Genomic DNA, 57,671 nt, shown 5'->3' on the forward strand with positions numbered 1-57,671 from the left:
AGCTCGACGCTGCGCTCCAGGCACACCGCGACCACCTGTTCGCGGCCGATGCCCTGGGCAGTCAGGGCCTGCGCCAGACGGTCGGCGCGCCGGTGCAGGGCGGCGTAGCTAAGGGTTTCGCCCTCGAACACCAGTGCCGGCGCCTCGGGGCAGTGCTGCGCCTGGAGAGCCAGGGCCTCGCTCAGGGTCGTCGGGCCGGGGTAGTGGCGCGCCGTGGCGTTCCACTCCTGCACGGTGCGCTGCCACTCCTGCGCGTCGAGCAGGCGGTGCTCGCTCAGCGGTCGCCCGGGCGCTTCCAGCATGGCCTCGAACAGTCGCACGAAGCGCTGCAGCCAGCGTTCGGCGGTGGCCTGCTCGAACAGGTCGTGGGCGAACATCAGGTTGAGTTCGATGGGCCCCTGCGGCGGCGTGACGATATGGCATTCCAGATCGTATTGCGAATGGCTCAGCGGCGTGTCCAGCACCTCGAAGTCGAGGCCCGGGAAGCGCACGCGGCGCTCCATCGGCAGTTGCTGCGCGACCATCACCTGGAACAGCGGCGCGTGGCTGAGGCGGCGCGACAGCGCCAGGTGGTCGACCAGCCGCTCGAAGGGCAGGTCCTGGTGGCGCTGGGCTTCGAGCAGCGTCTCGCTGACCTGGCGGGCCAGCTCGGCGAAGCTCGGCTGACCGTGCAAACGCACACGCACCGGCAAGTTGTTGAGCAGGATGCCGAGCAGCGCTTGGGTTTCCGCGCGGTCGCGATTGGACACCGGGGTGCCGAGGATCAGGTCGTCCTGGCCGCTCATGCGCTGCAGGAAACCGGCGAAGGCGGCGAACACCAGGCTGTAGGTGGACTGCTGAAGGCTCGCCGCGAGGCTGCGGGCGCGCTCGCTGGCCTTGGGCGACAGGCGTGCGGCGAGCATGCCGGCGCGGTTCGACTGGGTGGCCGGACGCGGGCGGTCGGTGGGCAGCTCCAGCAGGTAGTCGCTGTCGTCGCGGGCCAGTTGCGTCTGCCAGTAGTCCAGATGCGCTTGCAACGTTGCCGGTTGCAGGCGCTGCTGCTGCCACAGGCTGTAGTCGGCGTATTGGATCGGCAGCGGCGGCAACTGCGGGGCTTGGCCGGCGTGCAGGGCGGCATAGAGCTGGGTCAGCTCACGCAGGGCGAGGGTGGCCGACCAGGCATCGGAGACCAGGTGGTGCAGGGTGATGGCCAGCACGTGCTGGCGTTCGTCCAGGCGTAGCAAGCGCGCCCGCAGCAGCGGCGGGGTGGTCAGGTCGAAGGGTTGGGCGAACCAGTCTTGCAGTTCGGCCTGCACGGCAGCATCGCCGGCACCTGCGAAATCGGTCAGCGGCAGCTCGAAGCTCAGCGCTTCGACGATGCGCTGGTAGGGCTGACCATTGTCGCTGGGGAAGGCGGTGCGCAGCACCTCGTGGCGCTCGATCAGCCACTGGAAGCTGGCGCGCAGGGCCTCGACGTCCAGGTCGCCGCTCAGGCGCAGGGCGAAGGGAATATTGAAGTGGGCGCTGCCGGGGTTCAGCTGCTCGACGAACCACAGGCGCTGCTGGGCGAACGACAGCGGCAGGCGCTCGGGCCGCGGCGGTGCGACGATGCGTTCGGCCTCCGCCTGTTCACTGTTGGGGGCGCTCAGTTGCCGGTCGATGGCCTGGGCCAACTGGCGCACGCTGGGACACTCGAACAGGGTCTTGAGCGGCAGCTCGACGGCGAAGGCGGCGCGGATGCGCGACAGCATCTGGGTGGCCAGCAGCGAATGGCCGCCGAGGGCGAAGAAGCTGTCGGTGACGCCGAAGTGCTCCAGCGCCAGGATGTCCTGCCAGATGCCATGCAGGGTGCGTTCGGTTTCACTGGCCGGCGCAACGACCTCGCCGGCCGCTACGCTCCGGTCCAGCTCGCGTTGCGCCAGGCGCTTGCGGTCGACCTTGCCGTTGGCGTTGAGCGGCAGGGCGTCGAGCTCAACCAGGTGTTGCGGCACCATGTAGGCCGGCAATTGGCCGCCCAGGGCCAGCTTCAGTGCCGCCGCGTCGATGACGACGTCCTCGCGGGCGACCCAATAGCCCACCAGTTGCGCGTCGCCGCGGGCGTCCTGGTGCACCACCACCGCGGCGGCCTTCACGGTCGGGTGCTGCTGCAGTTTGGCCTCGATCTCGCCGAGCTCGATGCGGTGGCCACGGATCTTCACCTGCTGGTCGCGGCGACCGAGGAATTCGATCACCCCGTCGGCGCGGTAGCGGCCCAGGTCGCCGGTGCGATAGAAACGCGCGCCGGGGCGCAGGGGATGCTCGACGAAGGCCGCCCGGGTGCGCTCGGCGTCGTTCAGGTAGCCACGGCCGACGCCGGCGCCGGCCACGCAGATTTCGCCGGGCACACCCACCGGCAGCGGACGCAGGGCGTCGTCGAGCACGTACAGCTCGGTATTCGGCGTCGGCCGGCCGATGGGCATGGCTTGCGCCTGTTCGTCGGAGGGCACGGCGATGGCATGGAACGCCACGTCGTCGGCACATTCCGCCGGGCCGTAGGCGTTCATCAGCGGTACGTGGGCGAAACGGGCGAACCAGTCGCGGCACAGGGCCGGCGGCAGCGCCTCGCCGGTCGGCAGCAGCCAGCGCAGGGCGCCGAGGTCGGTGGCCGGCGTGCTGGCGGCGAGCACGCCGCGGATCATCGCGGGCACCGCTTCCCATAGGGTCAGCCGCTCGTCCTGCAGGGCTTGCAGCAGGCGCTCGGGATCCTGGCTGACGGCATCCGGCAGGATGTGCACGGTGGCGCCGACCAGCGGCGCGGCGAGCAACTGCCAGACCGATATATCGAAGGCCACCGAGGCGGTCTGGGCGATGCGGTCATGCTCGCCGAGGCCAAGGGTCGGCACCTTGCCGAAGATGTTGTTGAGCATGCCGCGTTGTTCCACCAGGGCGCCCTTGGGCGTGCCGGTGGAGCCGGAGGTGAAGATCACGTAGGCCAGGTCGTCGGCCGAGCCGCGCGGGGCGATGACGGGCGCCTCGCCGTGCCGCCAGAGCGGCTCGATGGCGACGCGTTGCGGCGCGGCGGCGCCGAGGCGGGTGCAGAGGTCGATTGCCAGCGCCCCTTGGCTGTCGCCGACCAGCATCAGCGGCGCCTGGCTCAGCTCGAGGATTTCCGCCAGGCGCTGCGCCGGGTGCTTGACCTCCAGAGGCAGGTAGCAGGCGCCGGCCTTGAAGATGGCGATCAGCGCGGTGAGGTGGGCCACGCCTCGCTCGGCTAGCAGGGCCACGGCGCGGTCGGGCCCGGCGCCGGCTTCGATCAGCGCGGCGGCGAGGCGGCTGGCACGTGCGTCCAGTTCGGCATAGCTGAGCGTTTCGCCCGCGCAGACCACGGCGGCCTTGTCCGGCTGGCGCGCCACCTGCTCGGCGAACAGGCTGGCGTAGGTGCGATCCAGGGGGAAGGGTTGCTGCGTGCGGTTCCAGTCCACCAGCAGCAGTTGGCGTTCCTCCTCGCTCAGCAGTTGCAGCGAGGCGAGGCTGGCGTCGGGCTCGGCGAGGATGCCGAGGACAATCTGGCGCAGGTGGCCGAGCAGGCGCTCGATGCTGTCGCGGGCGAAGCGCCGACGGTCGTAGGAGATGCGCACGGCCAGGCGCTCGCCCGGCATGACCACCACGGTAAGGCCGTAGTGGGTGTGCACGCTATGTTCCATGTCGTCGAGGTTGAAGCTCAGCTCGCCGCTGAACAGCTTGTCGTCGATGGGCGCGTTCTCGTAGACCAGGATGCTGTCGAACAGCTCCTCGCCGCGCGGAAAATCGCTCCAGCCCTGGATGTCTACCAGGGCGCTGTGCTCGAACTCGCGCAGCGCCAGGTTGTGGCGCTGCAGCGCCTGCAACCAGGACGTTCGATCTTGCTGCTCGTCGATGCGTACGCGCAGCGGCAGGGTATTGATGAACAGCCCGATCATCTCCTCCACGCCGGCCAGTTGCGGCGGGCGACCGGACACGGTGACGCCGAAGAGCACGTCGCGCAGGCCGCTGTAACGCGACAGCAGCAGGGCCCAGGCGCCCTGGAACAGGGTGTTGGGGGTGATCCGCCGGGTCTGGCAGAAGGCGGTCAGCTCGCGGGTCTGACGCGCGTCGAAACGGATCTGGCTGTCGTCGACCAGCACCGCTTCGCGGTACTGGCTCTGCCGGGTGTGGCGTTCGATCACCAGTGGCGTGGGAGCATCCAGGCCCCGCAGTTGCTCCTGCCAGAACGCCTGCGCCTCGGGCAGGCTCTGCTGCTGCAGCCAGGCGATGTAGTCGCGGTAGGGGCGCGGCTTGCGCACGCTCGGCGTACGGCCCTGGCGCAGGGCGGCGTAGGCGTCGACGAAGTCGACCATGATCAGCGAGATGCACCAGGCGTCCATCAGGATGTGGTGGAAGCTGCGGATCATCTCGTGGCGCCCGGCGCCCAGGCGTACCAGGCGTACGCGGATCAGCGGCGGCTTGGCCAAGTTGAAGCCGTTGCGCTGCTCCTGTTCCAGCAGTGCCTGGATATGCGCCTCCTGCTGCTCGGGAGCGAGGCCTTCGAGGTCGATGAATTCGACCGGATCGGCGACTTCGCGATGCACCACCTGCAACGGCTGTTTCTGGGTCTTCCAGAGGAAACTGGTGCGCAGCGCCGGGTGGGCGGCGATCACCTGCCGCCAGGCCTCGAGAAACGCCTCCACCGACAGGTCGCCGCCGATGCGGTAGCGATCCTGCATCAGGTAGACCCCGGATTCCTGGTGCAGCAGGCTCTGGAACAGCATGCCCTGCTGCAGCGGTGACAGGGGGTAGAGGTCTTCGAGGTGGTGTGCGGTCTTGTTCGTCATCCGGGTGACCTTTTTTCTAGGAATGGGTGAGGGGGCGCAAGGCAAGGCCCCGGTTCAATCGGTCGCGTTGAGTTCCGCCAACAGATCGCCGAAGGCTTCGTCGTCGAGCGCGGCCAGGGGGAAGTCCGCCGCCGTGCCAGTCGTCCTGACCTGCGCGGCGCAGCTTGCCGGCATCTGTTCGTCGGGAACGCCACGGGTGGCGACCTGGGCCATGCGCTCGATGGTTTCGCTCTCGAAGATCTGCTTGGCGCTGAGGCGGATGCCTTGCTGGTTGGCGCGCGAGACGATCTGCAGGCTGAGAATCGAGTCGCCGCCGATCTGGAAGAAGTTGTCCTGCACGCCGATGCGCTCGCGCTTGAGCACCTGCTGGCAGATGTCCGCCAGGGCCGCCTCCAGTTCGTTGCGCGGCGCCACGTAGGCGGCGCTGGCGGCGACGAGCCGATCCGGGTCGGGCAGGGCGTTGAGGTCGAGCTTGCCGTTGGGCGTGTGTGGCAGGGCCGCGAGGTGGACGAAGGCCGCCGGCACCATGTAGCCCGGCAGGCGGTCGTGAAGGAAACTGCTCAACGCCTGGGCCTCGGGCACGTAGCCGTGGCGGTCGGTGAAGTAGGCGATCAGGCGCGCGCCGCCTTCGTGCTGCTGGGCGACCACCACCGCCTCGCGCACCTCGGAATGGCTCTGCAATACGCGCTCGATTTCGCCGCGCTCGACACGGTGACCGCGAATCTTGATCTGCTGGTCGCGGCGGCCGAGGAAGTCCAGGCGGCCGTCGACGCGGCGTCGGGCGAGGTCGCCGGTGCGGTACAGGCGCTGGCCCTGAGCGATGTGCGGGTAATGCACGAAGGCGCTGGCGGTCTGCTCGGGCAGGCCCAGGTAGCCGCTGGCCAGGGTCGGCCCGCCGAGGTGGATCTCGCCGGGCTCGCCGATGGCGGCCGGCTGGCCGTGCTCGTTCAGCAGCCACAGGCCCATGCCGGGAATCGGCCGGCCGATGCTGATCGCGCGCTCGCCGGGCGCCGCGTCGCTGAGCACCTCGGCGGTGGCCCAGACGGTGGCTTCGGTCGGTCCGTATTCGTTGACCAATTGAGCCTGCGCCGCCTTGCCGCGGTGTTTGTCCAGCACGCGCGGCGTGCAGGGCTCGCCGGCCACGATCCAGGTGCGCAGGTGGGCGAGGGTGGCAGGGGCGCAGTACTCCAGCAGCGTCTCGTACAGCGACGGCAGCGACAGGCCGTGGCTGACCCGGTGGCGCTCGATCAGGCCGCCCAGCACCTCCAGGTCGAGTTCCTCGCCGCTGGCCGGCAGTACCAGCAGGCCGCCCTGGCACAGCGTCCAGTAGATGCCGGCCACCGAGCTGTCGAAGGACAGCGACGAGAGCAGCAGGTAGGCCCGCACCGGCTCGCGGTAGAAGGCCATGCGCACCTGGGTCGAGCGGCTCAGGGCGGCGTGGCTGATCGGCACGCCCTTGGGCTGGCCGGAGGAGCCGGAGGTGTAGATCAGGTAGGCGGTCTGTTCGCCGGCCGCGCTCGGCAGCGCCAGGTCGTCAGCGCTCGGAAGGTCGGGAACGGCGTCCAGCAGCAGGGTCGGCACGCTGCTGGCGACGCTGTCTTGCAGCCCGGTGGTACTGAGCAGCAGACGCGCCGCGCTGTTGTCGATCATGTAGGCCAGGCGCTCGCCCGGATAGGCCGGGTCGAGGGGCAGGTAGGCCGCGCCCGCTTTCAATGCGGCCAGCATGGCGACGATGGCCTGGCGCTCGCGACGCATGAGGATGCCGACCACGTCGCCGGCCTGTACGCCCTCGGCGCGCAGGCGCCGGGCCAGGGCATCGACCTGGGCGAGCAGCTCGCCGTAGCCGGTCACGCCGCTGCCGTCGGCCAGCGCCGGGGCGTCGGGATTGGCCAGGGCAAGCTCCTCGATCAGCGCGAGCACGCCGACATCGCGCACTTCCACCGGGTCGATGCCGGCCTGCAACTCCTGTTCCTGATGCGGGCCGAGCAGGGGCAGCGCGCCGAGCGCCCGGCCGTCCGCGCACAGGCCCTGCAGCAGCAGCGCCCATTGCTCCTCGAGGCAGGCGATGGCATTGGCATCGAAGCGCGCTTGGTCGTAGGCCAGACGCAGTTCCAGCGTCGCGTCATTGGCCGTGCGGCATTCCAGGCCGAGGGCGAACGGCGAGTGGAAGCCGCTGGCGGCGACCACGGCGCCCAGTTCTGCGGGCAAATCGAGTTCGCGCCAGGCGAAATACAAGGCGCAGGCCTGTGCGCTGTCGTAGTGATCGCGCCAGCCTCTGGCTTGACGCAGGGGGCCGAGCAGCGCCGTGGCCTGCGGCGCCAGCGGTGCCTGCAGGTCGACCTCGGCCTGCACCGGCAGGAATTGCTCGAACAGCCCCAGGGCCTGTTCCAGTCCTTCGCCCCGGCCGCTGTCGTGCCAGCCGAGCTGGATGCGCTGCTGGCCGCTGAGCCGTGCCAGCAGCACGCACCAGGCGGCGAACAGCCATTCGTCCAGGCCCATTCTGGCCTGCGCGGCCACCCGTTGCAGTTCGGCGCGTGACGGAACGCCGCCCAGCGCGTGCAGGGCGGGCTGGCCATTCGCGCTGCCGGCCGCCTGCAGGCCGTGCAGCTCGAGGGGGGCGTTTTCCGTGCGTGCCTGCTGCCAGAAACGTACTGCCTGGCCATCGGCTTCGTCCTCCAGCAGGCCGTTCTTCCACTCCGCGTAATCGACGTATTGCAGGCGCTCCTCGGCAGGCGCGCCAAGCAGCTCGGCGGCGATCAGCGTCAGGCTGGTCAGATCCAGGGCGTCGGCCGCGCCCTCGAGGCACAGCAGCCAGCGTTCGTCGGCGACCCGCACATAGCGCACCGACAGCACGCTGTCCTGCGCCAATGTGGTCTCGGCGAGACGGGCGTCGCGCTGCGCCGCACCTTCGTCACGCCAGTCCTCGGTGGCGAAGGCGACACGCGGCTGGTCCTCGATCACCTGGATCGGCAGGGCCATGCCGGGCACGGCGTGCAGCGCGGTGCGCAGGATTTCTTCGCGCTCGGCCAAGTCGTACAGGCGCGCCTCGATCTCGGCCGCCGAGGGCCCCCGGGTCACATCGATGACCAGCCGGCTGCCGCGCGCCCCGTGTTGGGCGTCGCGCCAGGCACGGGCCTGTTGTGGAGAGATGCGAAATCCTGTCAGAGCCGACATGGCGTTTCCTCGTGAACGAAGGTGAAAAGGAAGAGGCGTATCAGAGTTGTACGTCGCTGCCGGCGGTGGCTTCGGCCATGCCGGTGTAGATCTTGCGCGGGCCGCCGTAGGGCTCGCGGCCATGCACCGCGAGCATGTTGTCGAGCAGCAGCACGTCGCCGCGCTGCCAGGGGAACTTCACCAGCGCGCCCAGGTAGGCGGCGCGCAGTGTTTCCAGGACGTCCTGCTCGATGGGGCTGCCGTCGCCATAGAAGGTGTTGGTCGGCAGGTCCAGCGGCGAGAAGCCGGCGCCGAGCGAGTCGCGGATGGCCGCGGGCAGAGTGCTGACATGGAAGAAGGTGCCATGGTTGAACCAGGCCTCCTCGCCGGTACGCGGATGGCGTGCCAGCGCGGCGCCGACTTGGCGGGTGCGCAGGCGGTTGCCGTCCTTCCACTCCACCTCGATCCCCACGGAGGCGCAGTAGGTCTCCACCTCGGCGCGGTCGTCGGTCTGGAATACCGACTGCCAGGGCAGGCCGAAGCCATCGCCGTAGTTGCGCACGTAGAGAATCTTCTTGCGCCGGAAGGTCTCGACGATCTGCGGCGGAATCAGCGCCTTGACCCGGCGCACCGAGCCGATCGGCGTCTCGCCGCCGGTCTGCGACGGTTGATGGCAGTAGAAGAACAGCCGCAGCGGGAAGCGCGGCGAGTAGGAGTGCTCGTTGTGCGGGAAGATCACCTGGTCGGCGGGGTAATCCGTCGAGGTATAGATGTTGCCGCCCACCCGGGTACGCGGCGAGGCGCGGAACATGTACTCCAGCGCACCGGACGACAGCGCCCCGATGACGGCATTGAAATGCTCGACCGATTGCACGTCGAAACCGCGGAATAGGATGGCGCCATGCTGCAGCAGCTTCTGCTCCAGCGAGTCGCGGTTCTGCGCGGCCCATTGCACCAGGTCGACGCCGGCCAGGTTCGGTTCGACCAGCCAGGGCAGGTCCCAAGCCGGGTCCAGCAGGCGTTCGCCGACGATGCTCTGCTGCGACAGCACGATGGGTTTGCGGCGGGCGGCGCCGGCGATGGGGCGGTTGCCGGACGGAGGAATGGCGGTCATGCGGGCTCCTTGTCGCTACAGGCTGACGGCGCGGCGCCGGGTGGTGCCCAGGCGTGCGCGTCCTTGATCGTTGAGCGCGTGCTGTTGCCGCTGCAGGTGGGCTTGGTCCCAGCTCTGCAGTCGCTCGCGCAGGGTGCTGAGCGGCAGATCGAGCAGATCGTCGAGCTGGCGCAGCAGGTCCTGCCAGAGGCTGGCGAAGCGCGCGATCTCATCGGGGCTGAACAGCCGGCGGTCGTACTCCAGGGTGGCTTCGATGCTTTCGTTGCGGTGCATCAGGTCGAGCACCAGGTCGAAGCCGGCCAGGTCTTGGATCACCTGGGTGCTGACCAGGCGGGCCGCGCCGAGCGCATCGATACTGAAGCGGTCGCGCTGGTAGTTGAACTTGGCCTGGAACAGCGGCGAACGGTCCGCCTTGCGCTGCGGCGCCAACTGGGACACCAGCAGGTCGAAGGGCAACTGGCGGTGGGCATGGGCCAGGCGGATGGCCTGACGGGTGCGCGCCAGTAGTTCGCCGAGGCTCAGGCCGTCCTCCAGTTCGCACTTGAGGGTGAGCTGGTTGACGAAGAAACCGAAGATGTCCTGCAGCTCCGGCAGGTCTCGGCCGTGCACATCGGTACCGATGAGGAAGCGGTGCTGCCCGCTGAGATAGTGCAGCCACAGCTGGAACAGTCCGGTCAGCGTCACGAACAACGGCAGGCGCAGGCGTCGCGACGCCCGCTTGAGGTGCTCGACCTGCTGCTCGGGAATGATGAAATGATGCCGGCCGCCCTGCGCCGGCCCCTCACGGTGCACCCGTCGGGCGAATTCCAATTGCAGCGGCATGCCGGCCAGGTGGTCGCGCCAGAACGCGGTCTCGCGCTCGATCAGCGCGGTGGTCACATAACCGGGCTCCCAGGCCGCGAAGTCGGCGTACTGCAAGCGGCCGGGCAGCGGGGCGCCGGATTCCTGGGTGGCGTAGTAATGAGCGAGGTCCTGCAGGAGGATTTCGCCCGAGCGGCCGTCGAAGGCGATGTGGTGGATGGTGACGAGCAGTTCCTGTTCGCGGTCGTCGAGCTCAAGCAGGGCGGCGCGCATCACCGGGCCGGATACCAGGTCGAACGGGGTCTTCTGTTCCTCGTGCAGCAGGCGGTCGCGGGCGCGGCGGCGCTCATCCGCAGGCAGGTTGCGCAGATCGAGGGTCTTTACCTCGATGGATTGCCGCTCGGCGAGCCATTGCTCGGGGCCGGTCGCCGTGGTGCGGTAGCAGGCGCGCAGGACCGAATGGCGCAGGCATAGCGCATCCAGCGCGTGCTTGAGCCGATCCGCTTGCACGCGGGGCCCTTCGAGCGCCATGCAGATCAGGATGTTGTGCTGGGCGCGTCCGGGTTCCAACTGGTGGAGGAACCACAGGCGGCTTTGGGCGAAGGACTGACGAACGCGGCGGGCGGCTGCCTCGCCCAACGGCAGCAGGGGCGAAAAGGGCTTTTCCATGTCCGCTCCTAGGCCATCGCCACGATGACCTTGCGGTCGCCGCTGAACGGGTTGCGACCATGGGCGACCAACAGGTTGTCGAGCATCAGCACGTCGCCGGCCTGCCAGGGAAAGGCCACGCAGGTGTCGGCGTAGACCGCGCGGATGGCATCCAGCGTGGCGTCCGGGATCGGCGTGCCGTCGCCGAAGTAGACGTTGCGCGGCAGCTGCGCCTCGCCCACCGCGGCGATCAGGGCCTGGCGCAGGTCCTGCGCCATGGCGGAGATATGGAACAGGTGCGCCTGATTGAACCACACCCACTCGTGAGTGGCCGGGTGCCGGACAGCCGCCTGGCATAGCTGGCGAGTGCTCAGCTCGCCATCGGCGGACCAGCTCCAGTCGATGCCCTGCGCCTGGCAGTACTGCTCGACCTGGCTCCGCTCGTGGGTGTTGAACACCTGCTGCCAGGGCACGTCCAGTGCGCTGCTGTAGTTGCGCACATAGAGCAGCCCCTTGGCGATGAATTCCTCGCGGATGGCCGGATCGATCGCCTGGTACACCAGGCGACTGTCGGCGATGGGGGTTTCCCCGCCGGTCTGGCTCGCCGTCATGCAGTGGAACCAGATGCGCGACGGCCACTGGCGCGTGTAGGACTGCTCGTTGTGCAGGGGGATGCTCTGGTGCGCCGGGTATTCGGTGGAGCTGTAGACCCCGGCGAAGACCTTGCTGCGCGGTGTCGAGCCGAACTCGTAGGTGCCCAGCGGCATGCCGAAGCTGGCGGCGAAGCGCTTGAAGTCCAGCGGTGTCGGTACCTTGAAATTGCGGAACAGGACGCCGCCGGTCTTGCCCAGTGCATCCAGGGCAATCGCCCGGACCTCGTCGCTCAGCGCATGAATCGACTGCCGCTGCTGGCTATCGATTAAGAGGGGGAGAGGCTGGCCGTCCAGCAAGGGGGTGATGACGCAGCCGTCCCGCTCTACGGGCAAAAGACGGGTAGCAGCCGTACTCACTTCGGCAGCTTGATTCATGTTCGGGGTTTCCTTGCGGCGGAACGGGGTGGGGCGATCGGCCGGGAGTGCAGGGGTAGGGGAGCGGAAACGCAGGAGGGTGTAGCCGTGCTTGTCCGGTTTTGAACAACCGCGGCAGAGCGTTCGGTAACCCGAGCCGTAGTTGTCGTGCGTCCGTAAAAACGTTGAGCCATGGCCATTCCCTCCAGCCAAGAAATCTGCATCAGGCGTCATGTCTGCTGGCGAATTGCTACAGGCAAGACCGCTCTGCATGAGCTGAATCCAAATGATAATCACTCTCGGAAAGATTGCAAATTATCTTGCAATCAATAATATTTCGCAGCTGTGAGCTTCTGGTCTCTTTGCCGAAGCTCAGGGGAGGTGTGAGCGATCGATTCGTTCCGAGTGAAGTCAATGGCGCAGGAGCCGAGGGGTAGATGAATAATTTCAAGAAGAACACGCTGGCATTGGCAGTTGCGTCCGGCCTGATGGCCGCGACTGCCGCGCTGGCAGCCGAGGAAGCCAAGAAAGAGGAGGCGCTGCAGCTCAAAGAGGCGGTCGTCACGGGCGAGAAAATTCAGCGCAGTGAAGATAGAACGCTGTCCAGCGTCGCAGTGGTAACCAGCGAGGACATCCGCCTTCATGGCGACCAGGACCTGCAGGGCGTGCTAGACCGCACCCCCGGCGTATACGCCCAGTCGGGTAACGAGAACTGGGGTATTCGCGGCATCCAGGTAAGCGGATTCGACGACCAGGGGCCCGCTGCCATGAATGGCGCCGTATCCGTCTATGTCGACGATGCGTTGCAGGTCAACCGCCTGCTGACCCTCAACCCGCTGCCGCTCTGGGACATGGAGCAGGTGGAAATCTACCGCGGCGCCCAATCGACCACCCAGGGGCGTAACTCCCTGGCCGGCGCCATCATCATGCGCACCAAGAACCCCACCTTCGATCCCGAGTTCTCCGTGCGCAGTAACGTCGGCAAGTATGGCGAGCGTGGCGCTTCCGCCGTTGCCAATGGTTCGCTGATAGATGGCGTGGTAGCCGCCAGGCTGGCTGTGGATTACCAAACCGCCGATGGCTATATCGAGAACGAGACGCTGGACATGGACGCCAACCAGCTACGCTCGTCCAACGTGCGCGGCAAGCTCCTCATCCTGCCGTCCGAGGATCTGGACGTGCTGCTGACCTTCGCCCGCACCAAGCAGCGCAGCGGGGTCAACGCCGTGGCCGCGACCAACGGAAGGCCGGACTACTACAGCGTCTTCGAGAACACCGAGACCCACAACACCCTGGACCAGGACACGGCGACCGCCAAGCTGGACTATCGCCTGGATGACTTCTGGACGTTGACCAGCGTGACCTCTGGAACTTGGTCGGAATACCACTCGATCCTCGATTTCGATCGTACGCCAGTCTTCAATAGAAGTACGCCTCGGCATCATGAGCAGATGCTGGCCAGCCAGGAACTGCGCCTGGGCTATGCCTCGGAGCGGGTGAACGGTGTGATCGGTGCGTACCTGGGGCGCTTCGAGGGCGATATCGACGATCAACTGGTCATTGACGGGGCGGTAGGGCTGGATCAGCAGGGCGAGACCGAGATCGACAGCCAGGCGCTGTTCGGCGAGCTCAACTGGGAGTTCGTCGAAGACTGGCAACTGATCACCGGTTTGCGTTGGGACCATGAAAAAAATAGGACGCAGATACGCTACCCACTGACTCCGTCGCGTTCGGCTGACGAGGACCTCAGCTCCAGCGTACTGTTGCCGAAGATCGGCATTAGCCACGACCTGACCGAGAATCAGATTCTGGGTCTGACTTGGCAGCGTGGCTACCGCAGCGGTGGGGTGAATGTTCGCGCTGGTACCGCGCACAGACCCTACGACCCGGAGTTCACCAGTACCTACGAACTGGCCTGGCGTGGCAACTGGCTGGATCGCCGCCTGCGCACCAGCGCCAACCTCTACCACACCACCTGGAAAGATCAGCAGGTGTCCTTCCTCAATCTCAGCGACAACACCGTGCAGGTGGCCAATGCCGCGGAAAGCCGCATGATCGGCCTGGAGCTCTCCGCCGAGTACCTGGTGACCTCGCAACTGCTGGTCAATGCCGGTTTCGCCTACAACGACACCAAGTACGAAAACTTCGTGCGTGACGGTGTCGACCTCAGCGGCCGCGAGTTCGTTTTCGCACCGAAGAAAATGGCCAATATCGGCGTCAACTACACCTTCGACAGCGGCTTGATGATCGGCGGCGACGTCGTCTACCAGGGCAACAGCATCTCCAACTTCGACATCAACGATGCACGTGAAGTGACCGGCGAGCGGCGCAACGACAGCGTCACCCTGGTGAACCTGAACGCCGAATACCCCATCGGCGACCTGACGCTCAGCGGCTACGTGCGCAACCTGTTCGACGAGGAGTACATCACCAACAACCAGAGCGACAGCCTGGTGGACGTCGGCGCGCCGATGACCCTTGGCGTGGCCGCCCGCTACGACTTCTGAGGAAGACTGGCGGCGGCATGGCAATGCTGCCGCCAGGAATTGAATCACAGTTCGTTGTCTTGTCCCGCTGGCCCTTCCAGTGCCGGGCGGGTGCTGTCAGAGAACGCGCTATTGGGTAATGCGAGGATGCAATCATGAGTGTGATCAACCCGACAACGAACACCAAAATCGATCTTCAGCGCCGGCATACGGGACTCAGCGAGAGTTACTGCCTGGACACCACACCCGTTCTTCAGCGCCAGATGGCGCAAGAGTCGAATGCCCGCAGTTACCCGCGGCGCATACCCTTGGAGCTCAAGCGTGCCCGGGGAGTCTACGTCGAGGACTCGCGAGGGCAGGTGTACATAGACTGCTTGGCGGGAGCCGGCACCTTGGCGCTGGGGCACAACCACCCGGTGATAATAGAAGCGATCCAACGAGCCCTGGCCTCGGAGGTCCCTCTACATACGCTCGATTTGAGTACACCGATCAAGGACGCCTTCGTCCAAACGCTATTCGATTTGTTGCCAGGCGATTTCGCCAGGAATGCCCGGATCCAGTTCTGCGGGCCCAGTGGCGCGGACGCGGTTGAGGCTGCAATCAAACTATCCCGCACGGCGACGGGCCAACAGACCGTGCTGGCGTTTCATGGCGCCTACCACGGCATGACGCTCGGGACACTCTCGCTCAGTGGCAACCTCGGTCCGAAGAAATCACTGGGAGGGTTGTTGGCGGGTGTCCAATTCCTGCCTTATCCGTATGGCTATCGTTGCCCCTTTGGCCTGTCCGGGGATCAGTCGATCGACGCCAGTCTCCATTACATCCGCCATATGCTGAGCGATCCCGAAAGCGGCATCACCCAGCCCGCGGCCATGATTCTCGAAACGGTCCAGGGGGAGGGCGGGGTGATTCCTGCTCCGGACCGCTGGCTGCAGGGTCTCCGCAGCATCACGAAGGAACATGGGATTCCCCTGATCCTCGATGAGATTCAATGTGGTATCGGTCGAACGGGGGATATCTTTGCCTTTGAAAGCAGTGGGATCACACCCGATGTCCTGACGCTGTCCAAGGCTATCGGCGGTGGCTTGCCGCTCTCCGTGGTGGTCTACCGCGGAGAACTCGATCAGTGGCAGCCCGGCGCGCATGCCGGCACGTTCCGGGGCAACCAATTGGCCATGGCGGCAGGGAACGCGACGCTGCGGTTCATCCAGCAAGAACAGTTGACGAACCATGTGCGCAGCGTCGGCAGCCAACTGCATCGCTCGCTGCTGGGGCTGCAGGCCGAGTTCGACTGGATCGGCGATGTCCGTGGTCGAGGCTTGATGCTGGGTATGGAAATCGTGAGTCCGACGAGTTTCGATTCCCTGGGACGTCCAGCAGCAGACGGCGACAGAGCGCGCAAACTCCAACGCGCCTGCCTGGAACGCGGGCTGATCGTGGAGCTGGGAGGACGGCATGGTGCAACCGTGAGATTCCTGCCTCCATTGATTATCAGTGAAGCGGAAGTCGAGCATGTCGGACAGATTCTTTATGAAGCAGCCCAAGCTGTTCATGGATGCTCCGAGTGATGACGAAGGCGGATGGGTCGCCGAAGTGGATATCCTCAGCGGCATGCGCAGTGTCCTGAACTACCTACGGCGGCCCCTCAAGCCAGCGTGGCCCTGCTTCAGCAGGGCGCTGGCAATTGATGAATAGATTTCATCTACCTATGTCATTTTGTCGTGATTATCACAACAATCATCCCGGCATACAGTGACCTCACCCAACGAGAAGACCTCGGCATGGTGCCGGAGTCGGGGGGAGAGGAGATCTGCAAATGCGTACTTGGCTGATTACTGGTGCATCCCGTGGCTTCGGCGCTCTGATCGCGGAAAAGGCCCTGCAGGCCGGCGACGCGGTCATTGCCACCGCCCGCAAGCCCGCTGACGTCACTGCCCGTCTGGGCGCGCATCCCAACCTGCTGGCGGTGCGCCTGGATGTAACCCGCGAGGAAGAAGCCCACCAGGCCGTTGCCGAAGGCATCAAGCGTTTTGGCCGCATCGATGTTCTGGTCAACAACGCCGGCTTCGGCGTGCTGGGGGCGGTGGAAGAAACCAGCGCGGCGGAAACCGAGCGCCTGTTCGCCACCAATGTCTTCGGCGTGCTCAACGTCACCCGCGCCGTGCTGCCGCACATGCGCCAGCAGCGTTCCGGGCACGTCCTCAACATCTCGTCGATTGGCGGCTACCAGGCTTACATGGGCTGGGGCGTATACGGCGCCACCAAATTCGCCGTGGAAGGCATCAGCGAGGCGCTGCATCAGGAACTGGCGCCGCTGGGTATCCATGCCACCGTGATTGAGCCAGGCTTCTTCCGCACTGACTTCCTCGACGAACAGTCCCTGGTGAAAACCGCCCTGGAGCTGCCTGACTACGATGAAACCGTCGGCAAGGTGCGGCGCATGGCCCATGACTACAACCATGCACAACCGGGCAACCCGGCGAAGCTGGCCGATGCGCTGCTGGCCCTGGTGAACTCGCCGAACCCGCCACAACGCCTGCCGCTGGGCAGCGACACCGTGGCGCGCATCGAAGCGAAGAATCGCTTGGTCGAGCAGGAACTGCTTGCGTGGAAGGACGTGGCCCTGTCCACCGACTTCCGCGACTGATCCACGAGCGAGCGGCGGCCGCTAGACGTCGCGCCGGTCGCGAGTGAAATCGACAAAAGCCTTGAGCGCCGCCGGTAGCTGGCGGCGGCTCGGGTAATAGAGGTAGAGCCCCGGATAATACGGGCACCAATCCTCCAGTACTCGCTGCAAACTGCCGTCTTCCATCGCCGGGCGTACCAGGTCCTCGAACACGTAGGCCAGCCCGCAGCCACTCGCCGCCGCCTCAGCGATCAGCCCCATATCGTCCAGTACGAGCGGGCCGTCCACCTCCGTTTCCAGCTTGATCCCGCCACGCTCGAACTCCCAGCGATAGTACGTGCCGCTGGGGAAGCGCAGGCGAATGCAGGGCAGTTCGCGCAGGTCCTGCGGGTGCTGTGGCTTTGGATGGGCTGCGAAGAACTCCGGAGTCGCCACCACCGCCGAGCGCATGCGCGGCCCGATGGGTACGGCAACCATGTCTGCCTCCAGCGTCTCGCCGAAGCGCACGCCGGCATCGAAGCCGCCGGACACCACGTTCACCAGTGCATTGTCGGCGACCACTTCGACGCGGATGTCGGGATACGCTGCCAGGAAGCGCCCCAGCAAGGGTAGCAGCACCATCTGCACCGCCGGCCGCCCAGCATTGATGCGCAGGGTGCCGGCCGGTTTGCCACGAAAACTGTTGAGGTCTTCCAGGGCGTCGTCGATATCGCGGAATGCCGGCTGGATACGTGCGCGCAGCCGTTCGCCGGCTTCGGTCAGCGCCACGCTGCGAGTGGTGCGGTTGAACAGGCGCAGGTCCAGGCGCTCTTCCATTGCGCGCAGCGCATGGCTGAGCGCCGAGGCCGAGAGCCCCAGCTCGACCGCTGCGCGACTGAGACTGAGATGTTCGGCGATACAGAGAAACAGGCGCAGGTCGTCACTGCTGACTTTCTTCATCGGAGGCTCGGTATGGAATTGGCCGGAGCAGTGGTAGCCGAGCGGGGAAGGGGACGTCAAGCCAGGCAGTGGGACGGCCCCGCTTGACGGTTTGTCTGCACACGGCGATGTACGAGCTGGTACAAGGCTCGATGTTCCAGACATGCAGCCTTGTCGACCATATCGGGGTGATGGTCTATATCCAATAGGCGCCTGAAAGTGCGTCCCGGAGGAGCCATCCGGGGTCTATACCACCCCTCGCCGGGAGGAGTTCCCATGATCAACCTTTCCACGGCCCAGCTGTTGACCCGCTACAAGCGCTGGGCCGATCAGACCTTCTTCGCCAGCCTGGCCACATTGGCACCCGAGGAACTCGACCGCCAGCGCGTTGGCCCCATGAAGACCATGATGGCCACGCTCAATCACATGTACGTGGTGGATCGTATCTGGCAGGCCCATCTGCTGGGCCGCGAACACGGTTTCACCTCGCGCCAGGCGATGCCCTATCCGGAACTCGCCGAGCTGTGGCGAGCCCAGCAGGAGGTGAACGACTGGTACGTCGATTGGGCTGCCGGACAAACGGAGGGCGCCTTGGCCAAGCCCATCGACTTCGCCTTCGTCTCCGGTAACCGCGGCACCATGACCGCTGGCGCCATGCTGCTGCACGTGGTCAACCATGGGAGCTATCACCGTGGCTGGCTGGTGCAGATTTATTTCGAGATTCCTGCCATGCCACCCATGACCGACCTGTCGGTGTACCTCACCGAAGCCAGCCCGGAACCGTTAGCCAGTAACTGCTAGGTGTCTGGTGCGGCCATGTGTTCGACGATCTTGTTGCGCAGCCAGCGCTCGGCGGGATCGTTGTCGGTGACTTCGCCCCAGACCATTGACAGCTCCGAGGTGGCGATGGGGAAGGGAGGGTCATCGGCGCGCAGGCGACCGCCGTCGATCAATGCCTCCGCCGCATAATCCGGGACACAGGCAAGCAGTTCGGTACCCGGCAGGATCGAGCGCAGCCCGCTGAACTGCGGAACCGCCAGCACCACGCGGCGAGTACGGCCAACGTGGGCCAGGTCGTTGTCGATGTTACCGCACAAGTCACCGGAGAAGGACACCAGAGCATGTGGGCGCTCACTGAACTCATCCAGGCTCAGAGCGCCAGGGCGGTCGTCACCGCGCAGCACCTTGACCGTCATGTTGCGCAACTTGCGGCGCTTGGCATTCGCCGGCAGCTCAGTGGTGTAGCTGACGCCGACGGAAATCTCGCCCGAAGCCAGCATCGCCGACATCAGCAGGAAGTTGACCCGCCGGACTACCACGACCACGTCCGGCGCTTCCTCCCGGATCTGCTTGAGCAGTTGCGGGAACAGACCAAACTCGGCGTCGTCGGACAGACCGATGCGGAAGGTGTCGCGATTAGTCGCCGGGTCGAAGTCCCGAGCGCGGCTGACCGCACTGGAGATGGTGTCCATCGCCGGCTGCAGCTCGCGAAGGATCGTCAGGGCACGCAGGGTTGGCTCGTAGACCTTGCCGTTGCGCACCAGCAACGGGTCGTCGAAGAGGTCGCGTAGACGGGCTAGCGCAGCACTGACAGCCGGTTGACCGAGGAAGAGCTTCTCCGCGGCACGGGTCAGGTTCCTTTCGAACATCAGCGTTTCGAAGACCACCAGTAGGTTCATGTCGACGCGGCGCAGGTCGTTGCGGTTCATTCCGACTCCTTCGGGTGCTGTGAACGGCAAGTATTGTGCAAGTCAGGAGATTGTCTCGTCCGCGTCAGGAAACTTACTCGGCTTCTGCTGGGCGCTTCGGGGGGGATGGGCTACGCCGCTTGCACATCGAGCACATTATGGTGCGGGCCGAGAAAGGGTGCAGCTGTCTCTGGTTTGGGGCAAGGGGAACCGGGACAGTCTCGGTCAGAACCGAGCCTTAGCGAACGCATGAACCTCTGAATGTTTTATTTAACATAATATAGATTATGCGAACCAATATAGCTGAGACTGTGACAGCCAACCGGCACTTCAAAGCCAGCATCTTAAGCGGCTCCGGTTGTTTTCGGCTTTCGATGCCCATGCCGCCCGTGCCGCTCTCGTAGGAGCCAGCTCTGCTGGCGAAGCTCCGTTTCAAGTGAATAAATCCCCGCTCTGATAAGCCCCGGCGCAATCCGGGAAGCGTTTTCATCGTCGTTCGAAAAAGGTCCTTTCCTTCCACAAAGCGAATCGCCCCTGCGCAGCAACAGAATTGCTGACACAGGGGCGATTTGACCACGGCTATTGGGGATTGCAGATCAGCTGCGGCAGTCCTTGATCAACGCCTTGACCAACCCAATCATGAGCAACAGCATCAAGCCCATGAACGGTAGGCCCATGGCGATGGTCCCCGCCTGGATGCCTTTGAGTGCGGTATCGCCGCCGACCACGAAAAGCGTGATCGTTACCAGACCGATCATCACCAGCCACAGCACACGTTGAGGTGGCAAGGTTTCGGTGTCGCCGCCGGCGGACAGGTTGTCGACGACCAAGGCACCGGAATCCACCGACGTGACCATGAAGATCACCAGCAGGACTACGACCAGCAGCGAGGCAATGCCGCCCATCGGCAATACATCGAGGAATTGGAAGATGGCCATGCTGACATCGGTCAAACCTGCCGCCAGCGTACTGCTTCCTCCAGTGATCTGGGCAATGGCGCCGCCGCCGAATGCGGCGAACCAGAGTACGGTGACGATGGTCGGTGCCAGCATCACCATCAGGACCATCTGCCGCAGGGTGCGCCCGCGCGATACACGTGCCACGAATATCCCTACCAGCGGCCCCCAGGTGCACCACCAAGCCCAATAGAACACCGTCCAGCCCTGGAGCCAGTCCTGATCCGGACGATCGATCCAGTTGCTCAGCGGCAGGAAGAATTGCACGTAGTCGGACGCTGCATTGAAAACGCCGAAGAAGAATTGCAACAGGCCAATACCGATGACGACCAGCAGGAACAAGCCCAGGGCCAAGGCCATATTGATGTTGCTCAGCAACTTGACCCCGGCATCCAGGCCCCGCCATAAGGAGAACGCCGCTATTCCGGTTACTGCGATAATGAACAGCAACTGGAAGGCAAAGGTGTTCGGAATACTCAGGACATGACTGATGCCGGCGGTTGCCTGCATGGCGCCGAGACCGAGGGACGCGGACAGGCCGAAGACAGTCAGGACTACGGTGAACACGTCGACCAATTGTCCGGGCAGACCTTTATGAGCATCGCCGATCAAGGGTTTCAGGCCGGAACTCAGGGAAAGCGGCAGGCCTTTGTTGTAGGAAAAGTATCCGACGACCAAAGCACTGGTCAGATAGATCGCCCAAGGGTGAAAGCCCCAGTGGAAGACGGTTGCTCCCAGCGCCATATCCGCGGCCTGCGGTGTATTGGGTAATACGGCAAGGGGAGTTTTCCACCAGCCGGTATATTGCGCGACGGGCTCAGCGACGCCCCAATACAAAAGCCCTACTCCCATGCCAGCCGCAAACATCATGGAAAACCAGGAAAGCGTGCTGAACTCGGGTTTGGCATTCTCTCCGCCTAAACGAATCTTACCCAGCGGCGAAAAAGCCACCCCTGCGCAGAACAGAACGGCCATGTTCCCCATGATCATGATGAACCAGTCGAAGTTCGTCAGGACCCAGCTTTTGACACCTTCCAGTGCCTGGCCGAAAAAAGCCGGATTACTCAGCGCCAATAGAACCAGGGCAAATATGGAGAAGAACGAAACAGGAAATATGACACGATGAAAATTCAAACCCAATATTCGGATATTGAACTCCTGGCCGATAGAACTTTCTGCGGCTACAGGCTTCATGCAGGGCACCTCGTTTTTGTTGTAATGTATTACATCCAATCTTTGGCGCGTCGGATATTGAATATCCGGCCTCAAAAAACGCGGATATATGCGATAGTCGTGCGGGGTCCTTTTCAGAAAACTATTTAGTTTTCATCCGTGAATTTTTCTTCTTTCTATATGACCAATGGAGCCTCCTCCGTTGGCGACGCCTACCGAGGGTATGAACGAAGTCATGGTTATCGGTGCTTTCATCTCCCCTCCAAGATCGATGGACCGGCGTCGCTCGGCATGGCGCCCCCGGAGGACCGCCGCGAGCGTGAAATCCAGGTCATGGTGATTGATCGGCAATAGCGGTCCTTTGCTGGAAACGACCTGGGGCATATCTCGCTCCGACTGTTCAGGCCCTCTGGCGAATCGCAAATACACAAAGGCGCTTCGTTTCCGTATGCCGCGAACCTGTCGTGACCGTTTCGCGCCGGCGTTGATTTAGCCGGGGGCATGCGAACGGAATTGCCGGGGAGTGATACCAAACAGGCTACGAAAGCGTCGGTAAAAGTGGGACGCCGTGACGAACCCGCTCGCGACGGACACTTCGGCGATAGGTTTGTTGGTGTGTTGCAGCAACTGGCGCGCGTAAGTCAGGCGCAGTTCCAGGTAGTATCGCGTCGGTGTCGCGTTCACGTGGTGACAGAACTGGCGTTCGAGCTGCCGGCGGGAAATACCCACGTACCGGGCGATTTCACTCACCTCGATGGGCTCTTCGATATTGCTGTGCATGAGTTCCAGCGCCGCCTTGAGCGTCGATGGCAGGGTCGGGTCGAGATCGATGGACACGACGGACACATCGACGATGTCCCGCATCTTGTCGCAGTTCAGGACCTCCTCCACCGCATTGACCAGCTCCTGACCTGCAATCGCACGAACCACTTCCAGCATCATGCCCAGCGAACTGTTGGCCCCCGCACAACTGATGCGCGTGCGGTCGAGTACATAAGAGCGACGCGTAATGTTCACGCCCGGGAACAGCTCGGACATCATCGCCCGCCCATCCGGGTGGAACGCACAGTCATAGCCATCCAGCAGCCCTGCCTCGGCGAGGAAGTAACTTCCGTTCCAGAGGCCGCCGAGTATGGCCCCCGCCGCATCCGCCGAACGCAACTTCGACCGCAGCACCGGATCGCCTTCGAGGCGCACACGAAACCCGCCGCATACCACGATGATGTCCTGCTCCTTTTCCTTGAGTTCGGCGAAAGAACAGTCGGTGGAAATGGCGATACCCAGGTCGCTGACAACCAGGTTGTCCCTCCCCCCGACGACCCGGATTTCGAATAGCGGAGCGGAACTCATGAGATTGGCCGTGACGAGCGCATCCACCGCCCCCGTGAAGGCCATCATCGAGAAGTTTTCCCGCAGGACGAACGCCACCCGGCGCACCGACATCGTGAGGCCGGCTCGCCGGGCTTTTTCCAGGTGAGCCAGGTTCTTCAGCTTCAACACACTTTCGAAAGACGATTCCATCTCGTTGCTCATTGATCAGCGTGGCCCCTTCAGCATGGCAGAGGCAATTCGGCGGTGCGTTCCTATCGACGACCAGCCTCAGCCAAGCATTCCGGGGCGGTAAAGCTCGCAGCGTACCCCATAACGCTTCAAGTCCACCTGCCAAGGCGTCAGTGGGATCGCTCAGCACGAAAGCAGCCGGAGCAGCGGCTCGCCAATGCGATCGATACCGCTCGGCGGATCGATTGGCTGCAACCGCCCTCCTGTCTCAAGCTCAATCCCTGCAAGCCGATACGATTTGTTAGAGACACCCTCGATATCCTCCAAACGCAACACCGCCCTCCAGTGGGGAACTCATGAACATAAAACAAAAACTGACCTGGGCCTTTGCGACAATTGCCTGTATTCCCGTGATCCTGGTTTCGGCCATCGTCATATACAGCCTGCGAACGCAGGCCGAAGAGCAGTTTCTGGATGGCAGCGGGCGGGAAATCCGCCAGATCGAAAACGCCATGCGGATGTTCTTCGACGCCATCAGTGAAAACGTCGAATACCTGTCCAAACTCCCGGAAATCGTGGCGGCCCCTGCCCTGAAGAACTACACGTCCGCCGATGCGGCGGCTACACCGCTTCCCGAAAGTAACCAGGCGATGCTGGCCCTCTTCACCCGGTATGCCAGCACGCACCCCACGACGGCCTACCTTTCCTATGGACGGGTGGATGGCGGCTACGCCATCTGGCCGGATGACCCAAAGCTGCACAGCTACGACCCCCGCGTTCGCCCCTGGTACAAGACGGCCATTGCCGCGCCCGGCCAGACGGTTCGCAGCAGCGCTTATTACTGGCCGGCGGACGATGCCGTGCTGATCGGCACTGTCCGTACCGTGAACGATGCCCAAGGTAACCTGGCCGGAGTCGTAGGCGTCGACGTCTCGCTCAAACAACTGACCGACCTGATCAAGCAGATCAAACTGGGCGAGAGCGGCTACATCATGCTGGTGGAAAATGGCGGCAACGTGCTCGTAGACCCCAGCAACACGGAGCACAACTTCAAGTCCATCGCAGACCTCGGCCCCGGCTACGACCGACTGGCAAACGCGGAAGGACGGGTGAACGTCGAACTGGACGGCAAGCGCTACATGGCCAACGTCTGGCCGTCGGCAGCCCTGGGATGGCGCTTCATCGGGCTCATCGAACGCGACGAAGTCATGGCCAAGACGAACAGCCTGACCTGGCAGATCGGCCTCGTCACCCTGCTTCTCGCGGTCTGTTTCGCCACAGTCGGTACGGTCTTCGCCCGCATCATCGTCGGGCCGATCCGCAGTGTGGCCAACGGGCTGGAAAACGTCGCACAGGGCGAAGGCGACCTGACCCACAGCCTGGAGGTGCGCGGCAACGACGAAACCTCCCTGCTCGCCAAATGGTTCAACCAGTTCCAGGGCGCCATCCGCCAACTGGTGCAACGCATCGTCGAGGCATCGGCCGCACTACGGCAGACCTCGGATGCCACCGCCCGCGTCGCCGAAGACATGAGCGGCACGGCGGAGCGCCAGCGGGAAGCCGTCGAGATGGTCTCGACCGCCTTCAACGAGATGGTCGCCACCGCCAACGAAGTGGCCCGCTCCTGCAGCGAAGCCGCCGAATCGGCGGACTCGGGCCAACGCCAGGCGCACACCGGCCAAGCCCAGATCGAAGAAGCCACGGGCAGCGTCTCCCGGCTCAGCGAAAACCTCCTGCAGTCCACCCAGGCCATGCAGGTACTGGAACAGGACAGCCAGAACATCAACGCCATCCTTGATACCATTCGTTCGATTGCCGAGCAGACGAACCTGTTGGCGCTGAACGCCGCGATCGAGGCGGCCCGCGCTGGCGAACAGGGCCGCGGGTTCGCGGTGGTGGCCGATGAAGTACGGGCCCTGGCCAAACGTACTGCCGACTCGACGGGCGAGATCGATAGCCTGCTGGGTGGGCTCGCGAGACGCACCCAAGAAGTCACCCGGCAGATGCAAAGCAGTCTGGAAATGTCACAGGCATGCGTGGAGCGGATTCGCATGGCGAGCGAGAGCTTCGAGCAGATTCGCCTGTCGGTCGACCACATCCGCGACCAGAACACGCAGATCGCCGCCGCGGCGGAGGAGCAGCACCAGGTCGCCGAGGATATCAACCGGCATATCGCGCAAATCCAGGACAACGCGCTGCTGGTCGAACAGCTCGCCCAGTCGGCGCACCGCGACTCGCAACATCTCTCCAGCCTTTCCAGCGAACTGCACGGCCTGGTCGGACGATTCCGAACCTGACCCAGAAGCGCTCAGCGTGCACCGCCGCAGGTCATGAGCCCGCGGCGTTGTCCGTTCAGGCATACGCTCCGCGATTGGGAAAATTGGCGCTGAGGCTCTCACTAAGACGACCACTCGCCTCCGAGGTAGTTGAGCCGTCCTAGCCCTGCCTCGACGAAAGGCGTACCAAGCTTTCGCTGCCCCCTTCACCGACAAACCTCTCCCCTGCCCCGCAGCCGCCTCTGGTACGGAAAACTGCTACCCTTTCGACCCGGGAAGGCTGAGGACATTCCGATGACACAAGGAACGACTCCATCGCAGCGCCTGGGCGAACTGGTCCGGTTGCGGCGCGCGCGGGATCGCATCGACCGCGACTACGCCTCTAGCCTCTCGACGTCGAAGCGCTGGCCCGCGGCGCGCACATGTCCGCCGGGCACTTCAGTCGCCAGTTCCACCGGGCCTATCGCGACTGCGCAGTGTGCGACCCGGCCGGCAACCTCATACGGATTCAGCAAGTGCGTTGACGCCCAGACGTGCCCCGGCGAGCCGGGGCCATCTCACGCCACAACAGGCTCAGGACATGAAAGAACAAGCACGGAACGAACTGCTCGAAACACTGAAAAACCGCTTCGAACAGAACAAACAACGCCACGAAGGCATCGCCTGGGCTGACGTCCAGGCCAGGCTCGAAAGCAACCCCGACGCACTGAAATCGCTCCAGGCCATGGAGGCCACCGGCGGCGAACCGGACGTAATCGGCCACGACACGGAAACCGGACGCTTCACCTTCTGCGACTGCGCTCCGGAAAGCCCGACAGGCCGCCGAAGCCTCTGCTACGACAACGCCGCCCTGGAAGCGCGAAAGGAACACAAACCACAAAACAGCGCCGTCGGCATGGCCAACGAAATGGGTATCGAACTGCTGACCGAAGACCAATACCGCGCGCTGCAAACCCTGGGCGAATTCGACCAGAAGACCTCCACCTGGCTCGACACCCCGCCCGACGTCCGCTCCCTTGGCGGCGCCCTGTTCGGCGACCGGCGTTATGGGCGGGTGTTCGTGTACCACAACGGGGTGCAGTCGTATTACGCGGCGAGAGGGTTTCGGGGAGTGGTTGGGGTGTGAGTGTTAATACGGCATGAGCGTTTCTGCTGAGCGTAACTGCTGGCAGAAATCGGCCGATTCTGTTGAAAAAGTAGGTTCAGCGGCAGCCGGCCGGTCGGATGTGCCTGTTGTCGAAGTGGCTGGAAGCCACTTCAAGTTGCCTTTCGGCATTTCACTGAGCTTCCTTGCCCAGGTCTGAGGGTTAATTCGAGGGTTTCTGCTCGCCGCAGGCGCACCTATCCCGTGATCGGTGGCCCGTGAGGCAGCAGCTTGGCCATACGCCTCAGGTTTTGCACAGTCGCGGCCAAGGTGAATTCGTCAGTCGCACCCGTCAGCCCACGCAGTCGTAAACGGTCGAGTTTCATGATCCGTTTGAGGTGGGCGAACAGCATCTCCACCTTCTTCCGTTCGCAACGAGAGACGAGGTATTCCGGTGTCTTGGCGATGCGTCGCGCCACGTCACGGGCCGCTTCATGGATGCTCCGAGCGATCTTGCGGAATGTGGTATTGGGGCAGCACTTCGCTTTCAGCGGACAGGTGGCGCAGTCGCTTTGGCTGGAGCGGTAGATGATGGTGTTGGCCTTGGTCACCCGCGATCTTTGCTGGGTGAAGGTGCGCCATGCACTGCGCAGCGGTTTGCCGGCTGGGCAGCGGTATTCATTGGCCTCCTGATTCCAGTGGAAGTCATTACTAGAGAGGCTGTCGTCCTTGCGTTCGGTCTTGTCCCACACCGGCACATGCGGCTCGATGTTCTTCTCTTCGACCATCCAGGCCAGCATCGGCGCAGTGCCATAGGCGGTGTCGCCGATGAGGCGTTCCGGTGTGAGGTCGAACTGCGCTTCGACACGCTCAACCATCGTCCTGGTCGAATCGACCTCGGCGATACGATGCGCCGGAGTCGCTTCTACATCCATGATCACGCCGTGCTCGGTGTCGATCAGGTAGTTGGTGGAGTAGGCAAAGTAAGCCGGGCCGCCTGGCGCTGCTGTCCAACGAGACAGCGGATCGGTGAGTGAAATCTTCTTGGGGAGGGCTTCAGCCAACGCCTCTTCATCAAGGGCTTCGAGGTACTCGCGTACGGCGCGGCTGCTGAGCTTTGGATCACTCCAATCGACTTCATCTCCCGCCACCCCACGTTGCCGGCTGGCATCCGCCTTGATGATGCTGGCGTCGACGGCGAAGCCTTCGCCCTTGACCAGGCCAGCCGCCATGCAGCGTCGCAGCACCTCATTGAACAACCAGCGGAACAGATCGCTGTCACGGAAACGGCCGTGGCGATTCTTCGAGAAGGTCGAGTGATTGGGGACTTCATCCTCCAGACCCAACCGGCAGAACCAACGGTAGGCCAAGTTGAGGTGCACTTCTTCGCATAGCCGTCGTTCGGAGCGGATGCCATAGCAGTAGCCGACGACCAACATGCGCACCATCAACTCCGGGTCAATCGAGGGTCGCCCGATGGGACTATAGAAATCCGCCAGGTGGGCGCGCAGGTCACTGAGATCCAGGCACTGGTCGATGCTGCGCAGGAGGTGTTGCGGCGGGACATGCTCTTCCAAGTTGAACGAGTAGAACAACCGCTGCTGTCCTCCCGGTAACTGTCCCATCATGCTGTTCGCCCCCGCGCTCGCTGACAGGGCAATTCTGCCGAAGGCATAGGGAAGCAGCTACTTTTTCAACAGAATCGGCCAGTAGCGGACAGCAGCCTAATAAATATGCCCTAGAGTTTTTCATTCACGTTTTCGCATGCGGCTAATAAATACCGTTTCACTAGTAGTAAAGGTGTTCTTCGCTTTCAGCCAGTCGGTGACCGGATTCCCTTCTCTATCTTCATTGCTGGTTATTCTTTGTGCGACATAAACTCCGAATGGAATCCACGCAGCGAGAACCCCAAGACCACCTGTGGTTCCTGCTAGCGCGGCGGGAATTAATGCCCCGGCCAAGCCCAGAATATCCCGCTTCTTTGCTCCTTTTTGGATGTATTCAAATTGCTTAACCCTCTCGTTGATATCAGAGATGTATTGATTGGTCGCATTAGTCTCAAAATTGCAGTCTCTTAATATTTTGTTAAGTCTTGATATCTCTTCAGCTTGAAATGCATCGAGTACCTCGCGAATCGGCGCCGCATTATCCAGAACTAGTAAGTCGCTTATGATAGTGTCGAGTTTCGTAATAGGGTCTATGAAGTTTTTGTTTGGAACTCCGGTTATAAAGCTGGCGGCGGCAGTTGCCATTGCTTCGATATTCGCGCCACCAGCATCTGTAGGGCAGAAGTTAGCATTCAACGCTGCTGACCACTCAACAGAAAGCGTGCTGTACATCAGCAATGGATTAAGATTCTGGCCAGTTGCGGCAGATACCATTTCTGCAAGCAGCCTTGCTGAGCCGTGTTGCAAGCCTGCAACCGCTCCCAACGTTGAATAGTCTGCTTCTAGGGAGGACCAACTAGCACCAAAATGGTCGCGGGCGATCCTTAAGAATTTGCGCTCAAGATTTTCAGCGTCACCAATCATTAGGTCCAATAGTTTTCTTCTGGACTCATTGTCAATTGGTGGATACATCAAGGGATTTCTTCTCCTCGATTCTTGGATGGTTGCTACCGCGAGCTGCCTATGCATTACGGCATTGCTGGAACTTAGCTCTAAGTGCTCTGCCAATCCTTTTGGGTCATATTTATGTAGATCATGCGGAAGCACCAGCGTTACTCGTCGCCTTTCGATTAAAGTTCTCAAATCGCTGCTGGTGATTTTGAGATGCTTTAAGAAAGGCTCAAAGTCTCCTAATGGTGGGGCAATGTATATGTCGCTATAGGTTGTTAGGTAGTTTCGAATATTGCCTGGCGTGCCTAACGAGCAGTCTATGAAGCACGCAGTGCCAGAATCTCTACGGACATCAGTTGCAGTAGGGGCATCGGTAAAAAGTGAGATGCGGGAATCAAACCACCTCTGCTCACTTTCATCATGGATATCTAGCACTGCGGTTGGCCAAGCTGTTCGCTCGCGATATGTGGCGAATTGAGCGGCGGTGACCAAGAGAGGTGTGTCGGCAATCTTAAATTCGGTATCGATGTTAATTCCGAGGTTGGCAACGGCTATGTTTGCTTCCGTAATTTGGTCAGGGTCTAAAGGTTTGGTTGATGTGAAAATTAACTTGTCAGGGAAATCCTGAATGTTGAATTCTGGAAAGTTTTTCGGCAGTTGTCGCTTGATTTCCAGATAGAATTGAACAGCGTTCAGTGGGGCACCATGTAACTGCGACAGCTGCTCTACTGTGCGGGCGGGTAGTCGAGTTGCACCCGGCGGTGGCGTCTCTATCAAGTCTACTTGATAGGCAATTACTCTACAGTGTTCATCAAACCATTTTTTTAGAGGTGTTCCGTCTGAAGTGATAGCAGTCGCGATATCGCTACAAGCTATATAGTACCTGCCATCTTTCTCCCATAGCCCTTGGAAGTTAAAGTCGGGCTGGGTGAGTAAAAGCCTTTCATACGAAACTTGGGCGTACCCTTTTGCAAATCCGAATTTCGTCACGTGATTCTCCCTTTCTAGAATTGGCAATTATTTTTATAGGGCGATGATCGGCATTGCCAAGTGCGTTAGAATTATAGATTACCTTCTAAATATTAGCTATTATTCTGCCGCATGCAGACTGTTTTGGTCAGCACTCAAACACGTCAAAACTTCAGGAGCCCCTGTCTCTAGTGGAAAAGAGGACAGATTTATTTATCGGCCCACACGTCCGCTACTGGCCGCTAGCTGCCTTATTAGACTGGATCGTCCTAGCAATTTAGATCTAGCAGGTTCCAGGCATAAACGGCGTCGGCCACGGGGACGGTACTCGCGTAGCCTTCATTTCCTGAAGATTGGGTGGCCATCACCAGTTTTTGTAGCACCCGCCCGCCCAGAGCTGACGCACATCATGTTTCACCCGTGCGGTGACACGATTGCCTTGCATCCCACCCATGTGTTGGCTCTTACTTAGAATCTGCAAGAGACCTTCAGCCGCTAGGGACGACCATGAGCAAGAAGAAGCACGAACTCATTCCTCTCCTCGACTATCTGCGCATTCACCGCGTTATCCGCAGCGTTTTAGACTCGGCCGGAGCAACAACTGACCACGCATGCTGGTTCTTCAGCGTCGCAGGAGCAGCAATCCTTCGGTATCACTACGGAAAAGATGCGCAGCCACTTGCTGGAGCTGTTTGTCTTATGGTCAATGAAAAGGGGGCTAATGTTTTGTGTTTCGCCACAATCGATGGCCGCGAAATACATAGTTCCGGCGACGCTTTTCATGCAATGGTTGCCTGCGGCGACCATCTAATCGATTTCATGAGCCCGATTTTCAACGAGCACGCTATCTCTTCAGGACTCGAAATTATTCCCCCGCCAAAATCTTTCCAGCGTCTTATAAAGTCTATGACCGGCTCTCATAATGCGCTGAGATTCGACGGGGATTTTTTCTTTGATCCAAATATCGAGTTGACTGAATACCTGAGAAATCAGATCGCCCAAAGCCAGTTTCAGAACGACTTGATACAGGCATGCATTGCTTGGTATCGAAGGCCCCCGAAGCCTATTCCATCAGCACTTACGGTAAGCGATGAGAAGGGGGAAATTCAGACGGTGAAACTCAAGGATGTAGCTGTCGAAGGGGGGTGGTAGCAGAAAATCGGGGGAGCGCCGCCTTCGGGCAGAGGTACGGGCTCTGACGACAGTACATTAATGGCAGCTCCTGGCCGGTTACTGCCGGTTCCCACCGGCAGCTCCAGGTCGTGTGGCTACGATGCTTCTATGACCCCCTGCCCTACACCACCCTCTCCAACCCATCCATCGCCTGATTCAGCTTGTCCTGAAACGGCTCCAGCAAACAGTGCAGCAGGCAGCCGCGAAATTTGTGGTCGTCTGAGCAGAACAGGAGTTCGAGCAGTACGCTCAGGGCGCCGCCGAGGTCGTTGAGGATTTGTTGGGTGTCTTGGAGTTTCTGGATTTCGCCGATGAGGGCGGCGAGTTCGTTGAGGTGGGTGTCGAAGTGGTTGGCTTTGAGGAGTGCGCTGTCGGCGCCGCGAAGTGTATCGAGGGAGGAATGCAGGGATTCGAGGCGTGCGAGGAAAGTGCGTTGCATTGGCGTTGTCCTGATGCTCAAGCTCCGTCGCCACGGTCCCATCACAGGTGCAACCACGGCACGGCATAAAAAACCGCTCCGAAGTGCGGTTTCGTTTACCTGTACATCGAGACGCCAATCCCGAGCTGCCGATTTTGCGACAGCCCGGCAAGCCTATCCCCATCCGTCGTGCCAGGCAAGCTGGAGTTCGGTGCCTGTGATGTAGTGGGGTTCATCGCGAGCAAGCTCGCTCCTACAAAGAGCACGCCCGGACCTTGGAGCGAATTCATTCGCGATGGACCGAACAGGTGTATGCGCGGATGAATCCGCTCACAGGTTCGGAGGCATGTGCACCTGCTTTTGTAGGAGCCAGCTCTGCTGGCGAAGACCCCCTCAGCACTTCCTTTTCATGACATGCGATTCGGCCGGCGCGAACGATTCGTTCGAAGCCCCGCGAGCCGGAGCCGAAGCAGAGTGATCAGGGCAACACCCCCAATAACGCCCACACCCTGCGCGACTCCGAATCCGCGGTGATCAGTTCGCCGAGCAGTTCGCTGAGGGGTTTGTTGCCCCACTCCACGGCGCGTTTGATCAGGTAGGGCACCGGGCTGTGGGGTTCGGTCTTGGCCAGGTAGTCGGCGATGAGCATCAGTTGGCGATAGGCGTCTTCGCGGCTGGCCGGTGCGGTCGGGCTCAGCAGCACGGTGGCTGGGGCCATGGCACGGCTTTCCGGTACCGGGTCGGTTTCAGCACTGTCGCGCTGTTCGGTAACGGGCAGGATCGGTTGAGGGTGCATGGCGATGAACTCCTCCATGAGCGCGGTCAACTGGACGATGACGTCGCGCAAGGGGCTGCAGGTGGGCGAGCTGTCGCCCAAATGGGCGTCGCTCCACGCTTCGAGGCGTTGTAGCGAATGGGTGGCGGATTCCAGGTTGGCCCGGCAGCGCTGGAAGTATGGCAACGGAGCACCGCGCACCCGTTCGTCGAGTTTCTGCTGGGCGTGCCGGGCGGCTTCGGCGTCGGCCTTGGCGGCCTTGTTGTCGCCGCTGAGAACCTGCCGATGCTGGAGCTGCTGCCAGTCGCTCAGGGTGTAGGCGCCGAACTCATCGCTGGCGACCTCGAACAGACGCAAGCGCGTATGGAGTATTTCCGCATAGCGGCGGTACAGCCAGTCGAGCGGCGTGGCCCGCCACGATTGGTCGCCCTCCTCCGCCTGGGGATGCAGGTCGTCCGGGTAGCGTTCACACAGCCCGACCAGCAGCATCAGCGCCTGTTCCAGCCCTTCCAACCCGCGTCGGTGCAGCCAGGCTTCGCCCAACCAGGCAGTGACCATCAGGTCTTTGCTGCGCTTGAGCAGGAGGTCGCTGGCCAGTTGTTCCACCAGCGGCCAATCGCCGCGCTTGATTTCCGCCTGCCAGACACCGGTCGGCAGGCTGGCGTCGTCTTCGCGGCGGGCTTCGCGCAGGCGGTCGTAGTCCGCGTCGTAGCGTGGGTTGATGCCGCAGGGCGCGGTGTCCGAAATCGGTTCCAGCAGCTCGTCGAGCGACGGCTGCGGCGGATGCATGGGCAGACTCATGGCAACACCTCGGAACTGGCCAACGGGGCCGTCAGGGTGGCGTCGGCGAAGGGCGAACGCGGCGCCCGCACCGGCAGGGGTTGCACGGAGAGCGGCGCCTTGCCGCCCTGGGCCATCAACGAGACGCGCATGAACATTTGCGCGTAGGTGTCGGTGCTGTACGGGGCGTAGACCGGCAATTGCAGGGTCAGGGGGAAGTCGGTGTAGTCGACGCTCGGCTGGCGCTGTACCGAGATGTGCGACCGTACTAGCCGCAACAGCGCCCAGTGGCCGGTGTATTCCCAGCCGGCCTCCAGGTCGGCAACCGCCAGGTTCGGTTGCAGCGGGTCGTTCGCCGGGCGCTGCGAGCCATTCTTCGCCCAGCGCAGGACCAGCTTGACCGGCTCGCCGATGGTCCAGCGCAGGCGCTGGTTGTCTTCGCGCGGGTAGACGATGGCCTGGCTGCCGGATTGCAGCTCCCAGGCGATCACCTGGTCGGCGCCCCGCTCTTCGGCTCGGTCGGTACGCCAGCGAGCCTCCATATCGAAGCCGAGCATGCCTTCCTGATCGCGCACCAGCAGGGGCGCCAGCCAGTCGCGGGCTTGTTTCAGGCGGGCGAGAAAGTCCTGCGCCGCCAGCACGTCCATCGACTGGCTGAGTTGCAACCCCTCCTCCGCCGGGGCCAGATTCTCGTCGAGCAGCCGCAGCAGATAGCGCACCCGCTCGGGATCGGCGTCAGCCGCTTCGGTGCTGTAGGAAAACGGGAAGCGCCCGGCCAGGTACTGGTCGAAATAGTCCGCCAGCCGGTTCCAGGCCAGGGCGGCGCGTTGGCGCTGAAGAACCCCGCAGCGCTGCATGGCCTGTTCATGGAGGTTCTGGCCGAGCCGGGACAGGTCGTCGATGCCGGAAATCAGGTTGGCACCTCGGAGTACGGTGGCGCAGGAGCCGGCGTCCATTTCGACCAGATCGCGACTGGCCAGTTGCTCCAGGGCCGCAGGTGAGCTGGCTGGATTCTGCGCCTTGTACTTGACCATTTCTTCGCTGAGGGCGACGAGTCGGGAAACCGCCTCGTAGTCCACAAGGGACAACGACTGCCGCTGCATCTTCAGCCAGTCCAGCGCGGCCGCGTGGTCCTGGGTTGTCTTCTGCATGACGGCGAACTGTTGCGCCAGGCTCTGCTTAAGTTCCTGCGGATCACTGGCGCGGAACAGTTGCAGGCCGAGGTTTTTCGTACCGTCCCAGGCGCTCAGGTCGAAGCGTTGACGAAGGACCGGCTGCGCCTCGATTTCGTTCTGGGCGCGGCGCACATCGACCAGGGCGCGCTGGTTGAGGTTGCGCAGCAGCGCTTCCGACAGGTCCGGGCGGCGCAGTTCGGCGAACGCCTTCTGCAGTTGCAGCGCCTTGTCCGCAGGGACGTCGAAGGTCTGCTCGTAGCCGGAGCGGGCCACTGTCGGCGTGGCGGGTTCGAGGCGGCTCCACATGGCCATGGCGGCGGCGCTCTTGGCGGCGTCCAGCAAGGCGTTGCGGTAGTCCGGCGGTATCTGCGGCAGCTCCTGGTCGACATAGGCCTTGTAGCTGTCGAAATAGCGCAGCGCGGCGCCCATGCCGTCGCCATCGATGGTCAGACCGTAGCGCGCGCCCTCCTCGCGCTCCTTGCGCAGCGCGCTGGCCACGAAGTCGCGGCGGAACAGCCCGTCGATGGCCTTGTCCAGCCCCTTGATCCCATCTTCCAGGTCCACCGTGCCGTTGCCTTGCTGGACCAGCAGGTTGTCACGCATGCCGGCCTGGGCGACCCACTGATCGCGGAAGCTTTTCTGTAAGTGGGCGGCTTCCTGGTTGATCGCCTGCTCCACCTGCGGGCCGAGCAGGACGCTCTGCCGAACGCTGTCCAGCAGCGCCCGGTAGCCGGGCACCAGATCGCCCCCGGAGCCCCGGCTCCAGGTCGAGTTGGTCACGGCGATCAGGCTGTGCAGGTTGTCGATCAGGCTGTTGATCTCCTCCAGCTCTTCCAGCGAATTGCCGGAGCCGGCTTGCAGGTTACGGGTGTACAGGCGCAGGTAACCGGCCGGGCGGCTGAAGTTGTCGGCGACGAAGTAACGGGTCAGCCAGAGCTGCATGAGTTGCTCGAAATGTTCGGCGATGTCTCCGCGCTTGGCCTGGAGGTTCAGCGGTGTCATACCTGCGGGAGGCGCCTCGCCCAGCAGGCGGTTGTAGAAGGCCTCCTTAGGCAAGGTACGGGCATCGAGGTCCAGGCCCAGGGCGCTGTTGGCGAGCTGGGCGAGGTCGTCCAGCGGGTTCTTGCGATTGCCCAGGGCCTGGGCGAGCCATTTGTTCTGCTGCTCGATCTGCAGGGCGCCTTGCAGCAGGGTGTTGGCCTTGACGTAGGTCTCCCAGCTCTCGGGGTCGTCACCGTCGATGTTCGAGCGCCGCCCGGTGTTGCGAATCTGCACCAGCGCACGCAGATCGGCGACCAGCACATCGCGCAGCGGCTGGTAGAGATGGTGACGGGCAGTGCTTTTCAGCACGTCGTCCAGGCGCACGTCCAGGCCGGAGAACCAGGAGGTGGGATAGGCCAGTGAGCGGTAGTGCCAGCGTGGCGCCCGTTGCAGGAGGTTCCAGAAGGTCTGGACGTTGTGCCGGCTCATGGCCTCGCGATTGGCATCGCCTTCGATGGCCAGGTAGCCGTTCTGCGTCTGCTCCAGCAGATCGGCCAGGGCGTCGGCATCCCGCGAAGCGTCGTGCCAGACCCAGAGCATGGCGACCAGCCAGAACACTCCAAAGAGCGTCGCACTGGCGCCCGCGACACGGTGCCAGCGCTGCCGCAGCCGGAGAATCCGAGGGACAGCCTGGGCCAGCCCCTGCTCCGCGAGAATCCGATGGCGCCAGAGCGGCCGGGCGAAGCGGGCTTGCCCCGCATGAACAGGCGTATCGGCGCCAATCGGTGCCGCTGGATCGTCGTTGGCCGGCGACAGGCTTGCGGTGAAATACAGGCCGCGCAGACGCGGCGATTCGCCTAGGGCATTGCCCTGGAACACCGGGTCGAGCAGTGCCTGCAGGTTCCCGCGCATCGCCTCGAACTGCTGCGGCAAGTCATACAGGTCTTCGCTCACCTGTCCGGACAACGCGCCAATCTCGATTACCGCCTCGGACAGCGATCGGCTCACCGCATCCACCGCCATGTCGCTCCAGTGCGATTGCCAGACGGCGTCCAAAGCAAAAGGCGACGACCAGCCGAGCATCCGCTCCGCCGCATCCTTGGGCAGGGCCGCCAGCAGCTCCTGGAAGCCGGCGACTTCTTCCATGTCGGTCACCACCACATAGACCGGCAGGCTCAGCCCGAGCCGCTGCAACAGGTCGATGAATTTGCGTCGGGCCATCAGCCCCTGGGCCGAGGCCTGCTCGCCGCTGTGCAGCAGCGTGGCGGGAATGCACCAGAGCACACCATCCAGAGGCCGGCGGGCACGTAGCCGCAGCAACAGACTGAGCAGCCGCCACCAGGCCGTCGCCTGCCCCGCCAGCCCTTCGCCAGGCATGAACAATGCGTCCGGCACCACCAGCACGGAGCCGTCGCTGTCCGCCCACCAGCGACCGAACCAGCCGGCCTTGCCGGTCGGGCTCAGGTGCCAGCCGGCACACAGCTCCGCGCCCTGACGCTCGTCGCCGAGCATCAGCAGCCAGGGATTCTGGTAACGGTCATGCAGGCCCTGGTCGTGCTCCATGCTGCGTACCGCACCGTAGAAGCTGCGGGCGGCGGAGCCCGCCTGGGTACGCAGCCACCAGACCAGAACCCCCACGGCGATCAGCAGCAGGAGCACGCCAACCACCAGCACGACGATCGCCGGCAGGCTCATGCGTTGTTCTCCGCCATCAGGGGGTCGGCCAGATGCAGGACCGGCTCCAGCTCGCCGGCGATGTCGCGCCAGAACAGATGGCCGACCAGCGTCAGTACGACCACCAGCCCCAGGATACCGAGGCCCAGGCGAAAGCCGTCCGGCAATGAGCGGCGCACCGGCAGGCGCTTCGGTTCCACCGCCACCGGTCGCTCCAGCAGATCGGAAACATCAGCGAAATCCGGATCACGCTGCCAGGCGAAGGCAAACAGCGCATGCCGCCATTTCTCGTGCAGCGCCTGCCCACGCTCGCCGCGCAAACGGCCGTGGAAACCGAGGATCAGGCATTGCAGGTAGACGTTGGCGAGATCGCGGGTGGCCGGCGCGCGCTCGTCGAGGATTTTCTTGATGGCGACCGGCAATCGCTCTCCGGCATTGCGGCTGCCGTACAGGCGCGCTTCCAGCGGCTTTTCCTGCCAGCCCGCCTGCCCGGCCCAGGGGGTGAAGACCAGCGTCTCGTCGAGCAGCGCGACGAACGCATAGACCATCGCTTTAACCTGCTCGCCCGCGGAGTCGCCCACTTTGGCGAAGGCGCTGCGCCACAGGCGCCGGGTCGCCCGGGTCGCCTGCTCGGCGGTGCGTGCTACCAACTGCCCGTCGCTGTCGTCGTCCTTCTCGAACTCGTGCCAGACTTCGCGCCACTCGCGCCAGGCCTGTCTGAACGCCGCACTCAGCGAGGACTCATCGAGCCCGCCCATGCCCTGGCCAACCTTCCCTCCCGTCATACTGCATCCTTTTCTCTAGACGGTATCGTCCGCCGCCATGAACAGCACCACCTGCCAGGGCCCGATGCCCCCGCCGCTGCCCGGCTGGACGATGCGCAGTTTCTGCTGCGGATCGAACCACTCCCCCGCTGCCTGCACGACGAACAGCCGGGTGTCTTCACCGACACTGTAGGCCACCTGTTCCTGCCGGCTCATAGCCTGTTGCGGCAGACCGCTCATGCGCTGCCGCGCGAGGGTGGCGATATGCGCTTCGGAAGCGATGATCGCCCGGCCCAGCCACTCCGCGGCGACATGGTCGCTGGCTCCCGCCGGCATGCGCAGACCGATCACCAGGCGCTGGCGCGGCTGGTCGCGGTCCGGCAGTTGAAGGTGGAAGCCCTGGCCGTCCTGTTCGAACGGAATGCTGCGATAACCAGCACGGACCCGTTCCAGCGTCGCCCCGAGCCAGTTCAGGACTTCCGCGTAGCCACGCTGCAACTCCAGGAAGTCCAGCGGGGCGAACGCGGGCACGCCGGCGATCGGATCGAGGGCGCACCAGGAGCCGGCCATGCCGGCCAGCAGCGCGTGCAGGCCCGCCGGCGTGGCGACCCGGCTGTTCAGTGCCGCCTCCACTTCGGGCAGACGTGCCCAGAGCGCGGCCAGTTGGCGACGGATTTCGTCGGCATCGTCGCGGTTGCCGGCTTGCTGGGCGTTCCGCAAGCGGCCAGCGAGAAACAGGCATTTCTCCCGCGCCCGCCCGCACAACGCCGCCACCTGCTGGCCGAGCGGAGACTCGGGCAGGATGCGCGGGGTCGGCGGGACATAGGCAAGCTGCACGTAACCGCCACCCTGCTTGCCGACCTTGAGCAGCGGCAGGCAGATTGAGTCGGCCTTGTTGGCATCGGTGGTCAGGCGCGCATTCGGGCGCCAGACGACGATGGGCTCGGGATGTTCGCCGCTGGCCAGGTCGGGTACCGCATCGCCCACCACCGAGGTGAGGCGCCCGTTCAGTGGAAGCAATTGCCCGCCCCGCCACAACGGGCTGACGGACAGATAGACGGTGACCGAGGGACTACCGGACGCGGCGATTGCGTCGGCCACATCCAGCTCCAGCGCACCGTCGTTGGCGAGATTCAGGCGGACCGGCAAACCGTCGGGGAGGAGCGCATCGACGGCGGTCACCCGGACCTTGCCGGCGCAAAGCGCGGAGGGATCGATCTCGAGGTGCTCGACACCCCAGAACCAGGGGTTGCAGGCCTTGGCGAAGTGAGCTGCAAGCGCCTCGGCGCGCAGTCCTTGCAATTGGAAGTGCTGGGGCAGCAACTGCATGCCTTCGTGCCAACACACCACGTCCGGTAACGCGCTCATACGACTCCCTTCACATCGCGACGGAAACGCCGTGGAGACCTGTAACCGCCGTGTGTCAGCGCTCTTCGCCGCCCAGCAGCCGCATGTCTCTGCTCTCGAACTTCAACCAGACCATGCGCTGGTCATCCAGACGCAGTCGGTGGACCCCGGGTGTGTTATAGCCGGCAAAGACCAAAAGTCCAGCCGACGGCTCGCCGGCCAGCGGAAAGTCGTTGGATTCCATGAATTGGCCCGGCACCAGCTCCAGGCTCCAGACCGAAAGCTGCGTACGGTAATCGCGCCGGAACTGCTCGCGTTCGGCGAACCACTGCCGGGCGGGGATGCCGGACAGTTGCTTGAGCAGCTCGGCATCGCGCACCGCGATGAAGTCCACGGCGATCGGCGTGTTGTCGTTGGCACGCGGTGCCACATCCAGCCGCAGCCTGTCCAGCTCCACCTTGGGGTCGAACAGGGAGCAGCCGGACAGTGCCAGGAGCACGATCAGTACCGAGATTGCACGCGCGAAAAACGGACATCCCTGCGTCATCGGACTTCCATCGGAAAATTTTTCAGCTTGCGTTTTTATAGACCTGTTCTAGCGTCTTGGATAGTTCGTCGTACGACGAATCGGAGGGATCGCCAGCGACAGCGACGGGAGAGCCCCACCCTGTCGAGTCTGTGGTCCAGCAAGGGAGTGCGATGGCCAAGGGAAACCGATGCGTTGCGCTCTCGCTCATTGCATCGGAGACAAGCCGCCATGGCCGAAAGTACTCAGCACAAGCTCGACAGGGTCCGCCCGCCCCGCGTGCAGATCACCTATGACGTCGAGATCGGTGATGCCATCGAGAAGAAGGAGCTGCCGCTGGTGGTCGGGATCCTCGCCGACCTCTCCGGCAAGCCGGAGGTGCCGCTGCCCAAGCTTGGCGAGCGCCGCTTCGTCGAGATCGATCGCGACAACTTCAACCAAGTCCTCGCCTCGGTCGCTCCCCGCGCCGCCATCCAGGTCGACAACACCCTCAGCAACGACGGCAGCAAGCTGAACGTCGCGCTGCAGTTCGACCACATCGACGCCTTCGACCCGGTCAACATCGTCAAGCAGGTCACCCCGCTGCGCCGCCTGTTCGAGGCCCGCCAGCGCCTGCGCGACCTGCTGACCAAGCTGGACGGCAACGACGACCTCGACAAGCTGCTCCAGGAAGTCGTGGCCAATACCGAAGGGCTCCAGGAAATCAAATCGGCCCGCCCGGATGCCGAGCCCGCGGCCGCCGACGGCGAAGCACCCGCCGAACCCCAAGCCTGATCGCCAGCCCTATTCCACGGAGGAGTCGCCATGGCCACCGCCAGCGAACAAACCAGCGAGAGCACGACCCAGACGTTATCCCTGCTCGACCGCATCATCGCCGAGGGCCGCATGGCCCACGATGACAGCCAGCAGGACTATGCCCGCGACATGCTCGCGGAATTCGCCACCCAGGTTCTCGACGAAGGCATGGCCATCGACAAGGACACCGTGGCCATGATCAACGACCGCATCGGCCAGATCGACGAGCTGATCAGCGCCCAGCTCAACCAGATCCTGCATCACCCCGACATGCAGAAGCTGGAAGCCACCTGGCGCGGGCTGCACATGCTGGTGCAGAACACCGAGACCAGCACCCGCCTCAAGCTGCGCCTGCTCAACGTGACGCAGAAGGAGCTGCAAACCGATCTGGAAAAGGCCGTCGAATTCGACCAGAGCGCACTGTTCAAGAAAATCTACGAGGAAGAGTACGGCACCTTCGGCGGCCATCCCTTCAGCCTGCTGGTGGGCGACTATGCCTTCGGCCGGCACCCGCAGGACATCGGGCTGCTGGAGAAACTCTCCAACGTCGCCGCTGCCGCCCATGCCCCCTTCATTGCTGCCGCCAGCCCGCGCCTGTTCGACATGGACAGCTTCACCGAACTGGCCGTGCCACGTGACCTGGCGAAGATCTTCGAGAGCCTGGAGCTGATCAAGTGGCGCTCGTTCCGCGAGAGCGAGGATTCGCGCTACGTCTCCCTGGTGCTGCCGCGCTTCCTGCTGCGCCTGCCCTACGGACCGGACACCTGCCCGGTGGAAGGTATGAACTACGTCGAGGACGTCACCGGCACCGACCACAGCAAGTACCTCTGGGGCAATGCGGCTTGGGCGCTGGCCCAGCGCATCACCGAAGCCTTCGCCCTCTACGGGTGGTGTGCCGCGATCCGTGGCGCGGAAGGCGGTGGCGCGGTGGAGGGCCTGCCGGCGCATACCTTCCGCACCAGTTCCGGCGACCTCTCGCTGAAGTGCCCGACGGAAGTGGCGATCACCGACCGCCGCGAGAAGGAGCTGAACGATCTGGGCTTCATCTCGCTCTGCCACAAGAAGAACACCGACATGGCGGTGTTCTTCGGCGGGCAGACTGCGAACAAGCCCAAGGTCTACAACACCAACGAGGCGAATGCCAACTCGCGGATTTCGGCGATGCTGCCCTACGTGCTCGCCGCGTCGCGCTTCGCGCATTACCTGAAGGTGATCATGCGCGACAAGATCGGCAGCTTCATGACCCGCGATAACGTGCAGAGCTACCTGAACAACTGGATCGCCGACTATGTGCTGATCAACGACAACGCCCCGCAGGAGATCAAGGCGCAGTACCCGCTGCGCGAAGCGCGGGTGGACGTCACCGAGGTCGCCGGCAAGCCGGGTTGCTACCGCGCCACGGTGTTCCTGCGCCCGCACTTCCAACTGGAGGAACTGACGGCGTCGATCCGCCTGGTTGCCACCCTGCCGCCGCCGGTCGCGGCGTGACCGATTCCCCGCCGGGATGCCCGGCGGGGATGTTTTCTCTCATAGCGCGCCTATACACATCTGGAGTTTCAAGCGATGGATGCAATCATTCTCGACCTCGGCGGCGACATCAAAGGCGACTGCCTGCTGGAAGGCTACAAGGACAAGATCGAGCTGATGTCCTACAGCCACAACGTGGCCATGCAGGTTACCAACGACGTCAGCAACTCAGAACGGACTTCGGGCAAGCCGCACATCGGCGAATTCACCGTCACCAAGTTCGTCGACAGCTCCACCCCCTCCCTCAACGAATACTGCTGCGCCGGCAAACCCCTGCCGGAAGTGAAAATCCTGGTCGGGCGCAACGCCGCCGAGGGTGACGGCAAGGTGCTGCCGTTCATCATCTACACCCTCAACAACGTGGTGTTCTCCAACGTCAGCGTCAGTGGCGGCGCCGGTGGCAAGCCGGTGGAAACGCTCTCCATGAACTTCACCAAGATCAAGTGGGAGCTGACCGCGCAGAAAGACGACGGCACCAAGGAAGGCACCGCCGCCTCCACCTGGGATCTGGCCGCCAACAAGCTCGTCAAGTAAGCCAGCATCAGCATGGCCGTATACGAGGCAGGAAGTCAGCCGCCACTGTTCGAGCGGCTGGCCTCGGACGACGAAGAGCACCCCGCGCCGCCGGTCTTCGACCGGCACGCGCTGGCGGAATCCGTGCGCAACGAGTTGCGCCGTCTGCTCAATACCCGCCGCGCCACGCGGCGGCGTCTGCCACAGTTGAGCATCATCGACTACGGGATTCCCGACTGGAGCGCCCTGCATGGCGAGCGCAGCGACGACCGCCGCCTGCTGGCCCGCGAAATACGCGACGCCATCGCCCGCTTCGAGCCACGCCTGTCGCTGGACACGGTGGAGGCGACCCCCACCCCCGAACAACCCCGGAAACTGACCATCAGGCTGACCGGCAGCCTGCGCGAAGGCAATCGGCGCTGGCCGGTGGCCTTCGTGATCGACCCGGCCGACGATGGACTCGAGGTGCGGCATGAGCGATTCGATTGATCAGGAACTGCTGGACTACTACCAGCGCGAGTTGACCTGGCTGCGGCATGCCGGCGCCCGCTTCGCCGAGCGTTACCCCAAGGTGGCCCGGCGCCTGGAGCTCGCCCCCGGCGAATGTCCGGACCCGCATGTGGAGCGGCTGCTGGAGGGTTTCTCGCTACTCGCCGCGCGCCTGCAACGCCGGCTCGACGACGACTACGCCGAGTTCAGCGACGCCCTGTTGGAACAACTCTACCCGCTGGCCCTGCGGCCACTGCCGTCCGCCGCCGTCGTTCAGTTCGAACCGGACCCGACCAAGGGCAACCTCGCCGAAGGCTATGCGCTGCCAAGGGATACGCCGCTGTTCGTCACCACCCGCAACGGCGAGAGCGTTCACTTCCGCACCACCGCCGAGGTCACCCTCTGGCCGCTGGAAATCAGCGACGCCGTGCTGCTCTGTGCGGAGGAAACCCAGGCCTTGACCGGCGTGCCACAGGCACGTTCGGCATTGCGCCTGACTCTGCGCAGCCTTGGCGAAACGCCCTGTGCCGAGCTGCCCATCCGGCAGTTGCGGCTGCATTTGGCCGCCTCGCCGGTGGTCAATGCCACGCTGTATGACCTGATCGGCGCCCACTGCGTGCAGATTCTCCGCGGCCCGGCCGGCAGACCACCGAAGCGCCAGGCTGGGCAACCCTCTCCAGTCGGCTTCGCTGCCGACGAGGCCCTGCTACCTGACGAGGACGGCCTGCATCCCGGACTGCGCCTGCTGGCGGAATACTTCGCCTACCCGGACAAGTTCGCCTTCTTCGATGTACCCCTGGACATGCCGGAGGATACGGGCGAAGCGCTGGACCTCTATCTGGTTTTCGACCAGGCGCCCGCGGCGCGCCTCAATCTGCAACGCAGCGATCTCGCCCTCGGTTGCGCACCGGCGATCAACCTGTTCCCCCGCACGTCCGAGCCGCTGCGCCCGGACGGCACCCGCAGCGAATATCGATTGATCGCCGACAGCCACCGCGAGAACTCCGTGGAGATTCATAGCATCCGCACGCTGCGCGCCAGTTCGACGCGCGGCGTGCGGAAGGTGCCGGCCTACTATGGCTATCAGCACGGCATGGGCGACAGCCCGCTCTATTGGCACGCACGGCGCATCAACGGGTTGACGCCGAACCGGCTCGGCTCTGACCTGCTGTTGAGCCTGGTGGACACCGCCTTCGATCCGTTGCGCGATGCCCCCGAATACAGCCTGACCGCCGACCTGCTGTGCACCAACCGGCATCTGGCGGAAAGCCTCGGTGCGGGCACCCGGCTGGCGTTCGAGCGCCCCGGCCCGGTAGCCCGCGCCAGCCTGCGCAACATGCCCAGCCCGCAGAGCCTGCCCCGGCTGGGCGGCGAATCGCGCTGGAAGCTGGTCTCGCAACTGACGCTCAATCACCTCTCCCTGGTGGAGGGCGAACAAGCCCTGGGCGCGTTGAAGGAAATGCTCCACCTGCACAACCTGCGCGAAGAGAACAGCGCCCGCCGGCAGATCGACGGGCTGGTCCGGCTCGACTGCGAGCGGGTCGTCGCCCGTGTCGGCGCCGATGCCTGGCGCGGCTGGCGCAACGGTCTGGAAGTGCGCATCGCGGTCGATCCGCAGCATTTCGTCGGCGCCAGCGCCGTGCTGTTTTCCGGGGTGATGGCGCAGTTCTTCTCGCTCTACGCCAACGCCAACCGCTTCGTCCGCACGGTGCTGGTCCAGGCCGACAAGGAGATCAAGACGTGGGAGCCACAGGCCGGAATGCCCCTCTCGCTCTGAGCGCCCGCCTGCGCCGCGAGCCACAGGCGTTCGAACTGATGCAGGCGTTACTGCTGCTCGAACGCGAACGCCCGAATGCGATGCCGCTGGGCAGCAGTACCGTCCCGAGCGGCGAGGCCGTGCGCCTGCGTGGCCCATTGACGCCGCTGTTCGCCTCCAGCCAGGTGGAGCGGCTGGTGGACGATGGCGAGCCCGTCCCGGTGCTCACCACACCGGTATTCGGCCTCGGCGGCCCGGACGGTCCCCTGCCCTACGCCTACCAGGAATGGCTGCAACAACGCGCCCGCCGCAAGGACCACGCTCCGGCGGAATTCCTCGACCTGTTCCAGCACCGTCTGCTCAGCCTGCTCTACCGCGTGCTGCGCAAGCACCGCATTGCCCTGGGTTTCACCGCGCCGCAAGACAGCCCCGTGCAAGCCCAACTGCGTGCCCTGACCGGCCTGCTGCCGCGTCACGTGCGCCAGCGCCAGGCCGTACCCGACGAAGCCTTCCTGGCGCGCGCCGCGTTGTTCGCCGGTCAGCGCCGCTCGCTGGCCGGGTTCGCCGGCATCGTCCGCTGCCACTTCGGCATACCGGCCCAGCTCTCCGCTTACGAAGGCGCCTGGCGCAGCATTCCGCCCGTCTCGCGCAGCCGTCTGGGCCGCGCCGGGCGCAATCTGCAACTGGGTCGCAACGCCGTGGCCGGCACCCACGTCTGGGACGAACATGCCGGCATCCGCTTGACCCTTGGCCCGTTGTCGCCCCGGCAAGCATCGTCATTCCTGCCCAGCGGTGCCCATCACCGGCAACTCGCCAGCCTGACCGCGATGTATTTCGGACCCGATCTCGATGTGTCGCTCACCCTGTTGATCGACGGTGCCACGCCCTTGGTCCTCGACCGCAACGCGCCGCCACGGCTGGGCTGGAACGGTGGCCTGCAACGGCAGGCCACCCCCGTGCAGCAACGCATCGATATCCGCCTGCGTCAGCCGGAGGTGGCCTGACATGGAACTCGGCACCCTCATCGGCCGGCTCAACGCCGATTGCCGCCGCGCCCTGGAACGCGCCGCCCAGCGCTGCATGCAGCGCACCCACCACTACGTCGAGATCGAGCACCTGCTGCTGGAACTGCTGGACATCGAAGGCGGCGACTTCGCCTGCCTGCTGCCGCGCTTCGGCCTGGAACGCGACGCGGTGGAAGCGGAGATCAATAAGTCACTGGAACTGTTCAAGGCCGGCAGCACGCGCACCCCCGCCCTCTCCACCCACACCATCGGCCTGCTGGAAGACGCCGTGGTCCAGGCCAGCGTGCTCGGCCAGGGCAGTATCCGTTCCGGCCTGCTGCTGCTTGCCCTGCTCGACCGTGAAGAGCGCCGCACCCTGTTGCTCAGCAGCGCCTCGTCGCTACTGCGGATTTCCCGCGAGGCGCTGCGCGCCAACCTGCTGGAATGGACCGAGCCCTCCCGCGAAGCGCCGGTTGGCGCGCGCAAGGCATCGACGAGCAAACGCACGGAGGCGCCGACCGAAGACTCGGTGCTCGATCAGTACACCCAGGACCTCACCGAAGACGCCCGCAACGGCCGCATCGACCCCATCGTCGGCCGCGACAACGAAATTCGCCAGACCATCGACATTCTCCTGCGGCGCCGGCAGAACAATCCGATCCTGGTGGGCGCCCCCGGCGTGGGCAAGACGGCGGTGGTCGAAGGGCTGGCCTTGCGCATCGCTGCCGGCGACGTACCGCCGCCGCTGAAGGAAGTCAGCGTGCGCGTGCTCGACCTCGGCCTGCTGCAAGCCGGCGCCGGGGTGAAAGGCGAATTCGAGCAACGGCTGAAAGGCGTGATCGATGCGGTGCGCAACGCGGAAAAACCCATCATCCTGTTCATCGACGAAGCCCACACCATGATCGGCGCCGGCGCCGCCGAAGGTCAGAGCGACGCCGCCAATCTGCTCAAACCCGCCCTGGCACGCGGCGAGCTGCGCACCATCGCCGCCACCACCTGGCTGGAATACAAGAAGTATTTCGAGAAGGACCCGGCCCTGGCCCGGCGCTTCCAACTGGTACAGGTGGAGGAGCCGGACGAAGCCACAGCGGTGGAAATGCTGCGCGGCGTCGCCGCCAAACTGGAACAGCACCACGGCGTGCAGGTACTGGACGCGGCCATCCATGACGCGGTGAAGCTGTCGCACCGCTACATCTCCGGCCGGCAGCTACCGGACAAGGCCATCAGCGTGCTGGACACCGCTTGCGCGCGGGTCTCACTCGGCCAGCACGACGTTCCGCCGCCGCTGGAAAGCCTGCGCCACCGCCAGCAAGCCCTGAAGGAGGAGCTGGAGCGCCTGCGCCGCGAGCAGACCACCGGCCAGGACCACAGCGAACGCATCACCGCCCTGGAAACCGAATCGGCCGGCAACCTCACCGCCATCCGCGAGCTGGAAACGCGCTGGGCGGAAGAGCGCGAAGCCGTGCGCGAGCTGCTGGAAGCCCGCCGCGAACTGCTCGCCCTCAGCGAAACCGCCGACGCCGACAAGCCCGACGAAGAACTCGACGGCCGAATCGACCACCTGGCCGCCGAACTGCTGCGCCTGGAAGCTGGCCTGGACGCCATCCGCCAGGACGAACCGCTGGTCCCGGAACAGGTGGACTCCAAGACCGTCGCCGCCGTGATCGCCGGCTGGACCGGCATCCCGGTGGGCAAGATGCTCGCCGACGAAGCCCACGCCGTGCGCACCCTCGGCCAGCGCCTTGGGCAACGGGTGATGGGCCAGGACAGCGCGCTGAATACCATCGCCCAGCGCATCCAGGCCTACCGCGCCGGCCTCACCGACCCGGCCAAACCGGTGGGCGTGTTCCTCCTGCTCGGCCCCACCGGCGTCGGCAAGACCGAAACCGCCTACGCGCTGGCCGACGCCCTGTATGGTGGCGAGCGCAACCTCATCGCCATCAACCTCTCGGAGTATCAGGAAGCCCACACCGTCAGCCAGCTCAAGGGCGCCCCGCCCGGCTACGTCGGCTACGGCTCCGGCGGGGTGCTCACTGAAGCGGTGCGCCGCCGGCCCTACTCCGTGGTGCTGCTGGACGAAATCGAAAAAGCCCACCCCGACGTGCTGGAGGCCTTCTACAACGTCTTCGACAAAGGCGTGATGGAAGACGGCACCGGCCTGGTGGTGGACTTCAAGAACACCGTGATGCTCGCCACCAGCAACGTCGGCGCCGAACTGGTGCTGGACACCCCCACCGACCAGCTTGGCAGCGACGCCTTCAACGAACGCCTGCGCAAGGTGCTGCTACAGGCCTTCCGCCCCGCTTTCCTCGCCCGCATGACCGTTGTGCCCTACCGCCCGCTGGACGAAGCGACGCTGGAAGGCATCGTCCTGGCCAAGCTGGAAAAACTGCGCGAGCGCTACAGGGCCGCCACCGGCAAGCAATTCGACTTCGACCCCGCCATCGTCAAGGCCGTGCTCGCCAAGTGCAGCGCGGCAGGAGCGCGGGATATCGAGAACGTGCTGATGGCGCAGGTGACGGGGAAGTTGGCGGAGTGGGTGCTGGAGTAACGAAACATGAAAATAGGCAGTTTTAACGTTGAGAAGAACGGGCTTTCCTCCACCGACATCAAACAGAGCCAAGTCGATACGTTTATCGACAACTGCTGCTCAAATAAATATTGGGACGCAGACCTCGTCTTCATTTGCGAGGTGCACTCCGGGCAGCTTGAAAACTATCGGTCGAACTTGAGTGATAGATATCCAAGCTACAACGTTTCAGCTTTTGCAGGGGGGTACTCGAATGGCTACATCGTGATGACGAAAGCTTTCCAGCGGATTGAGGTCGTTGCCCAAGGAAACCTGAAGGGGCTCAATAGAGAACTCATCGCGGTGTATGCAACCGGAGTCGACGGGTATACCGGATATGTATTTCTCGCACACTTTAAATCCGGGCAGACCAACCTGACCCAAAGCCAATTGATGAACTGCACGGCCTTGGATGGGAATTGGGTCGTCACCGGTGATTTGAATTACGAGTATGCCAATCTCAAGAAGCTCAACCCGCCGGGTATTGGCTACGAGTGCTGGAACGGTCAAGCCACCCAAGCAAAGGGGGGCATCCTCGATTGGGTTCTCGCCTCACCCAATGTCCAGGTGAAACCTGTCGACATAACCGGTATGGGTAATGAATTCGACATGAGCGGACCAGACCACCGCCCCATTCTTTTCGAGGTCAAATCCTGAACCTGGCCACACTGACAAAAATCCTGCTCCCACACGGATAGTCGAGACTCTGGATGCCCCGTCCCACCGACACCACCACCAGCCTTTCCCTGACCGCCTCGGCATTGGCAGACCTGTATCCGGAAACCTTGTCCGGCAGCGAATCCCTGAACACTCTCGGCAACCTGGCACTGGGCGGCTACAGCGCCACGGCACTCACCCTGGCAGATGCCATCGCTACCCATGCCACCGCCACTATCCACAACGACGCCAACCAGCGCCCCCTCGACGCCTTGGTCGCCGAGGTCCACCAGCTCCCCGCCGATGCCACCGCCGACCGCTACCAGTTGGTCCTGCGCCCCTGGCTCTGGTGGCTGACGCTAGCCAGCAACAACCGGGTGTTCCAGAACAAGACCACCGACGAGATCGTCACCGCCGTGTTCGACGGTCATGGCTTCAGCGATTACGAATTAAAGCTGACCGGCAGCTACAGCCCGCGTGAATACTGCGTGCAGTACGGCGAGACGGACTTCGCCTTCGTCTCGCGGCTGCTGGAGGAAGAAGGCATTTTCTGGTTTTTCACCCACGAGGCGGGCAAGCACACACTGGTGCTGGGCGATAGCAACGACGCCTTTCCGCCCTGCCCCAACGCCACCACGGTGAACTACATCGGCCAGCGGCCGGGGGAGCGAGAGTTGCATGGCATCCGCTCCGGGCAGTTGTGTTTGCAGGCGGTGGCCGGCGGATATCGAGCGACGGATTATGAGTTCACTACGCCGACCACATCGCTGTATGGCCAGGCCGAGGCGGTGGCCGGGAGCTTTTCCGTCTACGAGCACCCGGGCGGCTACTCCGCCAAGGCGCGGGGCGACGCATTGGGCAAGCTGCGGGTCGATGCGCTGCGTGCCCAGGAAAAGCGCTTCATCGGCGAAAGCGATTGCCGCTGGCTGGTGCCCGGCCACTGGTTCACCCTCGCCGGGCATGACGATACGACGTTGAACATCGACTGGGTGGTGACTTCAGTGATTCACGACGCCAGCCACGAGCACTACCGCAACCGCTTCGAGGCCATCCCCAAGGCCACCGCCTACCGCCCGCCACGGGTCACGCCCAAGCCGCGCATGCACACCCAGACCGCTGTCGTGGTGGGCAAGGCCGGGGAGGAAATCTGGACCGACGAACACGGCCGCATCAAGATCCAGTTCCCCTGGGACCGCGACGGCCAGAACGACGAAACCGCCTCCTGCTGGGTACGCGTGGTGCTGCCCTGGAGTGGCAAGGGCTTCGGCATGCAGTTCATCCCGCGTATCGGCCAGGAAGTGATCGTCACCTTCATCGATGGCGATCCGGATCGCCCGCTGGTCACCGGCTGCGTCTACAACGGCGACAACACCCTGCCCTATGCCCTGCCGACAAACCAGACCCAGTCCGGCATCAAGACCAACTCCAGCAAGGGTGGTGGCGGCTTCAACGAGCTGCGCTTCGAGGACAAGAAGGATGCCGAGGAAGTCTTCCTCCAGGCGCAGAAGGACATGAAGGTCAACGTGCTCAACGACAGCACCGCCACCATCGGCCACGACGAAACCCTGACGGTGCAGAACGCCCGCACCCGCACGGTGAAGGAAGGCGACGAAACCATCACCCTGGAAAAGGGCAAGCGCACGGTGACCATACAGACCGGCAGCGACACCCTGGACGTGAAGGACACCCGCACCGTCAAGGTGGGCGGCGACCAGACTCACAGCACCGGCGGAAATTACAGCCACACCGTCAGCGGCAATTACGAGCTGACGGTGGACGGCAACCTGACCATCAAGGTGACCGGCACCCTCACCTTACAGAGCGGCGGCGACTTTACCGCCAAGAGCGACGCCAACCTCACCACCCAGGCCGGCATGGCGCTCACCGACAAGGCCGGTACATCCATTACCAACCAGGCGGGCACCTCGCTGGACAACAAGGCCGGGACTACGCTGACCAACGACGCCGGCGTCAGCCTGACCAACAAGGGCGGCGCCGAGCAGACGGTGGACGGCGGCGGCATGCTGACCATCAAGGGCGGGCTGATCAAGGTGAACTGAGATGCAAGACGGCAAACCCTCCGGAAATGTCACCTTGCGTCGGGGCGACGCGCAGTTGAACGGCACGCTCATGGACGGCGAGCTGGATGGACCGGTGCGCATCGACGACAGCGGCCGGCCGCTGGCCACCCTCAGCTACCGCCAGGGCGCTCTGCACGGCCCTCTGGTGATGTTGCACCCCAACGGCAAACCCTCGGCGCGCCTGAACTACGCCAACGACCGCCTGCACGGCCCGGCCAGCTTCTATGCCGAACAGGGTTGGCTGCTACGCCAGGCCAACTACCGCGATGGGCTGCTCCACGGCGAAGTGAAGACCTACTTCAGCGACGGCACCTTGGCCGAGCTGGAGCACTATCACACCGGGCAGTTGCACGGGCTTTACCAGCGGTTCCATGCCAACGGTCGCACGGCATTGCGCTGCACCTATCGGCAAGGCGTGCTGGTCGAACCGAAACAGGGTTTCGCCGAAGACGGCCGCCCGCTGGACGACGACGGCAAGCCGGTGTCCCGCCTCATCTGGTGGTGGCGGCGTTGGGGCGAGGCCTCCGAGGTATAGGCGTTTCCCGTTTTTTGTAGGAGCCAGCTCTGCTGGCGAAGCTTTTGTGCAAGGAAATTCGCGAGCAGAGCTCGCTCCTACAAAAGCGAAGCCCGAATTCGCCCCTCCACGTGGTGCGCCGTAGCCCGTATAAGCGTCGGCGCAATCCGGGAAGCGCTTCCGGCATCGAGGTTCGACTGGCTCCAAAAAACGCGAGCGCACGGCGCTCCCGCTTGTTCTTCCCCGCATCCCGACCTATTCTGCGCCGGCCACGGTCAATCCGTGGCCGGGTTTGACAGCCCGAAGGAATAGGCGCGATTGCGCCAGAGGTGCATGCGAAAACGGCGTATGTTTTTGCAGGCCCCCGCACGTATGCAGGTTTATGCAGCGTCATGGCGGATCGCGTGGGGAGACCCTCGGGTCTGCCGGGCTCCTATTCCCCGGTCTGTCAACCCTGCGCGATTCGCCACCCTTCGATTGACAGCGAAGCGTGGTGATTTCCTTGGATCGAATAGGAGCACCACATGGATCGAGATTTCACTCCCCTTACCTTCCTCCGCTACAACCGCCCACTGCGTGGCGTGATGATCGACAACCAACCCTGGTTCGACGCCCGCGACTTCTGCCGCCTCCTGGGGCATCGCCATCCGGAGCGAATCAGCCGGCTGATGGAGGACGATCAGATTCGTACCGTTCACTTCCTCCACGCCAGCGGCGGCGAAGAAGAGGCACAGGTCATCAACGAATCCGGCATCTACCGCGCCCTTGGGCGCTTCCCTCACCCGGAAAACCGCAGCCTGCGCCGCTGGCTCAACGTGGAGGTGATCCCGGCTCTGCGCGATGCCTTCTCGGCCGATACGCAACAGCCCCGCCGCACCCAAATGACCTGGGCCTCGCAGCGGGTGAGCCTGCTGGAATGGCAAGGCAAGCTGTGGGTACCGCTGGACAGCCTGCCGTGGTTTGGAACGCGGCCGATGGAGGAGGCTGGAGGCGGCTTGTTGAAACGCTGGTTGCGCTGAAGCCGGCGAATAAATTCACCCCTACACGTGGTGTTTCGTCCCGGATAAGCGTCGGCGCAATCCGGGTCTAGGGAATCAGCATCTGCACCTGTCCGGGGTAGACGACCTTGATCACCCCGGCCCAGGTACACATCAGCGAGCTATTGGCATCCAGCGCTGGCATGTTGCCGAGCAACAGGGTCGGTGCCCCCGGAATCCAGGGCGTGGCGGTGGCGGGAATGCAAGGCATGGGCGTCAACGCGCCCATGGCCGCGGCGGTGGCCGCTGCGACGGTGGGATTGGCGAGGCTCTGGCACATGCCGAAGGTGGTGATGTTGACCAGCGGGATGTAGTCCATGATGTTCGCCGCCGGCATGCCGCCGATCAGCGTCCGGTTCACCGGCAGCACGTTGAGCGTCGCGGGTGCGGCGCCGAAGCTGCATTGCAGTGTGGCGCCGGAACACACGTGCGGGCATCCCATCCTGTGCATCTCCTTGTCGGGCTCGATGACGAACGCCGCAAGCATAGCCGCTTTTCTGGCGAAGCTTTTGCGCAAACAATTCGCGAGCAGAGCTCGCTTCTAACACGCCCAGTTTCATCGCTACGCCCCACCGTTGACGGCTCGCACTGGCTGCCTCACTCATTGGAAATCCTCAACTGCTGGCGCATCCGCTGGTTTTCCCGCTGCAGTTCGCGCAGGTGGAAGGCGTCGCGCAGTTGGTGGCGCAGGTCGTCCGGTTCCCAGGGTTTGCTGATGAAACGGTGGATGATGCCCGAGTTGATGGCCTTGAGGATGCTCGGCACTTCGCTGCTGTTGCTCAGGGCCATGCGCACGATGTCGGGGTAGATGACACGGACCCGGCGCAGCAGGTCGACGCCGTTGGTATCGGTCAGGCGCAGGTCGGTCAGGATCACGTCGACCGGGTTGGTGGCCAGCAGGCGGAAGGCTTCCATGCCGCTGCCGGCGATGAGCAACTGGTAGCTTTCCAGGCCCAGCTCGCGTTGCAGGATCGACAGGCTGTTGGCCTCGTTGCCGACGATCAGCAGGTAGTGCTCGGCGCTGTCGAGGATACGTTCCGGCAACGAGAGCAGGCCGCCGCTCTGCAGGAATTGCAGGCAAGCCTGGGCCGGAAGCGGCGGTGAGTAGAAGTAGCCTTGCAACTCGTCGCAGCCGGCACGGCGCAGGAAGCTGAGCTGCTCGGCGCTCTCCACGCCCTCGGCGATCACCCGGATACCGAAGTTGTGGCCGATGGAGATCATCGAGCGGGTCAGCGAGGCGCTGTCTGGCTCGGTCAGCACGTCGGCGACGAAACTGCGATCGATCTTCAGCTGGGCGAAGGGGAAGCGTTTGAGGTAGCCCAGCGAGGAGTAGCCGGTGCCGAAGTCGTCGATGGAGAAGCGGATGCCCAGGGCACTGAGCTGCTGCATCTTGAGCAGCACGTCCTCGGCGTTGTTCATCAGGATGCTTTCGGTCATCTCGATCTTGATCAGCCGCGGCGAAGTGCCGGTCCGGGTGAGGATTTCCGCCACCCGGGCGACGTAGTTGGCTTCCATGAAGCTAATCGCCGAGAAGTTCACCGCGATGGCGAGGTCGCGCGGCAGATCGCTGCGCCACTGGTGCAACTGGTGGCATACCGCTTCGAGTACATAGAAGTCGATGGCGACGATCCAGCCGGTTTCCTCCGCCAACGGGATGAAGTCCATGGGCGGCACGATCTTTCCCTTGCGGCTCCAGCGCACCAGAGCCTCGAAGCCACACAGGCGGCCGTTGTGCAGGTCGAGTTGGGGCTGGTAGACGACCAGGTATTCGCTGTGTTGGAGGGCATAGCGGACATCCCGCTCCAGCTCGAGGCGCTTCTGCACCTGGGCGTTCATCTCCGGCATGAAGGCGCAGATGCGGTTTCTCCCCTGGTGCTTGGCCTGGTACATGGCGGTGTCGGCGTTGCGCAGCAGCGTGCCGGCGTCTCGCCCATCGCTGGGGAAGCAGCAGAAGCCGATGCTGCAGCTCACCACCAGCTCCTGGCCTTCCAGCTCCATGGGCTCGGCGATGCGCTCCTTGAGGTGTTCGAGCCAGGCGATCTGCTTGTCGAGCTGGTCGGTATGGGCCAACAGGATGATGAATTCGTCGCCGCCCAGGCGCGCGACGGTATCCACCTCGCCGACGTTTTCCAGCAGGCGGGCGGCGACCATGCGCAACAGTTGGTCGCCGGCGTTATGGCCCATACCATCGTTGATCAGCTTGAAATGGTCGATGTCGAGGAAGGCCAGGGTGAAGGAGGTGCCGTCGCGACTGGCGAAGGCGATGGCCTGGCGGATGCGGTCGTGCAGCAGGTTGCGGTTGGGCAGCCCGGTGAGGCTGTCGTGGTTGGCCTGGTGTTCGAGTTCTTCCTGGTAGCGCTTGCCGGCGGTGACGTCGTCGAGAATGCCGACGAAATGGCTGACCTTGCCCCGGTCGTTGATCACCGGCGCCACCTTGAGGTCGTTCCAGAACTCGGAGCCGTCCTTGCGGTAGTTGCGCAACAGGGTGCCGCCCTCCTCCTCGGCGCGCAGCGCCCGGCGGATGCTTTCCAGTTCCGGCTGCTGCCGGTTCTCGCCCTGCAGGAAGCGGCAGTTGCGTCCCAGCACTTCGTCGGCGCTGTAGCCGGTGATGCGTTCGAACGCCGGGTTGACGTAGACGATCGGCTGGTCCGGCTGTTCGTTGTCGGTGATGACGATGGCATTGACGCTGGCTTCGATGGCGCGGGTGCGGATGCGAATGTCCAGGTCGCGCTGGCGCTGGGCGGTGATGTCCTGGATGACGACGATGGCACCCTGGACCACGTCGCCGCTATCGAGGAAAGGCACCGCCGAGTTGAGGATGGTCTTGTGCTCGCCGTTGAAGGTTTCGATGTCGATGACTTCGTTGCGCAAGACTTTGCCGTTGCGCACCGCGCGTACCATGGCCCAGTCCTCGCCGGACAGCGGCTCACCGGTTTCCGCCCATCGCCCCTTGTATTGCCCATAGCTTTCCAGCCCGGCCGGCATGTTGCCGCCCCAGATCAGGCTGCTCTCCGGGTTGCTCATGATCAGCCGGCCGTCCTTGTCGGCGACGAAGACACCCACCGGCAGGCTGTCGAGGATCTTGCGCAGCAGCGCCTCGCTCTGTTGCAGGGCCAGGGTGCGCTGCTCGACCAGTTGCTCCATGCTTTCGAACAACCGCGCCCGGCCCAGTGCCATGGCCAGTTGGCGGCCGATCGAAGCCAGGGCGTTCAGCGCATCCTTCGGCCACTCCTGCGCTCCGCTGTGCACCACATTGAGCATGCCGATGGTCTCGCTGCCGAGCACCAGCGGGATGCTGGCATGGTATCCGTCGCCCACCCGCTCCAGCGCCGGGCAACCGAGGATGTTGCTCGGCGTGTTGAGCCGGTCGCTGAACCAGGCGTGCCGGCAGGGGCAGTTGGCGGCACAGCGCGCCAGGTTTTCGAGCGAGTAGTCGCGCCCCTTGCCATAGGCGCCGCCGACCCGCACGGTTTCGCGTGGGTCCTTGGGGTCGCAGAGCAGCAGCCAGGCGCCCTTGGCATCCGGGAAGCTGAGAATGCGCTTGAGCGCGGCCTCGATGACGCTCTGCTCGCTCTGCGCGTCGGTCAGGCCGGTGGTGAAGTGGAACAGGCTGTTGAGTACCGAGTTGGTCTTCGCCAGTTCGTCATGCTTGGCCTGCAGTTCATGATTCAGCCGCACGCCCTGCTCATAGGTGGATATCAGCAGGTCGAGAATCTGTTGCCGGCTCGCGGTGATGAAATGCCGCTCGCCCTCCAGCACCACCTCGACACCCATTTGCACCCGTTCATGGTTGCGCAGTTCGAGGTTGACCAGGAAATAGCGGATGCGCGACATCAGGTACTTCTCGTCGAAAGGCTTGACGATGAAGTTGTCGGCGCCCGAGGCCAGGCCGTGCACGACGTCGCGGGCATCCGCCAGCGAGGTCACCAGGATCACCGGGATGAACTGGGTTTCGGGCTGGCTCTTGAGACGACGGCAGAGTTCGTAGCCGTCCATTTCCGGCATCACGATGTCGCTGATGACGATGGTCGGGCGACGCTCGGCGATGCTGGCCAGGGCTTCGACGCCGTTATGCGCGACCCTCACTTTGCAGCCGGCGGACTCCAGCAGGTATTGAAGCTCCGTCGCCTGGGTCGGGCTGTCCTCGACGACGAGGATTTCCGCGTTGCTGTACATGGCTTACTCCTTGTTGCCCTGGACAACCGGACTTGTCTGCGCCGCGAGCCGGTTCAACCTCTCGGCGATTTCCTTGGGGGGAAGCACGTATCGCGCGACTGCCAGCGCCGCCCGGGGCATGGAGTCGATCACCGCGCTGGAAGGTTCCTGGACCAGGGTCAGGGCCCCGGCCCGGAACAGTTCCGCCAACCCATCCGCACCGTCCCGTCCCATTCCCGACAGTTGGATGGCAATCGTGTGCCGGCCGAAATGCCGGGCCAACGAACGGAAAAGATAGTTCGCCGAAGGCCGGATGTAATCCTCGGGAGGCGCATCGTCCAGGAATACGCGACGATTCGCGTTGAAACCGAGGTGGAAACCGTCGGGTACTAGGTACACCTGGTTCGGTGCCAACGCCTGGTCCTGCTCGGCGAGGCTGACCGGGATCGGCGTGAAACCTGCCAGCCAGTCGCGGAAGCTGGGCATGAAGCCCGCAGCGATGTGCTGGACGATCACCACGGGCCACGGCCACGGCGGCCGTACGGCCTGCAGCAGGGACTTGAGCGCCACCGGCCCGCCGGCGGAAGCGGCGATGGCGACGATCAGCGCGGGGGCCATGGCTATCTCACCGCCTTTCTCCGGTGCCGGCTTTTTACGGGCCTTGCCGGCGAGCCGCGAACGACGAACAATCTTGACCTTGGACATGCTGCGCAGGGTGCGCAGCAACTCGTCGACGCGCTCCTGGAACCCCTCGACGCTGGGGCCGCCGGGTTTTTCCAGCACGGCCAGGGCGCCCGCCTCCAGGGCGCGGATGGCGGTTTCCGAGTCCTTGGGATTGGCGCTGGCGGTGATGACCACCACCGGCAAGGCATAGCGCTCGAGTATCTGCGCCGTGGTTTCGTAGCCGTCCATGCCCGGCATATGCACATCCATGGTGACGATGTCGGGCGTGAAACGCGCCAGCACCGCCAGGGCCTGCTCGCCATCGGCCGCCTCCATCACCTCACAGCCTTCGCTTTCGAGAATGGCCCGCAACAGTTGGCGCAGCACCGGTGAATCGTCCACGATCAGCACACGCATGCGCTCGTCCCTCAGTCAGATCAACCGGCGAATGGCATCCAGCAAGGTTTCCTGCTCGAAACCACTCTTCACCAGATAGGCGTTGGCGCCCGCTTCGAGCCCGCGGGCGCGGTCTT

39 protein-coding genes and 2 pseudogenes (1 of these 41 running past the window's edge) are annotated in these 57,671 nt (G+C 63.7%); 20 read left to right on the forward strand and 21 right to left on the reverse strand.

Annotated features, from left to right (window positions below):
• The 5 genes from BZL41_RS04610 to BZL41_RS04630 all read right to left on the reverse strand — a co-directional run.
• A partial coding sequence (locus BZL41_RS04610; RefSeq protein WP_143518019.1) for a non-ribosomal peptide synthetase occupies positions 1–4,808 on the reverse strand: 4,808 nt, incomplete at its 3' end.
• Between the two features lie 54 nt (positions 4,809–4,862).
• Positions 4,863–7,982, reverse strand: a complete 3,120-nt coding sequence (locus tag BZL41_RS04615; RefSeq protein ID WP_168190947.1) for an amino acid adenylation domain-containing protein — start codon at positions 7,980–7,982, stop codon at positions 4,863–4,865.
• 40 nt (positions 7,983–8,022) lie between these two features.
• Positions 8,023–9,075 (reverse strand): TauD/TfdA family dioxygenase, encoded by a 1,053-nt coding sequence (locus BZL41_RS04620; RefSeq protein WP_095598206.1) that lies wholly within the window; start codon positions 9,073–9,075, stop codon positions 8,023–8,025.
• Positions 9,076–9,090: 15 nt separating this feature from the next.
• On the reverse strand, positions 9,091–10,545 hold the full coding sequence (locus tag BZL41_RS04625) for a condensation domain-containing protein (protein ID WP_095598207.1): 1,455 nt from the start codon (positions 10,543–10,545) through the stop codon (positions 9,091–9,093).
• Positions 10,546–10,553: 8 nt separating this feature from the next.
• Positions 10,554–11,552, reverse strand: a complete 999-nt coding sequence (locus tag BZL41_RS04630) for a TauD/TfdA family dioxygenase (protein ID WP_095598208.1) — start codon at positions 11,550–11,552, stop codon at positions 10,554–10,556.
• 416 nt (positions 11,553–11,968) lie between these two features.
• On the opposite strand from BZL41_RS04630, the gene BZL41_RS04635 reads away from it, so the two are divergent.
• The 4 genes and pseudogenes from BZL41_RS04635 to BZL41_RS04645 all read left to right on the forward strand — a co-directional run bounded on the left by BZL41_RS04635 (position 11,969) and on the right by BZL41_RS04645 (position 16,664).
• Complete coding sequence (locus BZL41_RS04635; protein ID WP_095598209.1) at positions 11,969–14,038, forward strand: TonB-dependent receptor; 2,070 nt, start codon at positions 11,969–11,971, stop codon at positions 14,036–14,038.
• A gap of 131 nt (positions 14,039–14,169) precedes the next feature.
• On the forward strand, positions 14,170–15,585 hold the full coding sequence (locus BZL41_RS04640; protein ID WP_371916480.1) for a diaminobutyrate--2-oxoglutarate transaminase: 1,416 nt from the start codon (positions 14,170–14,172) through the stop codon (positions 15,583–15,585).
• 10 nt (positions 15,586–15,595) lie between these two features.
• Positions 15,596–15,712 (forward strand): annotated as a pseudogene (locus BZL41_RS29345) (hypothetical protein); the annotation flags it as partial.
• A 121-nt stretch (positions 15,713–15,833) separates the two neighbouring features.
• The gene (locus tag BZL41_RS04645; protein ID WP_095598211.1) at positions 15,834–16,664 is read left to right on the forward strand and encodes an oxidoreductase; all 831 of its coding nucleotides are present in this window, start codon (positions 15,834–15,836) and stop codon (positions 16,662–16,664) included.
• 21 nt (positions 16,665–16,685) lie between these two features.
• Here BZL41_RS04645 and BZL41_RS04650 read toward each other — a convergent pair whose 3' ends face one another.
• Positions 16,686–17,582: a LysR family transcriptional regulator gene (locus BZL41_RS04650; protein WP_095598212.1), complete on the reverse strand. Its 897-nt coding sequence runs from the start codon at positions 17,580–17,582 to the stop codon at positions 16,686–16,688.
• 255 nt (positions 17,583–17,837) lie between these two features.
• Between BZL41_RS04650 and BZL41_RS04655 the strand changes: the two genes are divergently transcribed.
• Entirely contained in the window at positions 17,838–18,362 is a 525-nt protein-coding gene (locus tag BZL41_RS04655; RefSeq protein WP_095598213.1) for a DinB family protein, read from the forward strand.
• Here the strand turns inward: BZL41_RS04655 and BZL41_RS04660 are convergent.
• From BZL41_RS04660 to BZL41_RS04670, 3 genes are all read right to left on the reverse strand, one after another.
• On the reverse strand, positions 18,359–19,270 hold the full coding sequence (locus tag BZL41_RS04660; RefSeq protein ID WP_095598214.1) for a LysR family transcriptional regulator: 912 nt from the start codon (positions 19,268–19,270) through the stop codon (positions 18,359–18,361). The genes BZL41_RS04655 and BZL41_RS04660 overlap by 4 nt on opposite strands.
• Positions 19,271–19,845: 575 nt before the next feature.
• The gene (locus BZL41_RS04665) at positions 19,846–21,399 is read right to left on the reverse strand and encodes a BCCT family transporter (protein ID WP_095598215.1); all 1,554 of its coding nucleotides are present in this window, start codon (positions 21,397–21,399) and stop codon (positions 19,846–19,848) included.
• 468 nt (positions 21,400–21,867) lie between these two features.
• Complete coding sequence (locus BZL41_RS04670) at positions 21,868–22,899, reverse strand: GlxA family transcriptional regulator (protein WP_095598216.1); 1,032 nt, start codon at positions 22,897–22,899, stop codon at positions 21,868–21,870.
• 335 nt (positions 22,900–23,234) lie between these two features.
• On the opposite strand from BZL41_RS04670, the pseudogene BZL41_RS29350 reads away from it, so the two are divergent.
• The 3 genes and pseudogenes from BZL41_RS29350 to BZL41_RS04685 all read left to right on the forward strand — a co-directional run.
• Positions 23,235–24,320 (forward strand): annotated as a pseudogene (locus BZL41_RS29350) (cache domain-containing protein); the annotation flags it as partial.
• 126 nt (positions 24,321–24,446) lie between these two features.
• Positions 24,447–25,175 (forward strand): methyl-accepting chemotaxis protein, encoded by a 729-nt coding sequence (locus BZL41_RS29355; protein WP_371916481.1) that lies wholly within the window; start codon positions 24,447–24,449, stop codon positions 25,173–25,175.
• A gap of 559 nt (positions 25,176–25,734) precedes the next feature.
• Complete coding sequence (locus BZL41_RS04685; protein WP_095598218.1) at positions 25,735–26,280, forward strand: DUF4256 domain-containing protein; 546 nt, start codon at positions 25,735–25,737, stop codon at positions 26,278–26,280.
• Positions 26,281–26,495: 215 nt separating this feature from the next.
• Here the strand turns inward: BZL41_RS04685 and BZL41_RS04690 are convergent, their stop codons facing one another.
• Together BZL41_RS04690 and BZL41_RS27730 are read right to left on the reverse strand one after the other, a co-directional pair.
• Positions 26,496–27,866, reverse strand: coding sequence for an IS1182 family transposase (locus BZL41_RS04690; protein WP_095598219.1), 1,371 nt, complete (start codon positions 27,864–27,866; stop codon positions 26,496–26,498).
• Positions 27,867–27,986: 120 nt separating this feature from the next.
• Positions 27,987–29,786 carry a hypothetical protein gene (locus tag BZL41_RS27730; RefSeq protein WP_143518020.1) on the reverse strand — a complete coding sequence of 600 codons (1,800 nt, stop codon included), beginning with the start codon at positions 29,784–29,786 and terminating at the stop codon, positions 27,987–27,989.
• 486 nt (positions 29,787–30,272) lie between these two features.
• Here BZL41_RS27730 and BZL41_RS04695 point away from each other — a divergent pair, with 486 nt between their 5' ends.
• Complete coding sequence (locus tag BZL41_RS04695) at positions 30,273–30,917, forward strand: DUF2026 family protein (protein ID WP_095598220.1); 645 nt, start codon at positions 30,273–30,275, stop codon at positions 30,915–30,917.
• Between the two features lie 142 nt (positions 30,918–31,059).
• On the opposite strand, the gene BZL41_RS04700 is transcribed toward BZL41_RS04695, so the two are convergent.
• From BZL41_RS04700 to BZL41_RS04725, 6 genes are all read right to left on the reverse strand, one after another.
• Entirely contained in the window at positions 31,060–31,377 is a 318-nt protein-coding gene (locus BZL41_RS04700; protein ID WP_095598221.1) for a DUF1484 family protein, read from the reverse strand.
• Positions 31,378–31,834: 457 nt separating this feature from the next.
• The gene (tssA, locus tag BZL41_RS04705; RefSeq protein ID WP_095598222.1) at positions 31,835–32,932 is read right to left on the reverse strand and encodes a type VI secretion system protein TssA; all 1,098 of its coding nucleotides are present in this window, start codon (positions 32,930–32,932) and stop codon (positions 31,835–31,837) included.
• Positions 32,929–36,762 carry a type VI secretion protein IcmF/TssM N-terminal domain-containing protein gene (locus tag BZL41_RS04710; protein WP_095598223.1) on the reverse strand — a complete coding sequence of 1,278 codons (3,834 nt, stop codon included), beginning with the start codon at positions 36,760–36,762 and terminating at the stop codon, positions 32,929–32,931. The genes tssA and BZL41_RS04710 overlap by 4 nt, the downstream gene beginning before the upstream one ends.
• Positions 36,759–37,526 (reverse strand): DotU family type IV/VI secretion system protein, encoded by a 768-nt coding sequence (locus tag BZL41_RS04715; protein WP_095598224.1) that lies wholly within the window; start codon positions 37,524–37,526, stop codon positions 36,759–36,761. The genes BZL41_RS04710 and BZL41_RS04715 overlap by 4 nt, the downstream gene beginning before the upstream one ends.
• A gap of 15 nt (positions 37,527–37,541) precedes the next feature.
• Complete coding sequence (gene tssK / locus BZL41_RS04720) at positions 37,542–38,873, reverse strand: type VI secretion system baseplate subunit TssK (protein ID WP_095598225.1); 1,332 nt, start codon at positions 38,871–38,873, stop codon at positions 37,542–37,544.
• A 55-nt stretch (positions 38,874–38,928) separates the two neighbouring features.
• Positions 38,929–39,399, reverse strand: coding sequence for a type VI secretion protein (locus tag BZL41_RS04725; RefSeq protein WP_095598226.1), 471 nt, complete (start codon positions 39,397–39,399; stop codon positions 38,929–38,931).
• Between the two features lie 210 nt (positions 39,400–39,609).
• Here BZL41_RS04725 and tssB point away from each other — a divergent pair, with 210 nt between their 5' ends.
• The 11 genes from tssB to BZL41_RS04780 all read left to right on the forward strand — a co-directional run bounded on the left by tssB (position 39,610) and on the right by BZL41_RS04780 (position 52,302).
• On the forward strand, positions 39,610–40,152 hold the full coding sequence (tssB, locus tag BZL41_RS04730; RefSeq protein WP_095598227.1) for a type VI secretion system contractile sheath small subunit: 543 nt from the start codon (positions 39,610–39,612) through the stop codon (positions 40,150–40,152).
• 30 nt (positions 40,153–40,182) lie between these two features.
• Positions 40,183–41,661, forward strand: coding sequence for a type VI secretion system contractile sheath large subunit (gene tssC / locus BZL41_RS04735; protein ID WP_095598228.1), 1,479 nt, complete (start codon positions 40,183–40,185; stop codon positions 41,659–41,661).
• A gap of 75 nt (positions 41,662–41,736) precedes the next feature.
• Complete coding sequence (locus BZL41_RS04740; RefSeq protein ID WP_095598229.1) at positions 41,737–42,234, forward strand: Hcp family type VI secretion system effector; 498 nt, start codon at positions 41,737–41,739, stop codon at positions 42,232–42,234.
• A gap of 12 nt (positions 42,235–42,246) precedes the next feature.
• Positions 42,247–42,702: a type VI secretion system baseplate subunit TssE gene (gene tssE / locus BZL41_RS04745; RefSeq protein WP_095598230.1), complete on the forward strand. Its 456-nt coding sequence runs from the start codon at positions 42,247–42,249 to the stop codon at positions 42,700–42,702.
• Complete coding sequence (gene tssF / locus BZL41_RS04750) at positions 42,686–44,479, forward strand: type VI secretion system baseplate subunit TssF (RefSeq protein WP_095598231.1); 1,794 nt, start codon at positions 42,686–42,688, stop codon at positions 44,477–44,479. The genes tssE and tssF overlap by 17 nt, the downstream gene beginning before the upstream one ends.
• Positions 44,443–45,462, forward strand: a complete 1,020-nt coding sequence (gene tssG, locus BZL41_RS04755; RefSeq protein WP_095598232.1) for a type VI secretion system baseplate subunit TssG — start codon at positions 44,443–44,445, stop codon at positions 45,460–45,462. The genes tssF and tssG overlap by 37 nt, the downstream gene beginning before the upstream one ends.
• A 1-nt stretch (position 45,463) precedes the next feature.
• Positions 45,464–48,013, forward strand: a complete 2,550-nt coding sequence (gene tssH / locus BZL41_RS04760; protein WP_095598233.1) for a type VI secretion system ATPase TssH — start codon at positions 45,464–45,466, stop codon at positions 48,011–48,013.
• Positions 48,014–48,019: 6 nt separating this feature from the next.
• Positions 48,020–48,688, forward strand: coding sequence for an endonuclease/exonuclease/phosphatase family protein (locus tag BZL41_RS04765; RefSeq protein ID WP_095598234.1), 669 nt, complete (start codon positions 48,020–48,022; stop codon positions 48,686–48,688).
• A gap of 53 nt (positions 48,689–48,741) precedes the next feature.
• Positions 48,742–50,748: a type VI secretion system tip protein VgrG gene (gene tssI / locus BZL41_RS04770; RefSeq protein WP_095598235.1), complete on the forward strand. Its 2,007-nt coding sequence runs from the start codon at positions 48,742–48,744 to the stop codon at positions 50,746–50,748.
• A gap of 1 nt (position 50,749) precedes the next feature.
• A complete protein-coding gene (locus BZL41_RS04775) occupies positions 50,750–51,304 on the forward strand; it encodes a toxin-antitoxin system YwqK family antitoxin (protein WP_095598236.1) in 555 nt (184 codons plus the stop codon).
• Between the two features lie 503 nt (positions 51,305–51,807).
• Positions 51,808–52,302: a BRO family protein gene (locus BZL41_RS04780; protein ID WP_174706132.1), complete on the forward strand. Its 495-nt coding sequence runs from the start codon at positions 51,808–51,810 to the stop codon at positions 52,300–52,302.
• Positions 52,303–52,369: 67 nt separating this feature from the next.
• On the opposite strand, the gene BZL41_RS04785 is transcribed toward BZL41_RS04780, so the two are convergent.
• The 4 genes from BZL41_RS04785 to BZL41_RS04800 form a co-directional block, all read right to left on the reverse strand.
• Positions 52,370–52,762, reverse strand: coding sequence for a DUF4280 domain-containing protein (locus BZL41_RS04785; protein ID WP_095598258.1), 393 nt, complete (start codon positions 52,760–52,762; stop codon positions 52,370–52,372).
• A 155-nt stretch (positions 52,763–52,917) separates the two neighbouring features.
• Positions 52,918–56,496: an EAL domain-containing protein gene (locus BZL41_RS04790; protein ID WP_095598237.1), complete on the reverse strand. Its 3,579-nt coding sequence runs from the start codon at positions 56,494–56,496 to the stop codon at positions 52,918–52,920.
• A 3-nt stretch (positions 56,497–56,499) separates the two neighbouring features.
• Complete coding sequence (locus tag BZL41_RS04795; RefSeq protein WP_095598238.1) at positions 56,500–57,555, reverse strand: chemotaxis protein CheB; 1,056 nt, start codon at positions 57,553–57,555, stop codon at positions 56,500–56,502.
• 15 nt (positions 57,556–57,570) lie between these two features.
• Positions 57,571–57,671, reverse strand: partial view of a response regulator gene (locus tag BZL41_RS04800; RefSeq protein ID WP_095598239.1) — the final stretch only. 2,104 nt of this gene lie beyond the right edge of the window; the window shows 101 of its 2,205 coding nt (coding positions 2,105–2,205); the start codon falls outside the window, past its right edge; it ends in the stop codon at positions 57,571–57,573.

This window comes from Pseudomonas sp. PIC25 (assembly GCF_002286785.1).
Taxonomy (GTDB): Bacteria; Pseudomonadota; Gammaproteobacteria; order Pseudomonadales; family Pseudomonadaceae; genus Pseudomonas_M.

What these genes read in the sequence shown, in the direction of transcription:
- BZL41_RS04615 (WP_168190947.1), bottom strand. Translation starts at nt 7,982, where the DNA reads ATGTCGGCTCTGACAGGATTTCGCATCTCTCCACAACAGGCCCGTGCC.
- BZL41_RS04620 (WP_095598206.1), bottom strand. Translation starts at nt 9,075, where the DNA reads ATGACCGCCATTCCTCCGTCCGGCAACCGCCCCATCGCCGGCGCCGCC.
- BZL41_RS04625 (WP_095598207.1), bottom strand. Translation starts at nt 10,545, where the DNA reads ATGGAAAAGCCCTTTTCGCCCCTGCTGCCGTTGGGCGAGGCAGCCGCC.
- BZL41_RS04630 (WP_095598208.1), bottom strand. Translation starts at nt 11,552, where the DNA reads ATGAATCAAGCTGCCGAAGTGAGTACGGCTGCTACCCGTCTTTTGCCC.
- BZL41_RS04635 (WP_095598209.1), top strand. Translation starts at nt 11,969, where the DNA reads ATGAATAATTTCAAGAAGAACACGCTGGCATTGGCAGTTGCGTCCGGC.
- BZL41_RS04645 (WP_095598211.1), top strand. Translation starts at nt 15,834, where the DNA reads ATGCGTACTTGGCTGATTACTGGTGCATCCCGTGGCTTCGGCGCTCTG.
- BZL41_RS04650 (WP_095598212.1), bottom strand. Translation starts at nt 17,582, where the DNA reads ATGAAGAAAGTCAGCAGTGACGACCTGCGCCTGTTTCTCTGTATCGCC.
- BZL41_RS04655 (WP_095598213.1), top strand. Translation starts at nt 17,838, where the DNA reads ATGATCAACCTTTCCACGGCCCAGCTGTTGACCCGCTACAAGCGCTGG.
- BZL41_RS04660 (WP_095598214.1), bottom strand. Translation starts at nt 19,270, where the DNA reads ATGAACCGCAACGACCTGCGCCGCGTCGACATGAACCTACTGGTGGTC.
- BZL41_RS04665 (WP_095598215.1), bottom strand. Translation starts at nt 21,399, where the DNA reads ATGAAGCCTGTAGCCGCAGAAAGTTCTATCGGCCAGGAGTTCAATATC.
- BZL41_RS04670 (WP_095598216.1), bottom strand. Translation starts at nt 22,899, where the DNA reads ATGGAATCGTCTTTCGAAAGTGTGTTGAAGCTGAAGAACCTGGCTCAC.
- BZL41_RS29355 (WP_371916481.1), top strand. Translation starts at nt 24,447, where the DNA reads ATGGTCTCGACCGCCTTCAACGAGATGGTCGCCACCGCCAACGAAGTG.
- BZL41_RS04685 (WP_095598218.1), top strand. Translation starts at nt 25,735, where the DNA reads ATGAAAGAACAAGCACGGAACGAACTGCTCGAAACACTGAAAAACCGC.
- BZL41_RS04690 (WP_095598219.1), bottom strand. Translation starts at nt 27,866, where the DNA reads ATGATGGGACAGTTACCGGGAGGACAGCAGCGGTTGTTCTACTCGTTC.
- BZL41_RS04695 (WP_095598220.1), top strand. Translation starts at nt 30,273, where the DNA reads ATGAGCAAGAAGAAGCACGAACTCATTCCTCTCCTCGACTATCTGCGC.
- BZL41_RS04700 (WP_095598221.1), bottom strand. Translation starts at nt 31,377, where the DNA reads ATGCAACGCACTTTCCTCGCACGCCTCGAATCCCTGCATTCCTCCCTC.
- tssA (WP_095598222.1), bottom strand. Translation starts at nt 32,932, where the DNA reads ATGAGTCTGCCCATGCATCCGCCGCAGCCGTCGCTCGACGAGCTGCTG.
- BZL41_RS04710 (WP_095598223.1), bottom strand. Translation starts at nt 36,762, where the DNA reads ATGAGCCTGCCGGCGATCGTCGTGCTGGTGGTTGGCGTGCTCCTGCTG.
- BZL41_RS04715 (WP_095598224.1), bottom strand. Translation starts at nt 37,526, where the DNA reads ATGACGGGAGGGAAGGTTGGCCAGGGCATGGGCGGGCTCGATGAGTCC.
- tssK (WP_095598225.1), bottom strand. Translation starts at nt 38,873, where the DNA reads ATGAGCGCGTTACCGGACGTGGTGTGTTGGCACGAAGGCATGCAGTTG.
- BZL41_RS04725 (WP_095598226.1), bottom strand. Translation starts at nt 39,399, where the DNA reads ATGACGCAGGGATGTCCGTTTTTCGCGCGTGCAATCTCGGTACTGATC.
- tssB (WP_095598227.1), top strand. Translation starts at nt 39,610, where the DNA reads ATGGCCGAAAGTACTCAGCACAAGCTCGACAGGGTCCGCCCGCCCCGC.
- tssC (WP_095598228.1), top strand. Translation starts at nt 40,183, where the DNA reads ATGGCCACCGCCAGCGAACAAACCAGCGAGAGCACGACCCAGACGTTA.
- BZL41_RS04740 (WP_095598229.1), top strand. Translation starts at nt 41,737, where the DNA reads ATGGATGCAATCATTCTCGACCTCGGCGGCGACATCAAAGGCGACTGC.
- tssE (WP_095598230.1), top strand. Translation starts at nt 42,247, where the DNA reads ATGGCCGTATACGAGGCAGGAAGTCAGCCGCCACTGTTCGAGCGGCTG.
- tssF (WP_095598231.1), top strand. Translation starts at nt 42,686, where the DNA reads ATGAGCGATTCGATTGATCAGGAACTGCTGGACTACTACCAGCGCGAG.
- tssH (WP_095598233.1), top strand. Translation starts at nt 45,464, where the DNA reads ATGGAACTCGGCACCCTCATCGGCCGGCTCAACGCCGATTGCCGCCGC.
- BZL41_RS04765 (WP_095598234.1), top strand. Translation starts at nt 48,020, where the DNA reads ATGAAAATAGGCAGTTTTAACGTTGAGAAGAACGGGCTTTCCTCCACC.
- tssI (WP_095598235.1), top strand. Translation starts at nt 48,742, where the DNA reads ATGCCCCGTCCCACCGACACCACCACCAGCCTTTCCCTGACCGCCTCG.
- BZL41_RS04775 (WP_095598236.1), top strand. Translation starts at nt 50,750, where the DNA reads ATGCAAGACGGCAAACCCTCCGGAAATGTCACCTTGCGTCGGGGCGAC.
- BZL41_RS04780 (WP_174706132.1), top strand. Translation starts at nt 51,808, where the DNA reads ATGGATCGAGATTTCACTCCCCTTACCTTCCTCCGCTACAACCGCCCA.
- BZL41_RS04785 (WP_095598258.1), bottom strand. Translation starts at nt 52,762, where the DNA reads ATGGGATGCCCGCACGTGTGTTCCGGCGCCACACTGCAATGCAGCTTC.
- BZL41_RS04790 (WP_095598237.1), bottom strand. Translation starts at nt 56,496, where the DNA reads ATGTACAGCAACGCGGAAATCCTCGTCGTCGAGGACAGCCCGACCCAG.
- BZL41_RS04795 (WP_095598238.1), bottom strand. Translation starts at nt 57,555, where the DNA reads ATGCGTGTGCTGATCGTGGACGATTCACCGGTGCTGCGCCAACTGTTG.